At 69.9% G+C, this 53,860-nt stretch carries 54 protein-coding genes (1 of these 54 running past the window's edge); 26 read left to right on the plus strand and 28 right to left on the minus strand.

Features of this window, described 5'->3' with window-relative positions; translation table 11 throughout:
- Positions 1–387: the end of a hypothetical protein gene (locus WBQ80_RS10720; protein WP_336571528.1), read on the plus strand. Its footprint begins 492 nt before the window's first position; only the last 387 of its 879 coding nucleotides appear in the window; its start codon lies beyond the left edge, outside the window; its stop codon occupies positions 385–387.
- 173 nt (positions 388–560) lie between these two features.
- On the plus strand, positions 561–1,406 hold the full coding sequence (locus tag WBQ80_RS10725; protein ID WP_336571529.1) for an alpha/beta fold hydrolase: 846 nt from the start codon (positions 561–563) through the stop codon (positions 1,404–1,406).
- A 132-nt stretch (positions 1,407–1,538) separates the two neighbouring features.
- Here WBQ80_RS10725 and WBQ80_RS10730 read toward each other — a convergent pair whose 3' ends face one another.
- A complete protein-coding gene (locus tag WBQ80_RS10730; protein ID WP_336571530.1) occupies positions 1,539–2,150 on the minus strand; it encodes a TetR/AcrR family transcriptional regulator in 612 nt (203 codons plus the stop codon).
- A gap of 116 nt (positions 2,151–2,266) precedes the next feature.
- On the opposite strand from WBQ80_RS10730, the gene WBQ80_RS10735 reads away from it, so the two are divergent.
- Positions 2,267–3,247 carry an alpha/beta hydrolase family protein gene (locus WBQ80_RS10735; protein ID WP_336571531.1) on the plus strand — a complete coding sequence of 327 codons (981 nt, stop codon included), beginning with the start codon at positions 2,267–2,269 and terminating at the stop codon, positions 3,245–3,247.
- A gap of 15 nt (positions 3,248–3,262) precedes the next feature.
- Here the strand turns inward: WBQ80_RS10735 and WBQ80_RS10740 are convergent, their stop codons facing one another.
- The 3 genes from WBQ80_RS10740 to WBQ80_RS10750 all read right to left on the minus strand — a co-directional run bounded on the left by WBQ80_RS10740 (position 3,263) and on the right by WBQ80_RS10750 (position 5,257).
- Entirely contained in the window at positions 3,263–3,880 is a 618-nt protein-coding gene (locus tag WBQ80_RS10740; RefSeq protein ID WP_336571532.1) for a response regulator transcription factor, read from the minus strand.
- Positions 3,877–4,953 carry a sensor histidine kinase gene (locus WBQ80_RS10745; protein ID WP_336571533.1) on the minus strand — a complete coding sequence of 359 codons (1,077 nt, stop codon included), beginning with the start codon at positions 4,951–4,953 and terminating at the stop codon, positions 3,877–3,879. The genes WBQ80_RS10740 and WBQ80_RS10745 overlap by 4 nt, the downstream gene beginning before the upstream one ends.
- A 64-nt stretch (positions 4,954–5,017) precedes the next feature.
- Positions 5,018–5,257, minus strand: coding sequence for a hypothetical protein (locus tag WBQ80_RS10750; RefSeq protein ID WP_336571534.1), 240 nt, complete (start codon positions 5,255–5,257; stop codon positions 5,018–5,020).
- Between the two features lie 110 nt (positions 5,258–5,367).
- Here WBQ80_RS10750 and WBQ80_RS10755 point away from each other — a divergent pair, with 110 nt between their 5' ends.
- The 3 genes from WBQ80_RS10755 to WBQ80_RS10765 all read left to right on the plus strand — a co-directional run bounded on the left by WBQ80_RS10755 (position 5,368) and on the right by WBQ80_RS10765 (position 7,952).
- A complete protein-coding gene (locus WBQ80_RS10755; protein WP_336571535.1) occupies positions 5,368–6,030 on the plus strand; it encodes a hypothetical protein in 663 nt (220 codons plus the stop codon).
- A gap of 141 nt (positions 6,031–6,171) precedes the next feature.
- Entirely contained in the window at positions 6,172–7,116 is a 945-nt protein-coding gene (locus WBQ80_RS10760) for an ABC transporter ATP-binding protein (RefSeq protein WP_336571575.1), read from the plus strand.
- 38 nt (positions 7,117–7,154) lie between these two features.
- Positions 7,155–7,952, plus strand: a complete 798-nt coding sequence (locus WBQ80_RS10765) for an ABC transporter permease (RefSeq protein WP_336571536.1) — start codon at positions 7,155–7,157, stop codon at positions 7,950–7,952.
- Positions 7,953–8,078: 126 nt separating this feature from the next.
- Here the strand turns inward: WBQ80_RS10765 and WBQ80_RS10770 are convergent, their stop codons facing one another.
- A complete protein-coding gene (locus tag WBQ80_RS10770; protein WP_336571537.1) occupies positions 8,079–9,092 on the minus strand; it encodes a LacI family DNA-binding transcriptional regulator in 1,014 nt (337 codons plus the stop codon).
- 138 nt (positions 9,093–9,230) lie between these two features.
- Between WBQ80_RS10770 and WBQ80_RS10775 the strand changes: the two genes are divergently transcribed.
- From WBQ80_RS10775 to WBQ80_RS10785, 3 genes are all read left to right on the plus strand, one after another.
- Positions 9,231–10,592: an MFS transporter gene (locus WBQ80_RS10775; RefSeq protein WP_336571538.1), complete on the plus strand. Its 1,362-nt coding sequence runs from the start codon at positions 9,231–9,233 to the stop codon at positions 10,590–10,592.
- A 54-nt stretch (positions 10,593–10,646) separates the two neighbouring features.
- Positions 10,647–15,764 carry a family 78 glycoside hydrolase catalytic domain gene (locus WBQ80_RS10780; protein ID WP_337282549.1) on the plus strand — a complete coding sequence of 1,706 codons (5,118 nt, stop codon included), beginning with the start codon at positions 10,647–10,649 and terminating at the stop codon, positions 15,762–15,764.
- Positions 15,765–15,924: 160 nt separating this feature from the next.
- A complete protein-coding gene (locus tag WBQ80_RS10785) occupies positions 15,925–17,364 on the plus strand; it encodes an NAD-dependent epimerase/dehydratase family protein (protein WP_336571541.1) in 1,440 nt (479 codons plus the stop codon).
- Between the two features lie 143 nt (positions 17,365–17,507).
- Here WBQ80_RS10785 and WBQ80_RS10790 read toward each other — a convergent pair whose 3' ends face one another.
- The 6 genes from WBQ80_RS10790 to WBQ80_RS10815 all read right to left on the minus strand — a co-directional run bounded on the left by WBQ80_RS10790 (position 17,508) and on the right by WBQ80_RS10815 (position 24,924).
- Positions 17,508–18,857 (minus strand): dipeptidase, encoded by a 1,350-nt coding sequence (locus tag WBQ80_RS10790; RefSeq protein ID WP_336571542.1) that lies wholly within the window; start codon positions 18,855–18,857, stop codon positions 17,508–17,510.
- Positions 18,858–18,859: 2 nt separating this feature from the next.
- Positions 18,860–19,306 carry a hypothetical protein gene (locus WBQ80_RS10795; RefSeq protein WP_336571543.1) on the minus strand — a complete coding sequence of 149 codons (447 nt, stop codon included), beginning with the start codon at positions 19,304–19,306 and terminating at the stop codon, positions 18,860–18,862.
- Positions 19,303–20,781, minus strand: coding sequence for an APC family permease (locus tag WBQ80_RS10800; RefSeq protein WP_336571544.1), 1,479 nt, complete (start codon positions 20,779–20,781; stop codon positions 19,303–19,305). The genes WBQ80_RS10795 and WBQ80_RS10800 overlap by 4 nt, the downstream gene beginning before the upstream one ends.
- A gap of 245 nt (positions 20,782–21,026) precedes the next feature.
- Complete coding sequence (locus WBQ80_RS10805; protein ID WP_336571545.1) at positions 21,027–22,439, minus strand: threonine/serine ThrE exporter family protein; 1,413 nt, start codon at positions 22,437–22,439, stop codon at positions 21,027–21,029.
- Positions 22,440–22,550: 111 nt separating this feature from the next.
- Positions 22,551–23,687 carry a M24 family metallopeptidase gene (locus WBQ80_RS10810; RefSeq protein ID WP_336571546.1) on the minus strand — a complete coding sequence of 379 codons (1,137 nt, stop codon included), beginning with the start codon at positions 23,685–23,687 and terminating at the stop codon, positions 22,551–22,553.
- Positions 23,688–23,790: 103 nt separating this feature from the next.
- Positions 23,791–24,924, minus strand: a complete 1,134-nt coding sequence (locus WBQ80_RS10815; RefSeq protein ID WP_336571547.1) for an epoxide hydrolase family protein — start codon at positions 24,922–24,924, stop codon at positions 23,791–23,793.
- A 106-nt stretch (positions 24,925–25,030) separates the two neighbouring features.
- On the opposite strand from WBQ80_RS10815, the gene WBQ80_RS10820 reads away from it, so the two are divergent.
- A complete protein-coding gene (locus WBQ80_RS10820; protein WP_336571548.1) occupies positions 25,031–25,924 on the plus strand; it encodes a LysR family transcriptional regulator in 894 nt (297 codons plus the stop codon).
- 48 nt (positions 25,925–25,972) lie between these two features.
- Here WBQ80_RS10820 and WBQ80_RS10825 read toward each other — a convergent pair whose 3' ends face one another.
- Both WBQ80_RS10825 and WBQ80_RS10830 read right to left on the minus strand, forming a co-directional pair.
- The gene (locus WBQ80_RS10825) at positions 25,973–26,605 is read right to left on the minus strand and encodes a YdeI/OmpD-associated family protein (RefSeq protein ID WP_336571549.1); all 633 of its coding nucleotides are present in this window, start codon (positions 26,603–26,605) and stop codon (positions 25,973–25,975) included.
- A 676-nt stretch (positions 26,606–27,281) separates the two neighbouring features.
- Positions 27,282–27,899: a small multidrug efflux protein gene (locus WBQ80_RS10830; protein ID WP_336571550.1), complete on the minus strand. Its 618-nt coding sequence runs from the start codon at positions 27,897–27,899 to the stop codon at positions 27,282–27,284.
- Positions 27,900–28,116: 217 nt separating this feature from the next.
- On the opposite strand from WBQ80_RS10830, the gene WBQ80_RS10835 reads away from it, so the two are divergent.
- From WBQ80_RS10835 to WBQ80_RS10870, 8 genes are all read left to right on the plus strand, one after another.
- A complete protein-coding gene (locus tag WBQ80_RS10835; RefSeq protein ID WP_336571551.1) occupies positions 28,117–28,884 on the plus strand; it encodes a MerR family transcriptional regulator in 768 nt (255 codons plus the stop codon).
- Between the two features lie 100 nt (positions 28,885–28,984).
- On the plus strand, positions 28,985–29,140 hold the full coding sequence (locus WBQ80_RS10840) for a hypothetical protein (RefSeq protein WP_336571552.1): 156 nt from the start codon (positions 28,985–28,987) through the stop codon (positions 29,138–29,140).
- Between the two features lie 156 nt (positions 29,141–29,296).
- Positions 29,297–29,761 (plus strand): GNAT family N-acetyltransferase, encoded by a 465-nt coding sequence (locus WBQ80_RS10845; RefSeq protein ID WP_336571553.1) that lies wholly within the window; start codon positions 29,297–29,299, stop codon positions 29,759–29,761.
- A gap of 156 nt (positions 29,762–29,917) precedes the next feature.
- Complete coding sequence (locus WBQ80_RS10850) at positions 29,918–30,559, plus strand: hypothetical protein (RefSeq protein WP_336571554.1); 642 nt, start codon at positions 29,918–29,920, stop codon at positions 30,557–30,559.
- A gap of 138 nt (positions 30,560–30,697) precedes the next feature.
- A complete protein-coding gene (locus WBQ80_RS10855) occupies positions 30,698–30,964 on the plus strand; it encodes a cupin domain-containing protein (protein WP_336571576.1) in 267 nt (88 codons plus the stop codon).
- A gap of 96 nt (positions 30,965–31,060) precedes the next feature.
- The gene (locus tag WBQ80_RS10860) at positions 31,061–31,411 is read left to right on the plus strand and encodes a hypothetical protein (RefSeq protein ID WP_336571555.1); all 351 of its coding nucleotides are present in this window, start codon (positions 31,061–31,063) and stop codon (positions 31,409–31,411) included.
- A gap of 3 nt (positions 31,412–31,414) precedes the next feature.
- Positions 31,415–32,014, plus strand: a complete 600-nt coding sequence (locus WBQ80_RS10865; RefSeq protein WP_336571556.1) for a helix-turn-helix domain-containing protein — start codon at positions 31,415–31,417, stop codon at positions 32,012–32,014.
- Entirely contained in the window at positions 32,011–32,970 is a 960-nt protein-coding gene (locus WBQ80_RS10870) for an alpha/beta hydrolase (RefSeq protein WP_336571557.1), read from the plus strand. Before WBQ80_RS10865 ends, WBQ80_RS10870 begins: the two co-directional genes overlap by 4 nt.
- A gap of 9 nt (positions 32,971–32,979) precedes the next feature.
- Here WBQ80_RS10870 and WBQ80_RS10875 read toward each other — a convergent pair whose 3' ends face one another.
- From WBQ80_RS10875 to WBQ80_RS10890, 4 genes are all read right to left on the minus strand, one after another.
- Positions 32,980–34,485, minus strand: coding sequence for an MFS transporter (locus WBQ80_RS10875; protein ID WP_336571558.1), 1,506 nt, complete (start codon positions 34,483–34,485; stop codon positions 32,980–32,982).
- Between the two features lie 82 nt (positions 34,486–34,567).
- Entirely contained in the window at positions 34,568–35,143 is a 576-nt protein-coding gene (locus tag WBQ80_RS10880) for a TetR/AcrR family transcriptional regulator (protein WP_336571559.1), read from the minus strand.
- A gap of 62 nt (positions 35,144–35,205) precedes the next feature.
- Entirely contained in the window at positions 35,206–36,162 is a 957-nt protein-coding gene (locus tag WBQ80_RS10885; RefSeq protein WP_336571560.1) for a CPBP family intramembrane glutamic endopeptidase, read from the minus strand.
- Positions 36,163–36,180: 18 nt separating this feature from the next.
- Positions 36,181–36,822: a hypothetical protein gene (locus WBQ80_RS10890; protein WP_336571561.1), complete on the minus strand. Its 642-nt coding sequence runs from the start codon at positions 36,820–36,822 to the stop codon at positions 36,181–36,183.
- Positions 36,823–36,912: 90 nt separating this feature from the next.
- On the opposite strand from WBQ80_RS10890, the gene WBQ80_RS10895 reads away from it, so the two are divergent.
- Both WBQ80_RS10895 and WBQ80_RS10900 read left to right on the plus strand, forming a co-directional pair.
- The gene (locus WBQ80_RS10895) at positions 36,913–37,521 is read left to right on the plus strand and encodes a TetR/AcrR family transcriptional regulator (RefSeq protein WP_336571562.1); all 609 of its coding nucleotides are present in this window, start codon (positions 36,913–36,915) and stop codon (positions 37,519–37,521) included.
- Positions 37,522–37,674: 153 nt separating this feature from the next.
- Complete coding sequence (locus tag WBQ80_RS10900) at positions 37,675–38,475, plus strand: hypothetical protein (RefSeq protein WP_336571563.1); 801 nt, start codon at positions 37,675–37,677, stop codon at positions 38,473–38,475.
- Between the two features lie 18 nt (positions 38,476–38,493).
- Here the strand turns inward: WBQ80_RS10900 and WBQ80_RS10905 are convergent, their stop codons facing one another.
- Complete coding sequence (locus WBQ80_RS10905) at positions 38,494–39,516, minus strand: DUF2252 family protein (RefSeq protein ID WP_336571564.1); 1,023 nt, start codon at positions 39,514–39,516, stop codon at positions 38,494–38,496.
- Here WBQ80_RS10905 and WBQ80_RS10910 point away from each other — a divergent pair.
- From WBQ80_RS10910 to WBQ80_RS10920, 3 genes are all read left to right on the plus strand, one after another.
- Entirely contained in the window at positions 39,421–39,657 is a 237-nt protein-coding gene (locus tag WBQ80_RS10910; RefSeq protein WP_337282554.1) for a hypothetical protein, read from the plus strand. The genes WBQ80_RS10905 and WBQ80_RS10910 overlap by 96 nt on opposite strands.
- On the plus strand, positions 39,654–39,998 hold the full coding sequence (locus WBQ80_RS10915; RefSeq protein ID WP_336571565.1) for a type II toxin-antitoxin system PemK/MazF family toxin: 345 nt from the start codon (positions 39,654–39,656) through the stop codon (positions 39,996–39,998). Before WBQ80_RS10910 ends, WBQ80_RS10915 begins: the two co-directional genes overlap by 4 nt.
- 101 nt (positions 39,999–40,099) lie before the next feature.
- On the plus strand, positions 40,100–40,723 hold the full coding sequence (locus tag WBQ80_RS10920) for a hypothetical protein (protein ID WP_336571566.1): 624 nt from the start codon (positions 40,100–40,102) through the stop codon (positions 40,721–40,723).
- Positions 40,724–40,798: 75 nt separating this feature from the next.
- Here the strand turns inward: WBQ80_RS10920 and WBQ80_RS10925 are convergent, their stop codons facing one another.
- The 8 genes from WBQ80_RS10925 to WBQ80_RS10960 form a co-directional block, all read right to left on the minus strand.
- Complete coding sequence (locus WBQ80_RS10925) at positions 40,799–41,308, minus strand: hypothetical protein (RefSeq protein ID WP_336571567.1); 510 nt, start codon at positions 41,306–41,308, stop codon at positions 40,799–40,801.
- A 109-nt stretch (positions 41,309–41,417) separates the two neighbouring features.
- Positions 41,418–41,861: an SRPBCC family protein gene (locus WBQ80_RS10930; RefSeq protein ID WP_336571568.1), complete on the minus strand. Its 444-nt coding sequence runs from the start codon at positions 41,859–41,861 to the stop codon at positions 41,418–41,420.
- Between the two features lie 541 nt (positions 41,862–42,402).
- A complete protein-coding gene (locus WBQ80_RS10935) occupies positions 42,403–43,242 on the minus strand; it encodes a PfkB family carbohydrate kinase (protein WP_336571569.1) in 840 nt (279 codons plus the stop codon).
- Positions 43,243–43,253: 11 nt separating this feature from the next.
- Positions 43,254–44,267: an SIS domain-containing protein gene (locus tag WBQ80_RS10940; protein WP_336571570.1), complete on the minus strand. Its 1,014-nt coding sequence runs from the start codon at positions 44,265–44,267 to the stop codon at positions 43,254–43,256.
- A 63-nt stretch (positions 44,268–44,330) separates the two neighbouring features.
- A complete protein-coding gene (locus WBQ80_RS10945; RefSeq protein ID WP_336571571.1) occupies positions 44,331–45,182 on the minus strand; it encodes a sugar phosphate isomerase/epimerase family protein in 852 nt (283 codons plus the stop codon).
- Positions 45,179–46,015: a carbohydrate ABC transporter permease gene (locus WBQ80_RS10950; RefSeq protein WP_336571572.1), complete on the minus strand. Its 837-nt coding sequence runs from the start codon at positions 46,013–46,015 to the stop codon at positions 45,179–45,181. Before WBQ80_RS10950 ends, WBQ80_RS10945 begins: the two co-directional genes overlap by 4 nt.
- On the minus strand, positions 46,009–46,983 hold the full coding sequence (locus WBQ80_RS10955; protein ID WP_337282550.1) for a carbohydrate ABC transporter permease: 975 nt from the start codon (positions 46,981–46,983) through the stop codon (positions 46,009–46,011). Before WBQ80_RS10955 ends, WBQ80_RS10950 begins: the two co-directional genes overlap by 7 nt.
- On the minus strand, positions 46,961–48,280 hold the full coding sequence (locus WBQ80_RS10960) for an ABC transporter substrate-binding protein (protein WP_336573554.1): 1,320 nt from the start codon (positions 48,278–48,280) through the stop codon (positions 46,961–46,963). The genes WBQ80_RS10955 and WBQ80_RS10960 overlap by 23 nt, the downstream gene beginning before the upstream one ends.
- 359 nt (positions 48,281–48,639) lie before the next feature.
- Here WBQ80_RS10960 and WBQ80_RS10965 point away from each other — a divergent pair, with 359 nt between their 5' ends.
- The 3 genes from WBQ80_RS10965 (at position 48,640) to WBQ80_RS10975 (ending at position 51,793) form a co-directional block, all read left to right on the plus strand.
- Positions 48,640–49,656 (plus strand): SIS domain-containing protein, encoded by a 1,017-nt coding sequence (locus WBQ80_RS10965; RefSeq protein ID WP_336573555.1) that lies wholly within the window; start codon positions 48,640–48,642, stop codon positions 49,654–49,656.
- A gap of 107 nt (positions 49,657–49,763) precedes the next feature.
- Positions 49,764–50,657 (plus strand): PfkB family carbohydrate kinase, encoded by an 894-nt coding sequence (locus WBQ80_RS10970; protein WP_336573556.1) that lies wholly within the window; start codon positions 49,764–49,766, stop codon positions 50,655–50,657.
- 35 nt (positions 50,658–50,692) lie between these two features.
- The gene (locus WBQ80_RS10975) at positions 50,693–51,793 is read left to right on the plus strand and encodes a LacI family DNA-binding transcriptional regulator (RefSeq protein WP_336573557.1); all 1,101 of its coding nucleotides are present in this window, start codon (positions 50,693–50,695) and stop codon (positions 51,791–51,793) included.
- A 107-nt stretch (positions 51,794–51,900) separates the two neighbouring features.
- Here the strand turns inward: WBQ80_RS10975 and WBQ80_RS10980 are convergent, their stop codons facing one another.
- On the minus strand, positions 51,901–52,917 hold the full coding sequence (locus WBQ80_RS10980; protein ID WP_337282551.1) for an SIS domain-containing protein: 1,017 nt from the start codon (positions 52,915–52,917) through the stop codon (positions 51,901–51,903).
- Between the two features lie 21 nt (positions 52,918–52,938).
- The gene (locus WBQ80_RS10985) at positions 52,939–53,775 is read right to left on the minus strand and encodes a PfkB family carbohydrate kinase (protein ID WP_337282552.1); all 837 of its coding nucleotides are present in this window, start codon (positions 53,773–53,775) and stop codon (positions 52,939–52,941) included.
- Positions 53,776–53,860 lie beyond the last annotated feature (85 nt).

Below are 53,860 nucleotides of genomic sequence, written 5' to 3' on the forward strand. Positions count from 1 at the left end.
TGCTTGGCCCTCCTCGGGCAGCTCGCCGGCTCGCCGGGCCTCGACGGCGCCATCCTCGCACCCGACCGGGTGCCGGGACGGTCGATGACGAACACCGCCATCGATCTCACCGGATCCACCGCGTGCGAACTCGCCTTGGGGAACGACGGTCGCGTTCAGGTGCTGGTCGTCCCCGGCGGTGGGTGGATGCCGTCGGCCGTCGAAGCGCTGACCGACGGCTCCGCATCGACGGAAGCGAGCGGGGCGCGTCGCCTTCAGCTCCACGACGGTTCCTGGATCGAGACCGTGTCGGTGGGAAAGGACCTCGTACAGGTCCGCTGGCCCGGCGACCTCGAATCGGAGCGCGCGCGGACCGTCGTCGATGCCCTCGTCGCCCGACTCGGCTGACCGCACCCGACGACCGGGTGGTGGCCACTGGCCGGGCAGCGCCGTCGCGCTGCCGGACCCCGAACGGAGTGACCAGGCGCGACCGCGTCCCTTGACCATGTTGCGACCACACGGTGTGGGCTGATGGTGAGCGGCCGGTACCCCACCGGCCGGAGTCGAAAGGTCTGAGGATCATGGGTTACATCACCGTCGGTGACGAGAACAGCACACCGATCGAGCTGTACTACGAGGATCAGGGGTCGGGTCGTCGGCCCGTCGTGCTGATCCACGGGTATCCGCTCAACGGCCACAGCTGGGAGAAGCAGACGCGGGAGCTCCTCGCGGCGGGACATCGGGTCGTCACGTACGACCGTCGAGGATTCGGACGGTCCTCGAAGGTCGGCTCCGGATACGACTACGACACCTTCGCAGCGGACCTGAACACCCTGCTCGAGGCGCTGGACCTGCGAGACGTGGTCCTGGTCGGATTCTCGATGGGCACGGGGGAACTGGCCCGATACGTGTCCCGGTACGGTCATGAGCGCGTCGCGAAACTGGCGTTCCTGGCCTCGCTCGAGCCGTTCCTGCTGCAGCGCGACGACAACCCGGAGGGGCTGCCGCAGGCGGCGTTCGACGCCATCGCCGCTGCCGCGAAGTCGGACCGGTACGCCTGGTACACCCAGTTCTACAAGGACTTCTACAACCTGGACGAGACGCTCGGATCGCGGATCAGCGAGGATGCGGTCGCCGGAAGCTGGAACGTCGCCATCGCGAGCGCCCCGGTCGCCGCGTACGCCGTCGTCCCGTCGTGGCTCGAGGACTTCCGCGGCGATGTCGAGGCGGTCCGTGCCGCAGGCAAGCCGACCCTGATCCTGCACGGCACGAAGGACAACATCCTGCCCATCGACGCCACCGCCCGTCGGTTCCGGGAGTTGCTCCCCGAGGCCGACTACGTCGAGATCGAGGACGCCCCGCACGGTCTGCTGTGGACGCACGCCGACGAGGTCAACCGGGCACTGAAGGACTTCCTCGACACGTGAGCAGCTCGGTGCGGATGGCAGCCGGTCTGCCCTCCGCACCGTGCGTCCGCGGGATGTCGAGGGGACCTGGTCCGATGACCACCCTCGAGCCGGGGCCCGGATCCATGACCGTACGGTGCGTGAAGGACCGCTCTAACGAGGAGCGGTGTCGGCGAGTGCGCCCGACACGAGGGCCTGCACGAGCCGGTCGGCGTCGTAGTCGGAATCGCCGGAGGCTCCGATGCAGAGGTTGCCGATGCCCTTCAGCAGGCTGTACCCACTCAGGACCGGCTCGTGATCGAGGAGCCCTCGCTCCGCGCGCGCTGCCTCGAGGAGCGACCCGCAGACGGGCACGAGGCGGTCCACGAAGTACGCGTGGAGTTCGTCGGATCCTGCCGTCTCGCCTCGGAGCGCGTCTGCGAGGCCGTGCTTCGTCACCAGGAAATCCACGAACATGGCCACCCAGGCCCGCAGGGCCGCCGCCGCTGTTCCCCTCTCGGCGAGCAGCTTCGGTCCCGCCTCCGCACACGCCTCGACCTGGTGCCGGTACACCGCGACGACCAGCGCCGGCCGCGTCGGGAAGTGCCGGTAGACGGTGCCCACCCCGACCCCGGCCCTGGCTGCGATCTCCCGCACGGGTGCGTCCACGCCGGACTCCACGAACACCGCCGCGGCCGCGGCGAGCAGGTCCTCCTGGCTGCGGCGCGGGCGCCCGACGGGGCGCGGTCCTGCCTCGGAAGGCGGTGTGTTCGGCGCTGCGGGCATGGGCTCGTCCTCGCGGGTCGACGGCGACTTGCTTAACGGAACAGCGTTCCGTAAAGTTGCGGAGCGATGCTCCGATATAAGTATCGCAGAACGTCCACCCTCGGAAAGGAATCGCCATGGCCTCCTCGATCGTCCACACCTTGGACGGCATCGTCGGATCGGGCGCCCCGGTCCTCTCGGCTGCCCCGGTCACCCTCGCCTCCCCCGGCCGGCCCATCCCACTTGAGGTGCGCGTCTCCGCCCCGGCGACCGGAACGGACCTCCCCATCGTGGTCTTCTCGCATGGCAACGGGTGGAACCTCGACGGATACGCGCCCCTCACGGCGTTCTGGGCCTCCCGCGGGTTCGTCGTGATCCAGCCCACGCACCTGGACTCACGCCGGAACGGTTACGGGTTCGAGCATCCCGTGTTCCCGACGATCTGGACCCAGCGGATCGCCGATCTCACCCGCGTCCTGGATCAGCTCGACACCATCGAGGACGCCGTGCCGGGCCTTGCCGGCCGCGTCGATCGCAGTCGCGTCGCCGCCGCCGGTCACTCCTGGGGTGGACAGACCGCGCAGTCGCTGCTGGGCGCGCGGATCCTCGACGCGGCGGGCAGCGTCGGTGAGGACCTGTCCGACCGCCGCGTCACCGCCGGCATCCTCTTCGCCGCCACCGGCCTCGGCGGCGACCACCTGCACCCGTTCGCGCAGGCGAACTTCCCGTTCATGCGCCCCTCGTTCCAGGAGCTGACCACGCCGACGCTCGTCGTCGCCGGCGACCACGACCAGTCCAGGATGTCCAGCCGTGGGCCCGACTGGTTCACCGACGCCTACGCGCACAGCCCCGGTGCCACCGACCTGCTCACCTTCTTCGGCGCCGAGCACGGCCTCGGCGGGATCGTGGGATACGAAGTCGCCGAGACCACCGACGAGAACCCGGAACGCGTCGCCGTCATCCAGCGGCTGAGCACCGCGTACCTTCGCACCGCGCTCCACGTGGACGAGCACAGTTGGCCCGCCGCCCGAGCTGCATTCCACGACAGCGCGGAACCGATCGGCCGCGTCGACAGCAAGGAGCACCGGCTTCTGGCGGATGCCGCCACGATCGACTGACTCGGCGTGACGCGTTCACAGCCAGCCGCGGTCGCGCGCGACCCGCGCGGCGTCATGCCGCGTCGTCGTGCCGGTCTTCTGCATCGCGGTGGAGAGGTAGTTGCGAACGGTGCCGGCGGCCAGGTACAGGCGACGTGAGATCTCCTTGACCGAGTACCCCTCGCGCGTCTCGCGCAGCACGTCGGCCTCGCGTTCGGTGAGCGGGGAGTCGTCGACGACGGATGCCTCGAGTACGTCGTGTGCGATCCACCGTCGCCCGGCGTGCAGCTCGTGAATGACCGCGGCGATGTCCTCCGGGTCGGCTCCCTTGCTCATGAAGCCCAGCACGCCGAGCTTCAGCGCACGCCGAAGGACTCCTGGGCGCGCATGCCTGGTGAGCATCAGCACCCGCTGCTCGGGGCGCTCGGACATGATCGCCGCGACCGCCTCGAGACCATCCATGCCGCCCATTTCGAGGTCGACGACCAGCACGTCCGGTCGGTGGCGGAGCGTCGCGGTCACGGCGTCGCGCCCGTTCTCGGCCTGCGCCACGACCTCGATGGTTCCGTCCAGCGGCAGCAACGCCGCGAGCGCGGCACGCAGGAGCTGCTCGTCGTCCGCCAGCACGATGGTGACGGGACGCGCGTCGGTCACGGCGCACCCCCGTTCGTCCCGACGAGGGTCGTCGGGTCGATCCGGGCCGAGACGATGAATCGACCGGGTGGATGCTCGATGCGGAGCGTTCCGCCGGCGCCTTCCACGCGTTCTCGGAGGCGCGCGAGCCCGCGGAGGGGCGGGTCTTCATCGACGGCGACCCCGTCGTTCGCCACCTCGACGCTGCGCGGGGACGCGATGATCGTGGCCGTGCGGGGGTGGGCGTGGCGCAGCAGGTTGGTGGTCGCCTCTCGCAGCACCTGCGCGAGGAGCGGATGCGGGGCGACTCCGGATTCATCGTCGAACCGGGCGTCGACGGCGATGCCGGCCGCTTCACCGAGCCGCTTCGCGTTCTCCAACTCAGCCGCGAGGTTCAGCTCGTACCGGGAGTAGGCGAGGGAACGGGTTTCGGCGATCGTGTCGTCCGCCAGCCGGCGGATCTCGCCGAGCTCGACCTCGGCGCGGTCGGGGTCGGTGTGCATCACGCGGCCGGCGAGCGCGGCCTTGAGCTTGATGACGTGGAGGGAATGTCCCTGGATGTCATGCAGATCCCCGGCGAATCGCACACGCTCGCGCGCGACGGCCAGCTCCGCCTCCGTCTCCCGGGCGCGCTCGAGGCGTCGCACGATCGACCAGGCCTGCTCGCTGACCAGGATCACGGCCGCAATGAGGAATGTGCCGACGATCGGGATGGCGAGGTACATCGCGGTGAGCTGCCAGCTCGGCGGGTGGAAGATGAACGCCGTTGCTCCGATGGCCGCCACGCCGAGCGCGAACACGCTGATCCCCACCATCCGTCGCCTCGTACGCGCGAGCAGGAGCGCGCCCACGAGTGAGAGCGGGACGAAGCTGATGGGGCTGGCGGCGGTGAACGCGCCGATGGTCCATGCGGCTGCGGTGACCATGAGCGCGAAGATCGCGCGGCGCGGGTACCCGTCCAGGCTCCATTCACGCAGCACGCCGAGGGCGAGGAGGTACCCGACGGCCATCGTGACGCCCTCCCACCAGGACGTGGCGGTCAGAGCGACGCCGACCACGCTCAACGGAGCGATGGCGGCTACGGCGGTGATCATCGCCACCCTGCGCATGCGGGTGTCGGTCAGGGCACGGTCATCCGGGTGGTCTTCGATGGTCAGTTCAACTTTCGCGCTTCCTGCCGCTGATGGCGCGGCCGACCGGTCTCTTCGCGATCAGTGCGGACACGGCGAGGCCGACTGCTACATACTGTAGGGCCGGCAGGCCCGTGAAGATCCGGGTGATGCTGTCGGGCAGCGTGGTGAAGAGGCCGAAGTCGAAGTAGTAGAGGCCGATGTAGGCGAGGAAGACCGTCGCGGACAGGACGATGATCGCGTTGAGCGCGAGATCGAGGATTCTCATGATGGTCGAGGATCGCCACGACGGCAGCTGCCCGGTAGTGACGTGGTGTCATCTCGACGGGTGACACCACGCCACTACACGCCCCGACCGCCCCCGAGTGCAATGGGGTCATGGCCATCCACCCCGTCGCCACCGAAATCCGCCCGCGCGTCAGCTTCTGGCGGCGACCCTTCCGCGTCGTCCGGCAGAACCTGCGCCCCTACGTCATCCTGAACGCGGCTGCCTACGGCCTGTTCCTCGTGGGATTCGTCGTCGGACTGATCTTCCCCGAACTCAACGCTGCGCGAGCGACCGCACTCGAAGAGGACGGGACAGGCGAGCTCGTGCGCTGGCTCGTGAACACGCCCGCCTTGTTCGCGCTCGCGATCTTGGGAGTCAACGTCCTCCGTATGAGCCTCCTCGTCATCGTCCTGCCGTCGCTGGTCGTGCCCTTCGCCGGCCTCGCGCTCTTCGGATACTGGGCAGTCGAGACCGGGATCACTCTTGCGCCGACTTCCGCCGAGGCCTGGGTGCACCTCATCCCCCACTCGCTCACGCTGGTGGTCGAACTCCAGGCGTACACCCTGCTCCTGCTCGGCGCGTACCTGCTCGGACGGTGGTGGTTGTTCCCTCGCAGCGTCGGCGCGAGGAACCGGCGTCATGGTTACCTCACCGGTCTGCGACAGCTCGCACTGCTCGCGCTGCCCTCGCTCGCCCTGCTGGTCGCGGGAGCGGTGTGGGAGGCCTACTCACTGCGTTACCTGCTCCACCCGTTGACCCAGCTCCTGCTGTAGATCGACCGAAGCGGAGTGATGTGTTCGCCGCCGGCGAATCCCGGTCGCCCCGATTTGACCCGGTTCCGAGAACACGGGTTCTCATCGTGGAAGCCGCAACCAGCAAGCCGAAGGCTCGTGCAACGAGCAGGAAGAGGAATGATGATCGAAGCACAAGACCTCTCGAAGTCGTACGGCCGGAAGACCGCCGTGGACACCGTCTCCTTCACCGTCCAGCCCGGACGCGTGACCGGATTCCTCGGCCCGAACGGCGCCGGCAAGTCCACCACCATGCGCATGATCATGGGCCTGGACAACCCGACCGGCGGACGTGTGACGGTGAACGGCCGACCCTATGCGACGCACAGGGCTCCGCTTCGCGAAGTGGGCGCGCTCCTCGATGCGAAGGCGGTCCACACCAGGCGCTCCGCGTACAACCATCTCCGGGCCATGGCGGCGACCCATGGCATCTCGAACCGCCGGGTGAACGAGGTGATCGAACTGACCGGACTGGGCCCCGTCGCCAGGAAACGCGTCGGCGGTTTCTCGCTCGGCATGGGCCAGCGGCTCGGCATCGCGGTCGCCCTGCTGGGCGATCCGCACACCGTGATCCTGGACGAGCCGGTCAACGGGCTCGATCCCGAGGGCGTCCAGTGGGTCCGGCATCTCGCCAGGGATCTGGCCGCGGAAGGTCGCACGGTCTTCCTGTCGTCGCATCTCATGTCGGAGATGGCCCTGACGGCAGACCACCTCATCGTCATCGGACGCGGACGGATCATCGCCGACGCGCCGATCCAGTCCATCATCGACGGGCAGAGCTCGGCGCGGGTCCGGGTGCGAGCCGATCGCCCGCAGGATCTCATCGGCGCGCTCGCGGGCGACGGCGTGACCTCGCAGGTGCTCGAGCCCGAGCTCGTCGAGATCAGCGGCGTCGAGGCGCGTCGTGTCGCCGAGGTCGCCCTCCGCGAGCGCGTCCTGGTCTACGAACTGACCCCGCTGCAGATGTCGCTCGAGGGCGCATACATGCAGCTGACCAAGGGCGAGGTCGAGTACCGATCCCAGGATCTCTCGAACACCTCCATCCCCGTAACCATGGAAGGACGCTGACCATGACCGCATCAACCGCAACATCGTCGACACCGACGATGCAGACCTCCCCGTCCGGGGCCGATTCCGGAATCACCTTCGGTCGCGTGCTGAGGTCCGAGTGGATCAAGGTCACCACCGTTCCCTCGACGATCATCCTGATCGCCATCAGCGTCGTGGTGATGATCGGGCTCGCCGCGCTGGTCGCCTGGTCGTTGGGCCTGGCGGGCGACGCCGTGCCGCCCGGCGGCGCCTTCGCCGTCCCCTCGTCCGGCCTGGCTTTCGGGCAGCTGCTCATCGCCTCGCTCGCGGTGGTGCTCATCGCCTCGGAGTGGGGCACCGGCATGATCCGCTCGACCATGGTGGCGGTCCCCGGCCGCACGCAGGCGCTGGTGGCGAAGGCGGCGGTCATCGCGGCCATCTCGTTCGTCGTCGGGTTCATCAGCGCCCTGGCGTCCTACTTCGTCACCCAGCCGATCCTCGAGGCCCGAGACCTCGGGTTCGCGCTCGGGGAGGACGGCGTCTTCCTCAGCGTGGTCAACAGCGGGACCTTCCTGGCGCTCGTCGCGCTGATCTCGATGGCCACCGGCACGCTACTGCGCAACACCGCCGGTGGTATCGTCACCGTCGTCGGCGTCTTCTTCGTGCTGCCGGTGATCCTCCAGACCCTCGCAGGCCTGGCCGAATGGATCGTGGACGTCGCGCGGTTCCTGCCCGGGGAGGCAGGCCAGCAGATGGTCGCCGTCTCCACACCCGACGGCGCGCTGACCCGCATGGAAGGCGGTCTCACGATGGCGGCGTGGGCCCTCGCACTTCTCGTGCTCGCCCTGGTCGTGACCAAGAAGCGCGATGTCTGAGACCGGGGTGCGCTGGGGTGCCGCGACACGACGTGGAGCCGTTCGCGCTCCGGCACCGCGGGTCGAAACACATGGGACCGACCGGCATGGTCGCGGGTGGAGTTGCTCGGGACGAAAGATCGCGCGCTAGCGAAGCGCTGTGGCGTCGCGCGGTGCAGTGGATGCGCGCTCGACCAGCGTCGCGCGCAGCTCGGGGGCGACACTCGGCGCGGGGCGCCCCTCGACCGCGCTGAGCGCGAGGTCGGCGAAGAATCGTCCGAGGCCGGCCGTATCCACACGGATCGTGGACAGGGTCGGCTCCAGCATCGACGCGAGTGGGGTGTCGTCGTGGCCGATGACGGAGAGCTCGCCGGGCACCGAGAGCCCCATGCGAAGCGCGGCGCCCACCAGGGCGCCGGCCACATCGTCGTTGTACGCCGCCACGGCGGTGACCCCCTGAGCGCGCCAGGTGCTGAGCGCGGCACGGGCCGAGGCATCCGTCAACTCGAGATCGTCGGCCGGCAGCGCATCGAGGCCGAGCGAGTTCGCGGCCTGCTCGGCGGCACGTCGCCGCAGCCGCACGAGGTCCGCGACGCGCGGGTCGGCTGAGCCGGCGAACGCGATCGCGCGGTGCCCGAGGTCGTGCAGGTGGCGGATCTGCATGCCGGGCCCGTCCTCCGTCCACTCCTCCACGGTCGCGTGGTCGGGGTCGGGGATGATGCGCGCCACCCCGGCCGCTCGGACCGAGGCCGCCTGCCCGGATGCCCAGGGCGTCATCGACATCACCAGGTCGGGTTGCAGGGTCTCCCAGAGCGGGCGGGCGTGGCCGGTGGGGTGCGGGGTGTAGGTGATGAGCGCGTAGCCGGCCTCATCGAGGGCGAGCGAAGCCTCTTCGATGTTGCGGCGGAGGTTGAAGTCGAGCGGCCAGTCGGGCAGCACGAGGAGCACGATTCGCGAGCGTCCGCTGGCGAGGGCGCGGGCCGCGATGTTGGTGCGGTAGCCCAGCCGCTTGGCCTCATCGAGAACGCGGGTGCGGGTCGCCTCCGAGATGGTCTGGCCGGGTGTGTCGTTCAGAACGAAACCCACGGTCGCGCGGGAGATGCCGAGGGATCGGGCGATATCGGCTGCCGTGACGCGGCGTGGACTGGTCGTCTGCGACATCCGCCTCCTCCTCCTGCATCGATACTTGCGCGCGCTAGTCCCTCAATGTAGCATCGTCTGCATTCGCTAGCACGCGCTAGTAGCGAGTCGAGCGGATCTCCCAGACACTTTCCCCACTCACCTGACAACGGAGTCCTGATGAATCCCATCGACCGCGACGACGAGCCCATCGTCACCCCGGTGCCCTCCCCGCTGCCCACCGCGACCGTCGACCCCGACGCCATCGCCGAGGAACACGATGCCGGGCAGCGGAACGACGCCGTCGGAGACCTGCCCAAGGTGGACGCTCGGTACATCTGGTTCATGGTGCTGGCGCAGTTCGGCGTCTTCATGGCCTTCATCACTCCCCTCGCGATCTCGCTCTCCATCCGCGTGAACGAACTCGCCCCCGGCCGCGAGGAAGTGCTCGGCTACATCACCGGCGCCGGCGCCCTGTTCGTCATGCTCACCGCGCCGTTCATGGGCGTGTGGAGCGACCGCACGCGCACGCGCATCGGCCGCCGGCGCCCCTTCATGATCGGCGGCATGATCGTCGGCGTGATCTCGCTCGTCGTCATGGCGCTCGCGCCGAACGTGCTCGCGCTCGGCTTCGGCTGGGTCCTCGCCCAGTGGGGCTGGGGCACCGTGCTCAGCAACCTGCAGATCTCCACGGCCGACCGCCTGCCCGAGGAGCAGCGCGGCAAGGTGGCAGGGCTCACCGGCTTCGCCACGCAGGTCGCGCCCGTGTTCGGCGTCATCCTCACCGTCGGCGTGACCGGCAACGCCCTGATGCTCTTCCTCCTCCCCGGCATCGTCGGCGTGATCCTCGTGACCCTCTTCGTCGCGCTCGTGCGCGAAGACGACAGCCGCGGCCTGCCGAAGGACGCCCTGACCGTCGGGGGCCTGCTGCGCAAGTACCTCTACAACCCGGTGCAGTACCCCGACTTCTCCCTGAACTGGCTCGGCCGCTTCCTCTTCTACTTCGGCCTCACCCTGAACACCACGTTCACGGCGTTCTTCTTCGCGAGCCGCCTCGGCATGCAGGTCACCGAGGTCGCCGGCATCATCGCCACCCTCGGCGGTGTCGGTGTGCTCGCGGTGACCGCGGGCGCGCTCGGCGGCGGCTTCCTCTCCGACCGGTTCCGACGCCGCAAGGTCTTCGTCGTCACCGGCGGTGCGCTCATGGCCGGAGGGATGGTCCTCATGGCCGTTTCGTCCGACCTCCCCGCCCTCATCGCGGGCTCGCTCATCGTCTCGACCGGTATCGGCATGTTCTCCGCGGTCGACCAGGCGCTGCTGCTCGATGTGCTGCCCGAGAAGGCCACCGACGCCGGCCGCTTCATGGGGATCACCGGCTTCGCCACCTCCATCCCGCAGTCCGTCGCCCCGCTCATCGCGTCCTCGATCCTGCTCGTCGGCGTGACCGGCGACGAGAAGAACTACTCGCTGCTCTTCTTCATCGCCGCGGGCCTCGTGCTCGCCGGCGGCCTCGTCATCCTCCGCATCCGCTCGGTGCGCTGAGCCGCTCCGCCGGCCGGCACCGCCATACGACGACCCACCACCGAAGGATCCATCGTGAGCATCACCGTCACCCCCCTCCGCTTCGAGCACCACCGCGAGGCCCTCGGCATCGGCGAATCGACACCGCGCCTGAGCTGGGTCGTCGCGTCGGCGCCGAGCGGCTGGCGGCAGGCGCGCTACGAGGTCGAAGGCCGAGCAGCGGATGGCGCGGGCTCGACCGTGTCGATCGACAGCGCCGACTCGGTGCTGGTGCCGTGGCCGTTCGCACCGCTCGCGTCTCGCGAGCGCCGCGAGGTGCGCGTGCGCGTGGTCGGGGAGGATGGCGCGGCCTCCGCGTGGAGCGACTGGTCCGCCGTCGAGGCGGGCCTGCTGGAGGCATCCGACTGGTCCGCGCGCATGGTCGGCCCTGGCGCCGACGGTGCATTCGCGGGCGAATCCGCGCCGCTGGTGCGCGGTGCGTTCGAGGTGACGGATGCGACGATCCGCCGCGCCCGCGTCTACGTCACCGCCCACGGACTCGTCGAACTCGAGCTGAACGGCGTCCGCGTGGGCGACCACGAGCTCACGCCGGGATGGACGGCCTACCAGGGGCGGCTCCGCTACGCGACCTTCGACGTCACCGACGTCGTGCACGCCGGGGCGAACGTGCTCGGCGCGTGGCTCGGCGACGGCTGGTGGCGCGGGCACCTCGGTTGGGACGGCGAGCGCGAGCTGTACGGCAGCGAGCTCGGCCTGCTCGCCCAGCTCGAGGTGGAGTACGCCGACGGCACGCGGCAGGTCGTGGCATCCGGCCCCGACTGGACCGTCGGCGCCGGCGCCATCCGCTCGGCCGACCTCTACCACGGCGAGGAATTCGACGCCCGACGGCACGATCCGAGCTGGTCCACCCCGGCGTTCGAGGCAGCCGGCTGGGAGCCGGCGGCGGTGAGCGAGTTCGACGCGGCGACGCTCGTCGCCCCCGACGGTCCGCCCGTGCGGCGCGTCGAGACGCTCGCCGTGCAGGAGGTGCTGACGAGCCCCTCGGGGAAGACGATCCTCGACTTCGGGCAGAACCTCGTCGGACGGCTGCGACTCACCGTGTCCGGTGCCGAGGGCGACGTCGTGACCCTGCGCCACGCCGAGGTGCTCGAGCACGGCGAGCTCGCGACCGCGCCGCTCCGCACCGCACGGCAGACCGACGGGTACACGCTCCGCGGCGACGGCGAGGAGACGTGGGCGCCGCGGTTCACCTTCCACGGTTTCCGCTACGCCGAGGTCACCGGATGGCCCGGCGAGTTCGACCCCGCCGCAGTGGTCGCCGAGGTGCTGCACTCGGACATGGCGCGCACCGGCCGGTTCGCGGCATCCGACCCGCTCGTCGATCGCCTGCACGAGAACGTCGTCTGGGGCATGCGCGGCAACTTCGTCGACGTGCCCACCGACTGCCCGCAGCGCGACGAGCGCCTCGGCTGGACGGGCGACCTCCAGGTGTTCGCGCCGACCGCGTCGTTCCTCTACGACAGCGCAGGGTTCCTCACGTCATGGCTGCGGGACCTCGAGTCCGAGCAGCGCCGACTCGGCGGCGTGCCGATGATCGTGCCGTCGCCGATCGAGGTCGCCGGGTCCGGGGCGATGGCGGGGTGGGCGGATGCTGCGACCGTCGTCCCGTGGACCGTCTACCAGCGCTTCGGCGACCTCGAGGTGCTGCGCCGCCAGTACGCGAGCATGTCCGACTGGGTCGACCAGGTGGCCGAGCTCGCCGGCGAAGGCCGCCTCTGGGACACGGGCTTCCAGTTCGGCGACTGGCTCGACCCGCTGGCCCCCGCCGGTCGACCCGAGGCGGCGCAGACGTACGCCGAGATCGTCGCGACGGCCTACTTCGCCAGGTCGAGCCGGATCGTCGCCGACGCCGCAGCGCTGCTGGGTCGCGACGAGGACGCGGCACGGTACGGTGCACTCGCCGACGAGGTGCGCGCTGCGTTCCACCGCGAGTACGTCGCCCGCTCGGGCCGCGTGCTCTCCGACTCGGCGACCGCCTACGCGCTCGCCTTGCAGTTCGACCTCATCTCCGAGGTCGGGGAGCGGCGTCGCGCCGCCGACCGCCTCGCGCAGATCGTGCGCGACAACGGGTACCGGATCACCACGGGCTTCATCGGGACGCCGCTCATCACCGACGCCCTGAGCGCGAACGGGCACGCGGATGTCGCCTACCGACTGCTGTTCGCGACCGAGAACCCGTCGTGGCTCTACGCGGTGACGCACGGGGCCACGACCATCTGGGAGCGGTGGGACTCGCTGCTGCCCGACGGGACCGTGAACCCCAGCGGCATGACCTCGTTCAACCACTACGCGTTCGGCGCGGTCGCCGACTGGCTGCACCGTGTCGTCGCCGGGCTCGCGCCCGCGGCGCCCGGATACCGGCGCCTGCGCATCGCCCCGCAGCCGCCGCGCCGCGGGCTCACCGAGGCATCCGCTTCGCTCGACACCCCCTACGGTGAGGCGAGCACCGCTTGGACGCTCGCCGAGGGCCGGCTCGAGCTGCGCGTGACCGTGCCGGTCGGCGCGACCGCCGACGTCTCGATGCCATCGGGCGCGACGTACGTGGTCGAACACGGCGACCACCGCTTCGCCGAGCCGTTCGAGGCCGACCCGGACGAGCGCCCGGCGGTCACGGTCGACACGCGGTTCGGCGACCTCGTCGACGACCCCACCGCCATGGCGGTGTTCATCGGTGTCGTCACCAGGTACGTGCCCGAGGCAGCCGAGCACATGACCGGCGGGCTGCGCGGACAGGACGACATGACCCCACGCCAGGTGGCCGGCATGCTGCCCCGCTCCGAGGAGGTGCTCGCCGACCTCGAGCGCGGCTTCGCGGCCGTGTCGGCCGGCGAGGCCGTGCCGGCCGACGTGCTGACCGCACCTGAGCTCACCGCCGAGGAGTCGGCCGCCGAGGACGCGGAACTCGAGGCGATGGCCGCGCTGCTCACGGGCGAGGACTTCTGGCGAACGCGCGCCGGCAGCGGCATCCGCTCGCTCACCGTCAGCGACGGTCCGCACGGCATCCGCCTGCAACGCGCGGGCGAGGACCACCTCGGACTCAACACGAGCGTGCCGGCGACCTGCTTCCCGCCCGGGGTCGCACTCGGCTCCAGCTGGGACCCGGCGCTCGCGCGCGAGGTCGGCACCGCGATCGCACGCGAGGCGCGCGCGCTCGGCGTCGACGTCGTGCTCGGCCCGGGCGTGAACATCAAGCGCTCACCGCTCGGCGGCCGCAACTTCGAGTACCTCTCGGAGGACCCGCGACTCACCGGCGCGATCGCGACCGAGTGGGTCCGCGGCGTGCAGGGCGAGGGCGTCGGCACCTCGCTCAAACACTTCGCCGTCAACAACCAGGAGACCGACCGGATGCGCGTGAGCGCCGAGGTCGACGCCCGCACCCTGCGCGAGATCTACCTCCCCGCGTTCGAACAGGTCGTGACGGAGGCGGCACCGACGACGGTCATGAGCGCCTACAACGCGATCAACGGCGTCTTCTCGAGCGAGAACCGCTGGCTGCTCACGGAGCTGCTGCGCGAGGAGTGGGGCTACGACGGACTCGTCGTCTCGGACTGGGGCGCGATCAAGGACCGTGTCGAGGCGCTCGCCGCAGGGCTCGACCTCGAGATGCCCGGCACGGGCGACGAGGGAACAGCGGCGATCGTCGCTGCCGTCCGCGAAGGACGGCTCGACCGGGCGGTCGTCGAGCGCGCCGTCGAGCGCCTTCGCCGGCTCGCCGAGCGCACGGCTCCGACGAATGGCGCCGAGGGGCCCGGCGACGTCGCGCCGGCCGACGCCGAGGCGCACCACGCGCTCGCACGGCGTGCCGCCGCGGCATCCGTCGTGCTCCTGCGCAACGAGCAGGAGACGCTGCCGCTGCGCGCCGGGCAGCGCGTCGCCGTCATCGGCGAGTTCGCGGTCGACCCGCAGTACCAGGGCGGCGGCAGCTCGAACGTCAACGCCATCCGGATCGATCGCCCGCTCGACGAGCTCCGCCGGGCACTCGGCGATGCGCACGTCGTCCACTCGGCCGGCGTCGCTCGGGACGCCGACGCCGACGCGGAGGCGCTGCTCGCCGAGGCGCGCGACGCAGCCGAGGTCGCCGAGGTGGCCGTGGTGTTCGTCGGCCTGCACGAGCGCGACCAGTCGGAGGGCTTCGACCGCGAGCACCTCGACCTGCCCGCCGAGCAGCTCGCGCTGATCGAGGCGGTGTCGGGCGTCGCGCCGAGGACCGTCGTGGTGCTCATGAACGGCGGCATCGTCTCGCTCGAGCCGTGGCACGACCGCGTCGACGCCATCGTCGAGGGCTGGGCGCTCGGCCAAGCCGTCGGCGGCGCGCTCGCCGACGTGCTCACCGGCGTGGTGAACCCGTCGGGCCGGCTCGCCGAGACCATCCCGCTGGCCCTCTCGGACACCCCGTCGTACCTCAACTTCCCAGGCGAGCGCGAGACCGTCCGATACGGCGAGGGCGTCTTCGTCGGCTACCGCTACTACGCGACCGCCGACCGGCCCGTTCGGTACCCGTTCGGCCACGGCCTGAGCTATACGACGTTCGCGTACGAGTCCCTCCGGGTCGAGGCGACCGGACCCGACACCGCCCTCGCCCGGGTCACCGTGCGCAACACCGGGCCGGTGGCCGGCGCGGAGGTGGTGCAGTTGTACGTCGCGCCCGCGGCGTCGGCCGTGCGCCGGCCGGCGCGCGAGCTGGCGGGCTTCGCCAAGGTGCACCTGGCTCCGGACGAGACATCCGTCGTCGAGATCGCGCTCGAGCGTCGCGCCTTCGCGTTCTGGGACGTCACGGGCGATCGCTGGTGGGTCGAGCCCGGCACCTACGCGGTCGAGCTCGGCCGGTCGTCCGCCGAGATCATCGAGCGCCGTGAGCTCGTGCTCGAGGGCGACGTCGACCGGCCCAAACCGCTCACCCTCGAATCGACGGTCAAGGAGTGGTTCGGCCACCCCGTCGTCGGGCCCGCGCTCATGCAGGGCATGATGGCGAATGCAACGCCCGAGCAGCAGGCTGCCGCTGAGGCGAACGCCGACATGCTCAAGATGGTCGACTCCATGCCGATGGGCCAGTTCGCGCGGTTCCCCGGCGTGGAGATCCCCGACGACGCCCTCGACCGGTTCATCGCGATGAGCCTCGCGCCGGCGCAGTAGCGGGCACGACCCCGACGGGTGTGCCGCCGACCCTCTGCTCGAGGCCGGCATCGCGCGTGCCGTTCGCTGCATCGTGCGCGCGTCGCCCGACCGATCGCCGACGTACCGGCCCGAGAACCGGCCGCGGCATACGTCGCACCGACCATCCGAAGGAGATCGAATGATCGACGTCCGCGTCGCGCGCACCCGCGTGCTGCTCACCGGAGCCACCGGCAACTGGGGACGCGCCGCGCTCCGCGAATTCGCGCAGCGCGCCGACCGCGTGAGCGTGGTCGCGTTCGCGATGCGGACCGAGCGCGACCGCGCGGCGCTCGCCGAGTTCGACGGCATGGAGAACCTCGAGATCGTCTGGGGCGACCTGACCGACCCGGTCGCGGTCGCCACCGCCGTGCGCGACGTCGACATCGTGCTGCACGTCGGCGCGGTCGTCTCACCGCTGGCCGACGAGCAGCCGGAGCTCGCGCACCGGGTGAACGTCGGCAGCATGCGGAACATCATCGACGCAGTCAAGGCGCTGCCCGACCCGGGGGCGGTCGCCGTCGTCGGCGTCGGCACCGTCGCCCAGACGGGCAACCGCAACCCGCCGCACCATTGGGGACGCGTGGGCGACCCGATCCGGGTGTCCCGCTTCGATGAGTACGGCCAGAGCAAGGTGATCGCCGAGCGGCTCCTCGTCGACTCGGGACTGCCGAAGTGGGCGCAGCTGCGTCAGACGGGAATCCTCCACTCGGGGATGCTCGAGATCCGCGACCCGATCATGACGCACTCGCCCTTCGGCGGCGTCATGGAGTGGGTCAGTGCCGAGGACTCCGCGCGGCTGCTCGCGAACCTCTGCGAGCCGGACGTGCCGGAGGAATTCTGGGGCGGAATCCACAACATCGGCGGCGGCGACGAATGGCGCCTCACGAACTGGCAGCTGCAGACCGTGATCGGCGGTGCGATGGGCGTCAGCGACATCCGCCGCTGGTACGACCGGAACTGGTTCGCGACCGGCAATTTCCACGGCCAGTGGTACGCGGACAGCGACCGGCTCGAGGAGCTCGTGCCCTTCCGGCAGGACTCATTCGACGCGGCGCTCGGCCGCGCGATCGAAGCGGCGCCCGCGTCGGTGCGTTCGGCGGGCCACGTGCCGGCCTGGATCGTGAAGCACCTCGTGATGAAGCCCCTCACGAAGAAGCCTCGCGGCACGATGCATGCCATCGCCCGTGGCGACGAGGCCGAGATCAGGGCGCACTTCGGCTCACTCGAGGAGTGGCGCGCGATCGGCGACTGGTCGACGTTCGAGGTGCCGGAACCGTCGCGCGAACCGCGCCTCCTGGATCACGGCTACGACGAGGCGACGCCCCCGGCCGAGTGGTCCGCGCTCGATTACCTCGAGGTCGCGGCCCACCGAGGCGGCCGTCTCTCCTCGACCGATGTCGTCCGCGGCGACATCGCCGCGCCGCTCGAGTGGCAGTGCGCCGAGGGCCACGGGTTCTTCGCGAGCCCCCGGCTCGTACTCACCGCAGGCCACTGGTGCCCGGTGTGCGTCACGGACGTCGCGGGGTACGCGCGCCAGGCCGAGACGAACGCCTTCCTGAGTCAGGTGGTCGATGCCTAGGACGGACGAGCGCAATCGCGGCGGAGGGCTGATGCCGACGAGGGCGAGATCGAGTTCGGCCTGTCATCGCGCACCCCCTGCACGGCGGACATGGCGCCGACGACGCACGTCTTCCGGCTCCCGACCACGATGAAGGCCACCGCTCAGCCGCGCACGCCGTATCCGCGCAGGAACAGGGCCTCGCTGAGCGCGAGCCGCTCGATCTCGGTCGGGTCCACGCTCTCGTTGGGTGCATGGATGAGGGCGAGCGGCTCTTCGACTCCCATGAGGATGATCTCGGCCCCCGGATAGGTGTCGGCGAACACGTTGCACAGCGGGATCGACCCGCCCTGCCCGAGCGTCGTCATCGGCGTGCCGTACGCCTCGAGCATCGCGGCGGCCATGGCACGGTAGGCGGGTCCGTCGGTCTCCGCCGAGAACGGCGAACCGACGGCCTCGGTCTCGACGTCGACGTGCACGCCCCACGGTGCGCCCGCGCGCAGGTGCGAGTCGAGCGCCGCATGCGCGTCGCCTGGCGCCATGCCGGGCGGGATCCGGAGGTTGAGCCGCGCGGCGGCGCGGGGCACGATCGCTGCCGTCGAGCCGAGCACCGGCGGGCAATCGATGCCGAGCACGGTGACGGCGGGACGCGCCCAGAGCATGTCGGAGACGGTGCCATCGCCGAGCAGCGCGATGCCGTCGAGCACGCCCGCGTCGGAGCGGAACTGCTCGGGCGGGTACGGCGCCCCCTCCCAGCGTCGGGAGGCGTCGAGGCCGGTGATCGTGGTGTTGCCGGCCGCATCCCGGAGCGACGCGAGGATCGCGATCAGCGCCGCGAGCGCGTCGGGCGCAGGTCCGCCGAACATGCCGGAGTGCACCTCGGAGGACAAGGCCTCGACCCGCACCACGACGTTCACCATGCCGCGCAGGGTGACCGTGGCGGCGGGATGCCCGACCGCGGCGTTGCCCGTATCGCACACGAGGATCGCGTCGGCGCGCAACAGGTCGGGGTTCGCGGCGACGAACGCCTCGAGGCCGCCGGTGCCCTGCTCCTCGGAGCCCTCGACGACGAGCTTCAGGTTGACGGGCACGTCGTCGCCGAGCGCTCGCAAGGCGAGCAGGTGCATGAGGATGTTCCCCTTGCAGTCGGCGGCGCCGCGCCCGTACCAGCGTCCGTCGACCTCGGTGAGCTCGAACGCCGGGGTTCGCCACGCCGAGTCGTCGAGCGGCGGCTGAACGTCGTAGTGCGCGTAGAGCAGCACCGTCGGGGCATCCGGGTCGGAGCAGGCACGCGAGCCGACGACGGCCTTGCTGCCGTCGGGCGTCGTCTCCAGCCGGGCGTCGGTGAACCCGAGCTCGGCGAACCGGTCGCGCACCCACTGCGCCGCCCGCTCGCACTCCTCGGGCGGGAACTGGCGCGGATCCGCGACCGACCGCATGGCGACGAGCTCGGCGAGCTCGGACCGCCCCGACGCGGCCATGAGCTCGGCCACGCGCGAACGAAGGTCGCCCACGGTCAGTTCTCCGTGTCCGTGAGTCCCAGCCCGTCGATGAATTCCTGATACTCCTCGAGCTCATCGGGGCAGTACGTCTGGATGATGAGGACCCCCGCCTCGACGAGCCGGTCCTCGGCGATGATCGGACGCTGCCCCGGACCCGCGGCGCCGTTCGACAGCCGATCGAGCAGGGCCGCCCTGCTGAGGGCCGAATTCGGGTCCTCGCACACCACGCCGCCGTCATCGCCCAGCACGCGGGCGATCTGCTCGGCCGAGAGGGCGGCATCGACGCCGGCGTCCTCGAGGGACACGATCAGTTCGTCGGCCTTGTCCTGCGCCTGCGCGGTCTCCCGCGCGGAGAAGAACGTGATGACGGCGATCACCGCCAGCACCACCAGCACGACCAGGGCGACCACGTAGATGATCGAGCGCTCTCGACGCGGCTGCTGTTCGGTGTGCGTGCTCATGATCCCGACACCTCCGCTTCCGACTGCGCCGCCGCTTCGGGCTGCTTCCACGACGGCTTCCTGAACCGGTAGAACAACCAGGGAACGAGCAGCCCGAGTCCGAGCGCGCCGCCCGCGACGATCACGAAGTAGACCAGGGGGTTTCCCTCGCTGAACTGCGACGGAGGGATGAACCCGACGAGCAGCGCCGCGAGTGAGGCGGTGAAGCCGACGACGCACATGGTGACGAGGAGCGGCGCGCGGAAGCCGCGCGGGTGGTCCGGGTGGCTGCGCCGCAGGCGTACCGCTGCCACGAACATCAGCAGGTACATGATCAGGTAGACCTGCGTCGTGATCACCGAGAAGATCCAGTACGCGCTCGACACCTGGGGGATGAGCGCGTAGCCCAGGGCGATGATCGTGGTGATGACGCCCTGGGTCACGAGCAGGTTCTGCTGCACGCCGTTCTTGTTGAGCTTCTGCAGGAACGGCGGAAGGTAGCCCTCCTGACGCGAGATCAGCAGCAGGCCCTTCGACGGCCCGGCGAGCCAGGTCAGCATGCCGCCGAGGGAGGCCGCCACCAGCGCGACGCCGATGATCGGCGTGAGCCACTGCGAGCCGAACACCGCGAGCACCGCGTCGAACGCCTGCATCACGCCGGCGGTGAGGGAGAGCTGCTCGGCCGGGACGATCCAGCTGATCGCGAGCGCCGGCAGGATGAAGATCAGGAGGACGAGACCCATGGCGAGGAAGATCGCCTTCGGGTACTCCCTGCCGGGGTTCTTCAGCGAGGAGACGTGCACCGCGTTCATCTCCATGCCGCTGTACGACAGGAAATTGTTGACGATGAGCACGAGGCTCGCGAGGCCGGCCCACTGCGGGAGCAGGTTCTCGGCCGTCATCGGCGCCGCCGACTCGTTGCCCTGGCCGAGGAAGACGGCCCCGAGGAGCACCAGCAGGGCACCGGGGATCAGGGTGCCGATGATCAGGCCCCAGCTCGCGAGGCCGGCCACGCCCTTGGTGCCGCGCGACGAGATGAACACGCCGGACCAGTAGCAGACCACGATCACGAGCGCCGTCCAGACGCCGCTGCTCGCCAGGGCGGGATTGATCACGTAGGCGAGCGTCGACGCCACGAACCCGAGCAGCGTCGGGTAGTAGAAGATCGTCATCGCGAACTGGCACCACACTGCGAGGAAGCCCATCGGCTTCGAGATGCCGGTGGCCACCCAGTTGTAGACGCCGCCCTTCCAGCCCGACGCGAGCTCCGCCGAGACCAGTGACGTCGGCAGGAGGAAGACGATCGCGGGCACCACGTAGAGGAAGATGCACGCGAGCCCGTATACGGCCATCGTCGGCGACGGCCGCAGGCTCGCCACCGAGGCGGTCGTCATCAGCGCGAGCGCGATCCACGAGATGTACGTGATCGCCGGAGCCTTGGCGCGCGCCATGCCCGCCGCGTCGGCGCGACCGGCCGCGGCATCCGCTGTGCTCATCGGTCGCACCGCCCGAGCTTCGGGGTGTATCCGGTCGCCGTCTCGCCAGTGCGACGAGTGGACTTGCACAACTGCCTCATCATGATCGCCCCCAGATGCCGGCTCGCACGCCGGATGGGAGCACGCTATCCCCGCCCGGTCGCTGCACGTCGGGACTTAAGACTGTTGACTGATCGGCCAGTCATTGGCGCCCGACGGCACTGGGGCGCGGCTCTTGGGGAGGGGTGCCCCGGGCCGTTCTCGAGTCACGCATTCGAGCCCTGTGGGGCGTCCGAAGCTGCGGCACCGGTGGGCCCATCGGGCGAAGTCGACGACCGCGTTTCTCGCCGACGCGCACCCCAGATCGACTTCGGTGTGCCCGGCATGATGCGCGCCCAGAAGGGCGGTTCCACCTCCTCGGTCAGGGCCGCAGGCAGATCGATGTGGAACGCGCCGATCTCCTCGGCGCCGCGGTGGGCGACGCGATACAGCGCAGTCCCGATGAGCACGCCGAGCGCGATGGACATCACCGACGTGAGCGCGGTGGCGAAGTCCTCCAGGCCCTCGCTCGTGCCGATCGCCTCGGTCATGCCCACCAAGCCGGCGGCACCCGGCACCAGGAGCCAGAAGCCGGGAAGGAACGTCAGCTGCGACGGGACGCCATGACGAAGGCTCGCGATCCAGAGCACGACGGGGGTCATCGCGACGGCGCCGACGAATCCGCTCACCGTCGAGCCGATCAGCACCTGCCCGACCTGCTGCCCCCCGTAGGCCACGAACAGCACCAGGAGCACCCATCCGAACGTCGACGACGGAGCTGAGAAGTGCAGGTAGTTGCCCACGGCGAAGAGCAGCACCCCTACTATCGCCGTCCACCAGGGAAATGTTTCGGACGCGCCGAGCGAGAGGTAGGTCGAGCTCTCGACGCCCACCACCGTGCCCGCCGCGATGATGCCGAACGTGAGCAGGGCGAGCTGAACGAGCCCCATCACGAGACGGGAGGCGCCGGCGACCATCTGCCCGGCGGCGAGCTCGACGGTCCCCGTCGTGAGCGCCCCGCCGGGGAGGAAGGTCGCGAGCGGCGCGATGAGCAGTCGGATGGGATCGCCGATCTCGGCGTAGGGTGCGATGAGGAACACCACGAGCGCGCACGCGAACGCCGCGAAGACGGGGAACACCAGCTGCAGCGTCTGGGATCGCACGAGCTTCGCGAGGCCGATCAACGCGCCGAGGGCGAACGCCACGAGTGCTCCCTGCCAGGTCGGCGTCAGCAGGAGCGCCAGGCCTGTCACGAGGAGCGCGTGTCCGAACGTGCGCACGAGCCAGCCGTGCCGCGGACGCATGGCGCCGATCTCGTTCAGCCGCCCGATGCCCTCAAGCGGCTGGATCTCTGCTCGCTTCGCCTGCTCCAGCAAGGCGTACAGCGCGGCGATCTGGTCGAATCGGAACGTCGGCGTGAGCGTCGAGCGGAGCGCGACTCGGCCGTCTTCCGCGGTCCCGGTCTGAACGAAGATCGCCGTCGGCAGCACCAGGATGTCGGTGTCGTCCCGACCGTAGGCGCGTGACACTGCCAGCATCGTGTCGCGTATTCCGTCGACCGTCTCGGAGGCCGCGTTCAGACCCTCCGCGAGTCCGAGAAGGAACCGGCGGAGGATCGCACGGTCACTGGCGTCGGCCATCTCGCCCCCCGACGCACACGCTATCCCCCACTGCCGAGGAGTGTCGAGCGATCAGCCACCGGCAACAGGACTGCGCGGCGCCTTCGGTCTACGGATGCCGCGTGGCGGCCGCTATTCGACGATCACCATTTCGTGGGGCGTCCGGTTGAGCCGGCGTCCGCCCTCGGCCGTCACGGTCACGATGTCTTCGATGCGAACGCCGAACCGTCCGGGGAGGTAGATGCCCGGTTCGATGGAGAAGCACATGCCGGGCAGCATGGTCTGACGTTCTCCCTCGACCATGTACGGCGGCTCGTGCGTGGTGAGCCCGATCCCGTGGCCGACGCGGTGTATGAAGTACTCCCCGTAGCCTGCCTCCGTGATCACGGCACGCGCGGCGCGGTCGACCTCCTGGCACTCGACGCCGGGCCGGACCGCCTCGAACCCCGCCTGCTGGGCTCGGCGCACGATCTCGTGCACCTCGCGCTCGTCGTCGGTGGGCTCGCCGACGTGCACCGTGCGGGTCGTGTCCGATCCATAGCCGTGCTTGAGACCGCCGAAGTCGAGCACCACCATGTCGCCGCGCTCGATGATCCGGTCGCCCATCTCGTGGTGCGGGTTCGCCCCGTTGGGACCCGAGCCGACGACGGTGAAGTCGACCTGCGAGTGCCCGAATCCGCGCAGGAGCGCGGCGAGGTCGCCGCCGATGTCGGTCTCGCTCCGGCCGGCGAAGCGCACCTCGAGGATCTCGCCGTATGCGGCGTCGGCCGCTGCGGCGGCCGACGCCAGCCGCTCCAGCTCGTCGTCGTCCTTGATCGCCCGGAGCATGGGGAGTGCGGTCGTCATCGAGGCGTACGACGTGCCCGGCAGTCGGCCCTGCAATCCGAGCAGGTGCATCGCCCAGGCCGAGTCCGACAGTGCGTAACGCCCTGGCCCGAGGAGCCGCGCGGTCGCTTCGTACGGGTCGCTCCCGTCGCGCCAGTCCGCCAGTCGGAAGACGGCGGCGCCGGGCGACTCCTCGGCGTCGGGGCGTTCGAGGCTCGGCACGATCATCGTGGGCTCGCCGTCGACGGGGACGACCAGCATCGTGATGCGTTCGGTGATCGCGACCGGCGCATACCCGGTCAGGTAGAGCAGGTCGGGTCCGGGCGTGAGCAGCAGCCCGGACAGCCCCGCCGATTCTGCAGACCGCGCGGCTCGCTCGAGTCTCGCGGCGTAGTCCTCGGCGGTGAACGGGGCAGGTTCGGCCTGCGTCGCTCGATCGGTCATCGGAGCCTCCTCGCCGGGGGGCCGCTTTCCGTTCCGCGATCGGCGCTCCGGGTGATCTCGAATCTACTCGCGTTGCCCAGACTCTTCGCCGACGCCGGCTGCCTCATCGACGGAGCCGCTCCAAGTTCAGCATCGACCCGTCGAGCTCGTCGCGGAACGCGGCGAGGTCGGCTGCGATGAGCTCGGGTTCCTCCCACTCGAGGAAGTGGCCGCCGCGCGGCAGGTCGGTCCATCGCACGATCCGGTACTGCCGTTCTGCCCACTCCCGCGGCGTGGGGAACATGTCCGCTGCGGACATGGCCATCGCGGTCGGCACCTCGACGCGCCCCCAGCTCGCGGTCGTGCTGCGGGCGGTCTCGTAGTAGAGCCGCATCGACGAGCCGATCGTGCCCGTGGCCCAGTAGATCGTGAGGTTGGTGAGGAGGTCCTGTCGGCGGTACACCCGGCCGAGTCCGCCGTCGCTCCAGCGGTCGAACTTCTCGAGCACCCACGAGGCGAGTCCGGTCGGCGAGTCGTTGAGCGCGTGGGCGAGGGTCTGCGGCTTGGTCGAGTGCTCCATGGCGTAGGCCATCTCGGTGCGGTGCCATTCCTCGGCCCGCGCGACGAACTCCCGCTCGGCGTCGGTCAGGTCGTCGGGGATCCAGCCGAGGTAGGGGTTCGTGCCGCTCAGGTGCAGCCCGATGAGCACGTCGGCACGCGACAGCGCCACCTGCTGGAGCACGCCCGCCCCGAGGTCGCTCCCACGACCGAGGAATCGCGGATACCCCAGTTCCCGCATCACGCGTACGGCGATACCGGCGATCTTCGCGACATCCATACCGGGACGGCTGGGCCGCTGGCTGAACCCGTACCCGGGCAGTGACATCGCGACGACGTCGAAGCCGCGGTCGACGAGCAGCGGCATGATCGGCAGCATCTGGACGAATGAGCTCGGCCAGCCGTGCAACGCCAGGACCGGCGTGGCGTTCGTGGAGGCGGACTTCGCGATCACCGCATGCACGTCGAGCCCGTCGACGTCGACGAGCACGTGCTCGAACCCGGCGATTCGGGCAAGTTCGGCCGGCCAGTCGTAGTCGTCGAGCCAGGTGTCGACGAAGGAGCGCAGGACGTCGGTGTCCATCCCGTACGACCACCCGGCGCCGTCGATCGCGTCGGGCCAGCGCGTCCCGCGGAGCCGGTCGCGCAGGTCGTCGATCACCTCGGGGGTGATGGCGGGGGTGAAGGAGCGCACGGACATCAGGGTTCCTCCCGTCGAGTGATGCTCATGCGTTCATCATCGGAGCCGCCGCTGCGCGGTGTCCAACACCTTCCGGTTGTGGATCCGGCCGGGCGATGATGGGTCGGTGGAGCTGCAGTCGCTGCGGTACTTCGTCGCGCTGTCCGAGGAGCTCAACTTCACTCGGGCGGCGGCCCGATGCTGGGTCTCCCAGCAGGCGTTCTCGCGAGCCATCGCGCAGCTGGAGCAACGACTCGGGGTGGTGCTCGCGGTTCGCCGGCCGCGAGGGTGCTCGCTCACGCCCGCCGGCGTCCGGCTCGCGGCATCCGCTCGGGAGCTGCTCTCGCGGGCCGACGGCCTCCACGAGACGGTCGGCGCAGGCGGGTCCGCGCTTCGACTCGGCTTCGTGCTCGACGGGCTCGGCGAACTCACCTCGGTGCTCATCGCCGCCTGCCGTGCCGCGCTCCCGGACGTCGAGGTCGAGGTGCGGCGCGTGCAGCCGCAGGACGTCGTCACCTCGCTCCTGAGTGAACGCGTGCACGTCGCATTCACGCACGGCCCGTCGGCGCATCCCCAGCTCGAGGTCCTGCACCTGTTCGGCGAGCCGCGAGTCGCCGTGGTCTCCCGGGCCGACCCGCGATCGGATGCTGCGGACCTGCGGACGGACGACCTGCTCACGCTTCCGGCCAAACGCCGGCGCGATGACATCGACCCCGCATGGGAGGCGTTCTTCACCCTCACCGCGGAGCGCAACGGCGAGGAGGCCGAACGACGCGGGGTCCCGGCCGACTCCTTCGAGGAGTTGCTGTGGAGCATCTCGGCGGACCGGCTGTTCCTGACCGTGCCGGCGCACGTCGAGCGCAGCTATCCGGGCGCCGCGTACGGGGTGGCGTACGTGCCCGCGCCTGCTCTCGCGCCCGTCGAGTTCGTCGCCGTGCACGCGCCACCTCCGCGGCACCGTGCCATCGGCGACGTCCTCGACACCGCCGTGCGGATCACCGCACCGCTCCGCACCGAGTGAACGGGTGATCGCCGACGGTCGTCGAGCCGAACCGCGCGTCGTGGACGCTCACTGTCGCGGCCACTGGTTCGCGCGCCTGCCTTCCTGCGCGAGCGCGGCCGTCTCCGCGACCCGTGCGGCGCGGGTCGCGGCTCGTCGGGCGGTGGCGATCCATTCCAGGATGCCGCGACGCGCCGACCGTGGGAAGGACTCGAAGTTCGCCCTGGCGTCGGGGTAGGAGTCGAGCGCGGCGGCGAGATCCGCCGGGATCTCGAGCGTCTCGACCTCGTCCAGCGCCGACCACGAACCATCCGCGCGCGACCGCTCGATCGCGGCGAGGCCCGCGGGTGCGATGCGGCCCGCGCTGAGCAGCCGGTCGATGCGGTCCTTGTTGACCTTGGACCAGCCGCTTCCGGGCTTCCGCGGTGTGCAGAGCAGCGCGGTTCGCGTCTGGTCGATCTTCGCCGGCCGGGAATCGATCCAGCCGAAGCAGAGGCACTCCTCGTTGAGGTCCTGAGCGCTGACGTGGGCCTGCCCTGGATCGAGCGCGCTCTTCCGGGCGGTCACGACCCAGACGCCAGGGGAGTCGGCATGGTGCCGTTCGAGCCACGTGCGCCATTCCTCACGCGATCGGACCTCGACGAGCGGGTAGAGGGGTCGAAGTGCGGACTCGGATGCCGCTCGTCCCGAAGACGACTCCACTCCTTCGCTCCTCTCGCGCCAGACATCGCCGCTCGACACCAGTATGAGCGTGCACCGTGGATCCGAACACCCGCAGCCGTGATCAGCGGTCGCTCGCGCCCGGAGGGTCGCCGAGGAAGCGATCGGTGAGGTGTCGCTCACCGGCGCCTGGGGGTGATGCGGCCGGCTCCGAACCTCGCGGAGGGGCCGGCTCTCCCGGGGTGGGATTCGCATGAAACCCCTGGTCGCAGGGGGAGACGCGGCCGCGGACCGCGACCTCGCCGACGACGCCGTATGGCTCGCGCGTCGTCGCACGCGGAGGCGCACGCGCCGCCGATGGGGAGGTCGTTCTGCTCGCCGATCAGGACCGGGCTCGGTGGGATTCGCCGACTGATCGGCGAGGCACAGGCCGTGCTCGGGATACCACCCCTGGCACGCCGTGCGCGCGGATGCTCCGGCACCCCGGCCGTCGGGACGAGGCGATGGGCCGAGGACCTGTGCGCCCTGGAACTCACGGCGAACGACGCCGAGCGGCGCCTGCTGGAGGCGCGGGTCGATCGGTGAGGCGGGATCCCCTCCTCGCCCGTGCTCAGCAGCGGCGGTTCGGGCGACGGCAGCGACGCCGACAGGCACGCTGATCCCCGCCTGCGCGAGCCGCCCGACCACCAGCCGGGACGCATCGTCCCGGCGGACGGACTCACCACCCGAGCAGCGAGAGGATCCCGGTGGCCGCTGCCGCCGCGAGTGTCGTCCAGAGCACGATCGCGATGACCTGCCAGAGGATGACCCACTCCTTGCGCACGCCCGACGCGACGAAGAACGCTGCGGTCAGCATCGTCGGCAGGGCGAGCGGGGCGAGGAGGCTCGCGCCCGGGACACCGAATCGCACCATCCAGCGCCGGAGCTTCGCCTGGCCTTTCGAGCGGCGAGTGGGCGCGGCGTCCGGGTCATCCGTCGGGTGCTCGATGGTGATGGCTCGAGCGCTGCCCGTCATGGTGCTCGGCGTGGCGGACGCGGCATCCGCTCGGTTGGTGGTCGCGGGCACCCGGTCGGCCGCTCGCGTGCTCGCGCGCCGGTCGACGACGGCGCCGCGCACGCGCGTGCCGAAGAGCACGACCGCGATGACGGCCAGGATGTTGCCCGCCATGGCGGCCAGCGCTGCGACGATCGGGTTGATTCCGGCGATGATGCCGAACACCGACGCTCCCTCGCCCTCGATGTAGGGAACCGCGCCCGCGAGGGCGACGATCAGCGGTTGCAGGAGGTCGGGCACTTGGTCGACGATGTCCTGCAGCCAGGGGTACGGGTTGTCCACGATGGTTCTTCCTTCTCTCACGCACCGCGATCCGGGCGGATCGCGCGTTGCGGGAGCAGTCTCGACCCGGTTCTCGGAACAGGGTCAAGCGCGGGCCGTTCGAACCTGAACGAAGCCTGTGACGCTTGACCATGTGGTCGGAACAGGGTCTTGAATGACCGTGTCGGTGCGGCCGGGAGCTCCCCCGGGGCGGCAGCGTCGGAAGGACGGGAACGGCATGGGCTGGAGCACACGCGAACTCGCCGAGCTCGCCGGCACGACCGTCAACACGGTGCGGCACTACCACCGAGCGGGACTGCTCGACGAGCCCGAGCGCAGGTACAACGGGTACAAGCAGTACGAAGCTCGCCACCTCATCCGGCTGCTGCAGATCCGCCGGCTGCGCGATCTGGGCGTGCCGCTCGGGCAGATCGAGGCGATCGGCCCCGCGAGCGACCGCGATCCGACGGCAGCGCTCCTCGCCATCGACGCCGACCTCGCCGCGTCCATCGAGCGGATGCAGCGGGCACGCGCCGAAATCCGCGCGATCCTCGAGGGCTCCACGGTGACCGACGTGCCGCCGGGCTTCGAAGACGTCGCGGGCCGGCTGTCGGGCGCGGACCGCTCGCTCATACTGGTCTACGCCCAGCTCTACGACCAGTCCGCGATGTCCGACCTCAAGCACATGGCCGAGGAGGAACGCGACGCCGCCGACGACGAGTTGGACACGCTGCCGGCCGATGCCGACGAGGCCACCCGGCAGCGACTCGTCGACGCGTTCGCGCCCAAGATCGCTCGCAACCTGGCCGACTACCCGTGGCTGCTGCAGCCCGACGAGCACCTGTCGAAGGGCCCCGCGGTGACCCAGGAGGCCTTCGTCGAGACATTCTTCGAGGTCTACAACGAGGCGCAGCGCGACGTCCTCACCCGCGCGAGCAGGATCGCGACCGGCGTCGACCGGGCCGCCCCCGAGGATGGCGATTCCGTGGACCCTGCCGTGGGCTGAGCTCCACCGCATCGAGCGCTGAACGAGCCGGTGCGCGCCGCCTCGGTGACCATTCGGAGGTTGACGAGGGTGAAGTCGGCGCTCATGGCGTCAGTCGTCCATGACCCAGGCGTCCGTGGCACGCTCGGTGTGCGATCCCCTCGCCGCCGTGGCCGCGACCGGCGTCGGCTCGGCCATCTCGGCGGGCGCCGCGTCGACGGTGCTCGCCGACCTGCCGGGCCTCACGCTCCTGCATCGGCAGGGGCGTGCGGAGTGAGATTCGGCGCGGGCCGTTGGGACCGTGCCGTCCGTGCAGATCGGCCGGCTCCGCAACCTCCTGGTACCGGATGCCGAGACTGAGCGCTTCCACGTCGATCTCGGGGCGCACTCTTCGTGCCGGGCGATTTCGGGCTGAAGGCGGCGATCCTCGGGGGTGACTTCGCGTGCTCTCGAACAACGCCGCCACGAGCGCGTCGAGCGTGGAGCACGGTGGGTCCACGCACGTCCCGGCGTCGAACTTCAAGGGCCGCACGAACGGTGCCCGCGTCAGGGGTACAACACGGGCACGTACTACCGTGACACGACCTGCAGCCTTCACTCACGTGACGCGCATGTCCTCATTCGAAGCGTCGCCGTATCGCCGACGCTCCGCGCGGCCGGAACGGGCTCGCGTCTGGCCACCCACGCGTTGGACCAGGCGCACGCCGCAGGCGCACGTCACGCGTGGCTGTTCTCGCGACGCTCCGGCCCGTTCTGGATCAAGCTCGGGTTCGACCCCGCCGACCGGGAAGAGCTCGCTCGGGCACTCCAACATGCCCGCCAAGTGCGACTGTTCATCACGACGGGACAGCTTGAGCGCGAGGTCGCGTGGTCACGACCGCTCAACAGCGTGCGGTGAGGGATCCGCTGCTGTGTACGCGCTCCGTGGCTGACTCGTCCTGATCGAGGGGGAAGCCGGCGACGCTGGACCATGTGCCTACAACACGGTATTCACTTGTTGATGCGAGACGGTGACCCGAGACACGGAGACCGACAGTCTGATCTGGGAGTGAGCATGACCGAAGACGACCACGCCCGCGCCGATCTGCTCGCGGTGCTGAACACCGAGTACTTCGTGCTGCAGGGGGCATCCGGCGCCTCGATCAGCGAATCGAGCAGCCGCTCGTCGCTGTACCTGTTCACCCTGTCGAGCGCGCTCGTGTCGCTCGGCTTCGTGCTCGGAGCATCCGAGGACGTGTTCGGGCCCTTCGCCGCGGCTGCGCTCTCGACGGTGTTCGTGCTCGGCTGGTTCACGGTCGCGCGGCTCATCGACACCAGCGTCGAGAACATCCGCGCGCTGCGCGGCATGGCACGCATCCGTCGGTACTACGCCGACCTCACGCCGCTCGCAGCTCCGTTCTTCGCCGTCACGGGTGACGAGGGCGCCGACTCGCTCTCGATGCTCGGGGTGCGCAGTGTGCGCTGGTCGTACATCGGCACGATGGCGAGCATGATCGGCACCGTCAACGCGGTCGTCGGCGGCAGCGGCGTCGCGCTGCTCGCGGGCGGGGCGGGGGTCGGGCTGCCAGTCGCGATCGCGCTCGGGGTCGTCGCCGCCGTCATCCTCGCCGTGCTCGTGGTGGCGGCGCAGGGGGCTCGGTTCCGCGCCGAGTTCCCGCAGGCCTCGACGCTGGCCTCGACCGACGAGCCGAACTGAACGGTCGCCGAGCTCGAGCACGCAGCCCCACGGCCTGCTGTGGACCCACGCCGACGAGGTCAACCACGCCCTGAAGGTGTTCCTCCAGCGGTGAACACGTCAGCGCGGAGGGCAGCGAGTGTTGTCCTCCGCACCGAGATCGCGAAGCCGCCTCACCCAGTCGAAACCGCCGACCAAAGGAGAGCGCACGACGGATACGACTGGGTGTACGTGCTCTCGGGACGAGTGCGGCTCGCGCTCGGCGACCGGGAGACAGTGCTGCAGCCCGGCGAGGCCGCGGAGTTCGACACCCGTGTCCCGCACGGCACAGCCAGCGCGTCGCTCGATCCCGCCGAGCTCCTCAGCCTGCTCAGCCGCCAGGGCGAACGTGTGCACCTGCGCGACCTCGGCGATGCCGATGCATGATGCCGATGCATGAAGCTTCGTCTCCAGTACATTCGCGAGATTGACAACGTTCGCACCGATGGGAATAATGGGCTCCGACGACGAGGGGACTTCGCCATGGCCGACATCCGCATCACCGACGGACGCCTCGAGGTGGCGCTGACGCGCCGCGAGAGGATCGCGGGCCTGCTCGGCGACGTCGACGTTCCGGTGACCGCCATCCGTCACGTCGAGGTCGTCGACGACGCCTTCGACGCGGTCCGTGGGCTGCGCGCGCCCGGCTTGGCGCTTCCCGGGGTCACGCGCGTCGGCACCTGGCGGGGCGGCGGGCGCCGCAGCTACGTGGTCGCGCGCGCCGGGCGGCGTGCGCTCGTCGTCGACCTCGAGGGGCAGTGGTACGACCGGCTGGTCCTCTCGACGACGGATGCCGCGTCGCTGCGCGACCGGCTCCGATCGGCGGTGGGTTGAGCGATGGCCGGCCCCACCGACACCGTCGAGCTGGTCCTGCACCCCGTCCGGCTGCGCATCATCCAGGCCCTGCTCGGCGGGCGCCGACTCACGACCGCCCAGCTCGGCGACGAGTTGCCGGGCGTGACGACCGCGACGCTCTACCGCCAGGTCGCGACGCTCGCGGACGCGGGCGTGCTCGTCGCCGTCGACGAGCGACGGGTGCGCGGCGCCGTCGAGCGCACGTGGGAACTGCAGCTCGACACCGCCCGCATCACCGGCGACGACCTCGCCGGGATGTCGCTCGAAGAGCACCGCCGGGCGTTCGCCGCGTACGTCGCCGGACTGCTCGCGGGATTCGACGGGTACCTCGCCCGCGGCGAGATCGACTTCGAGCGCGACCGCGTCGGCTATCGGCACGTCGCCATGTGGATGACCGACGGCGAGACCGACGAGTTCATCGCCGGCCTCCGCGAGCTCGCGGCCCGCTTCGTCGGCAACGGCCCGGGCGACGGCCGCGTCCGACGCGTGCTGTCGACCGTCCTCATCCCCGACGCGACGGATTCCGCCCCGGCACCCGCGCCCACCTCCTCCGCCACTTCGACCACGACGGGAACGACATGATCACCGCCTCGACCCCGACCCTCACCGAGACCGCGCTCGATTTCGCCGCCGGCGACGTGCGCCTCGCCGGCACCCTCGGCCTCCCCGCCGGCACCCCGCTGGCTGCCGCCCTCCTCGTGCCCGGCTCGGGACCGGTCGACCGCGACAGCGACCACCCGCGCATGCGCCTCGGCATCACCCGCGAACTCGCGCACGCGCTCGCCGGTGCCGGCGTGGCGAGCCTGCGCTACGACAAGCGCGGCGTCGGCGCGTCCGGCGGCGACTTCCTGAGCGCCGGGCTCAGTGACAACACGACGGATGCCGCGGCTGCGCTCGCCGCCCTCCGCGACCGCCTGCCCGGGGTGCCGGTCGTGCTCGTGGGCCACAGCGAGGGCGCGATCATCGCCACCCGCCTCGCCGCAGGCGAGCCGGACCTGGCCGGCACGGTGCTGCTCGCCGCGCCGGCGGTCGTGGGGGAGCAGATGCTCGCCTGGCAGACCCGGCAGATCGTGCCGACGATGCCGAGGTTCGTCCGCGGCATCCTGCGCCTGCTTCGGATCGATCTCGTGGAGAAGCAGCGTCGCAACGTCGAGCGCTTCCGGCAGAGCACGACCGACGTGATCCGGCTCGAGGGTCGCCGGACCAACGCCAAGTGGCATCGCGAGCTCATCGCCTACGACCCGGCCCCCGACCTGGCGCGCCTGTCGATGGCCGTCCTCGCGATCACCGGCGACCACGACCTGCAGGTCGACCCCGACGACCTCGAGCGCATCGCCGCGTTGGTCGCCGGACCCGTCGAGACCGACCGGCCCGAGCGCCTCACGCACCTGCTGCGACGCGACCCCGGCGACACCGCGTCGTTCGCGGCCTACCGGGCACTCGTCAAGCAGCCCGTCGACCGCGAGCTGCTCGACCGGGTCGCGTCGTGGGCCGCGGCGCGCGGCCGCGCCTCCGACGGGGGCGCGGCCGGCGCCTGACGGCCCTTCTCACCGCCGTCCGACGCGCTCGCGGTGCGCCCGCACCGTCGAGGCAGGCACGATCGCCGCCGCGACCACAGCCAGTGCGGCCGCGCCGAGGAAGACGACGGCCAGTCCCCCGGCTGCCGCCGCGTCGGCAGGAACCCCGGCGGCGGCGAGCGACTCGGTACGCAGCGTCGCGAGGCTCGCGAGCGCGGCGAAGCCGAGCGCGCCGCCGACCTGCTGGCTGGTGTTCAGGAGGCCGCCGGCGACGCCCGCCTCGCCGCCGTCGACACCGTGCACGGACAACTCGGTGGTGACCACGAACGCGCCGCCGAGACCGACGCCGATGAGCAGGGTGGGCCCGAGGACGTGTGCGACGAAGTCCGCTCCGGCGGGTGCGGCGGCGAGCCAGCCGGCACCGCCGGCGAGCACCAGGAGCGACACCACGAGCACCGCACGCGACCCGAACCGTGCCACCAGCGGGGGAACGATGCCCGCCACGAGGACGAGCACCCCGGCGAGCGGGAGCTGCGTGAGCCCTGCGGCGAGCGCGTCGAGGCCCATCGTCTCCTGCAGGAACAGCGACAGCGCGAAGAACAGCGCCACCATCGCGCCGCCGAGGGCCAGCATCACGAGGTTGCCGGTCACGACCGCGCGGTTGCGGAACACGCTCGCCGGCAGGAGCGGCTCGGGGGCGCGACGCTCGACGATCACGAAGGCCACGCCGAGGGCGACCGCGACCGCCACGAGACCGATGACGAGCGGATGTCCGAGGCCGAGCTGCTCGACCCCGCTCAGGGCGCCGACTAGGGCGACGAGCGCGCCCGTCGCGGTCGCCGCACCCGGGAGGTCGAGCCGCCCGACCGAGCCGCGACCGTCGCGCGCCACGAGCATGGGTGTCGACGCGAGCACCAGCGCCCCGATCGGCAGGTTCACGAGGAACACCGCCGGCCAGCCGAACGCGGCCGTCAGCACGCCCCCGAGCAGCACGCCTGCGACGCTCCCGAGACCGGCGACCGCGCCCCAGGTGCCGAGCGCCCGCGCCCGATCGCCGGGTGCGGGAAAGGTGCGCGCCACCAGCGCGAGCGCGGCCGGGGCGAGAAGCGCCGCCGACGCCCCCTGCGCGGCACGGGAGCCGAGCAGCACGGCGCCGTCGGGCGCGGCTGCGGCGGTCGCCGACGCGAGCACGAACCCGGCGACGCCGATCAGGAACAGCCGGCGGTGCCCGAAGCGATCGGCGAGGCGCCCGCCGATCATCAGCAGGCTCCCGAACGGGAGCACGTACGCCGTGATGACCCAGGCGAGCGCGCCCGGCCCGAGACCGAGGTCGGCTCCGAGTACGGGGATCGCGATGTTCACGATCGACGCGTCGAGCACGACGAGGAACTGGGCGAGCGCGAGGGCCGCGAGCGCGAGCCGGCGACGGCGAGGGTCGGGTGGTGAGGTGGGTTCCGGGTGGGCGGGACCACTCGCAATCCGCGCATGCGTGGTCTCGGCGTTCGGCGCTCCCTGCGCCGTCGTGAGGTCGGACATGGTCTTCGGTTCCTTCCATTCAAGAGAGTGAGTGTTCACTCACTACTTCGGGCAAAGCAAGACCGCCTGACGCCGGTCCGGTTCAGTCGTTCTGGCCGAACGACGGGTGGCGGATGCCGGCGCCAAGCAGCTGCGCCCAGCGCTCGGACGAGTCGTCGATGCTGAGGGTCACGACGAGATGGCACAACTGACCGAACGCGATGAAACGCTGCACCGAGGCATCCGTCGCCCCGCTTCTCGTGGACGCGAACTCGACCACGCGCGCGTACCCGCGCCGGAGCGCCGCACCGATCTCGGGCACCTCGGCCGCCGACTGGGCGTGCACCTGGAGCAGGAGCAGGTCGCGGTCGGCGATGAGCGCAGCGTACGCGCCGCCCATCGCATCGAGGATGCCCTCGGGCGTGCGGTCGGTCGCCGACTCGACGCCCTCGGCGAGCGCCTCGACGATGCGCTCGTAACAGTCCTCGAGCGCCGCGACGAAGAGGGCCTCCTTGCCCGCGAACAGCTTGAAGACGTAGGCGGACGAGATCTTCGCCTCGGTGGCGACGTCGGCGACCGTCGTCGCCCGATACCCCGCTCGCGCGAAGGTCGTCGTCGCTGCACGCACGACGAGCGGACGGCGCGCCTCTGCGGTGGAGAGCTTGGTCGATCCCGGCATATGAGTGACTGTACACTCACTTCAGTCACGGTGCAAACGTCACGCAAGCCCAGTCGAAACCCTCAGCATGCGGCGGTGCGGGTGTCATCGATCTCGGGGGTCCGTGCGGGGCCGGTCTTGCGGGTGATCCACCAGACTGCTGCGGTGATGAGGAGGAGTGCGGCGCTGGGGATGAGGTTGACGAACGAACCGACGGCCTCCTCTCGGCTGTTGATCTGCCCGGTGAGGTCGACATGCAGGGTGGTGGCGAGCACCAGCAGGGTGAGGTTGTACACCCCGTGGAGGACGACCGCCGTCTCGAGGCCTCCGGTGCGCCAGGTCATGATCGCCATCGACCCGAACAGCACGAGGTACGAGGTGAGGATGTAGGGGTCGAATGAGCCGTGCATGATCGAGAAGAGCGCGGTCGGGATGGCGATCCCGATGAAGGTACCGACCCGCGCGCTTCGCGCCCATCCTCCGACGACGCGGAACATGAAGCCTCGGAAGCCGTACTCCTCTCCCGCTGCTGCGAGCGGCGACAAGAGCATCCCGATCACGAAATAGGAGACGAGATCGATCGTCGTCCAGTTCACCTGCGGACTCGGCATCAGGAGGTATGCCACGGACATGACGACGAGCGTGAGCGGGCCGAAGGCGAGCAAGGCTCGCCCGAGGACGCCGAATCGGAACCGCCCGGCCACGGAATGCAACGAGCGGAACGGCACCTTGTAGAGAAGTCGTTGCAGCAGCATGCAGTACGGAATCAGCACTCCCAGGGAGAGGGCGCCGGCGGCCTGCTGGAGCGGCGTGAAGCCCGTGCGCCCGAGGAACTCCGTGTCGATGAATGTCGCGCCGAGGCTGAAGAGCCGCGCGAAGCCGACCAGGCCGACCAGCAGGAGCAGGATCGCCGCGACTCCTCGAAGGATTCGGCGCTTCCCGCTCGCGTAGACGCGGTGGTATTCGACTGCGGGCGGGACCTGTGGACTCGGGACGGGCTCGTCGTGGCGGATGAGCCAGTTCGTGGTGCCGTGGGGCATGGTGTTCCTTTCGTGAGGTCAGCTGGCGAGCTCGTCGAACCAGCTCGATCGCATCCGCAGGGCGCGCTCGATGCTGCCGGCGACGGCCGCCAGCCCGATGAGCAGGTTGAGGTGCAGCGGGAGTTGGATCGGCGAGGTGAAGGTGCCGATCGAATCGGCGATGAGGGGTATCCGGGAGAACGCTTCGATGAGTTGCGGGACCTCGACGCCGAGGCCGACGATGACGAGGGCCGCGGACATCAGGCCGATCGTGCGACTGAGGCCAGGGTGCCGGCTGTGCAGCCGGGCGCGGAGGCCTTCTGCTGAGGCACGGTCGGGTGACAGTTGCTGTTCGATGCCGTCGTCGCGCACGTAGTGGCAGCGCTTGAGCCCGAAGCCCGTGATCGCGACCTCGATGTGGCCGCCGGGCACGGCGAACCGGGTCGGCATCTTCGCGTAGGACCGGAGGGAGCCGTCGACGTAGAGGCGGGCGCGAATCTCGCCATCGCTCATGTCGCCGGCGTGGCGGACGTCGACCGTGTACACGGAGGCCGTTCCGTCCCGTGACGTCAAGGTGATCGAACGCAGCGACCTTCCGAGCATCTGCCACCACCGGTACGGGCGCAGGGATTCGCCGGATCCCGCCCGCACCCGGCGGTTGCGCCACTGTCTGAACCCCATCCCGCTCCTCCTCCTCGCATTAGTACGCTGTGATAGCGGACGAGTAGGCAAGCTAGCACACTGTGATAGACAGTTGATCGGGAGGTCCCAATGAGCGACTCGAACGAGCCCGGCACGCGCGAGAAGATCCTCATCGCTGCGGCGACCATGCTCGGCGAGAACCCGACCGCGCGCCTGAGCGTTCGCGCGGTCGCGGCGCGCGCGCAGGTGAGCACCGGGTCACTCCGGCACTTCTTCCCCACGCAGAGGGAGCTCGTCGAGACCGTGATCGCGGCCATGTACGACCTCGAGATTCCCGACGACCCGATCAACGACCGTTCGCTGTCTCCGGCGGAGCGCCTCGTGGCATGCCTGCAGCTTCTTCTCTCCCAGGTGGGAACCGGCGAGCGCGCCCGCCGGCAGTGGAGGGGCCTGTACGAGGCGTATGTGGCCAGTGCTCCCTCCGAAGATGAAGCCGCCAACTACCTCGCGCTCGACCGGATGGGGCGCCACCGCATCGAGCAGTGGCTGCGAGCACTGGTCGAGGAAGGCGCGACCTACGACGGGAAGATCGAGGAGCGCGCGCGATTCCTGTCCACCGTGACGAACGGCCTGATGGCCGAACGGGCACTCCCCTCGGACATCGTCCGAATGGATTCGGAGGCCGAGAGTCTGCGTCTCGCTGTGCACGCGGTCATGACCGAGATGCCCGACGCATGACACCGCTCTTCTTCGAATCCGCACTGCGAATCGTCCCCCTGCGCGGCGGAGGTAGAGCATCGACGACCACTGAAGGACAGCCAGCATGATCACGACAGCTCTTGACCGCACGCTCGTCGACGGAATCGCCGAACTGGAACCTGTGATATCGGGGTGACGGAGCTTCCGATTCGCGACGACGACGGCCGCTACCTGCTGGCTGCGATCGATCCGCAGCGGCATGCGGCTGTGCTTACGCTCCCCGCTCTCGGCGGGTTCCGCATTCAGCGCCGCGCCCGTCACGCCGTGCAAGGGCTCGTCAGCGGCATGGCCGAACCCACCTCCCCCGACGAGCAGCGCCTGCCTCTTCCAGGTCTGAGCGGTCGTGCGCAGGTGCTCCTGGGCATGGTGCTCGCCAACCGTCCGTGGCTGCTCGCGGCAGGGCTCAAGTCCGCCCTCGTGGGGGCTCTGGCGACCGGCGCGGTGGCAACCATCGAGCCGACGTTCTGGCTGCTGGCCTCCTCCCTGTCGGGGTGGCGCCTCTGGATCGCGACGATCGGCTCCATCACGATCGTCGTCGCTTGGATCGTGATCGACGGTCAACTCTGGGACCGGCCCGATGACGACTCCGCGCAGGCTCGGGAACGGTCCCGTCTCTACAACACCTCGACACTGCTGACGCTGACGGTCGGGGTCGTCATCTGCTATCTGGCGCTGTACGTAGTGAACCTGGTCTGGGCGCTGTTCGTCCTGGACCCGGCCGAGATGGGCGGTTCGCTCGGCACGTCCATCGGCTACGACGACCTGTTCGTATTCACCTGGTTCGTCGCGTCCGTCGCTACGCTCGCCGGCGCGCTCGGAACGGGCCTGGAGTCGGACGAAGCGATCCGCGCGGCGGCATACTCGAAACGCGAAGAGGAGCGCCGCGCCCGTCTGGCGGACGAGCGATCCGAGGAGGCCCGCCCTCGGGGCTGAGAGGAGCCCGGACCCGGCTCAGACGCCGGTCTCGGCTGGGAGGCGTCCGGATGCGACGGCTTGGCGCAGCAGCTCGAAGTCGGCCTCGGCGACATCGGCGTAGGCGGCCGACCATGCCGCCGTCGCCTCGGCGAATACCTCGGATCGGCCGAGGTAGGCCACGATCGCGGCCGAGGCGGGGGACTGCCCGTGCGCGCGAGCCAGGAGTGCGGCGCACAGCGCACCGTACGAGCTGAACTGGTCGGCGTCGAGCGTGGCCGGTTCGATCGACCCCTTCATATCGCGGAACTGCCGCCAGTAGTAGTCCACCCGGTAGCGGTCCGCCGAGTCACCGGCCCAGCCGCGGATCAATCCGACGAACAGGTCGGGGTTCGCCTGCAGGATCCGCTGGGCGGCGACGACGCGGTGGCCCTCGACGATGTCCGTCACGCCAGGGCGGCCGGGGACGATCGACCGCCGGCCCCCGTACGTCGTCAAGACAGACGGCGGAGCCTCCTTGGCCTGGAGGAACAGCATGTCGCCGGTGGGGCCCTCGACCGCGAGCAGGTAGCAGCGGGTGCCGACGCTCCCGACGCCGACGACCCGCAGGGCGAAGTCGACCACGCGGTACTGCTCCAGCAGGAACGCGATGTCCTCGCGAAGGGTCGCGCGGTATTGGGTGAAGAGGTCGGTGATCTCCCCCAAGGTCGCGTGGTCGACATGGCGCAGCACGGGAGGTTGATCGACGATGCGGATGCCGCCGTGGACCGAGAACGTCGTCAGGCGCTGCAGGAGCCGCTCGGACGTGCGTGCGCGGGCCTTCTTCGCCGCCTTGCGGACCGTCCGCTCGCCCTTCTCCCCGAGGTGACGGGCGACCGAGGACGTGTCGACTTTCGTGGCCTGATCATGAAGCGCACGACGGCTGCTGAAAGCTCGGGTTCCCGCCTTTAGCGGTATACTCGGAGTATGACTACGACGATCAAGGTGAGCGATGAACTCCGCGACCGCCTCAAGGAGCAGGCGGCGCGCGACGGACTCACCCTGGGCGCGCACCTCGCGCACCTCGCGGACGCTGAGGACCGCAGGTGGCGGCTGGACAGTCTGAAGGCGGCAGTCTCCGCGTCGACGGCCGCGCAGGCCGAGTCGCACGCTCGCGAGTCGGCGGAATGGGAGCGCACCGAGCTGACTGACGCCCAGTCGTGACCGAGGCGGAACTCGCGCCCGGCGTCATCGCATGGGCATCGCTCGAGCCGGTTCGTGGTCGGGAGCAAGGTGGCCACCGTCCCGTCCTGGTCATCGCCTCCGCCGGATACCTGGACGCGGTAACGACCCTCGCGATCGTGCTGCCGATCACGACCACCGACCGCGGATGGCCCAACCACGTCCGGGTCGACGGGCGCAGCGGTCTCGATCGGCCGTCATGGATCATGACCGAGCAACCGCGAACCCTCTCGCGTGACCGGCTCACGAGGATCTCGGGTCAGGTATCGACCGACTGTCTCGGAGCCGTGCGGATGTGGCTCGGCGACTTCCTCGACCTCTGACCACGTCCGGCACCCGACATGATCGGAGGCCGACACGTCGCGCTGAGGGATCGGTTCGCGGGCGCTCCGCTGGGACTGCAGCCGGGACCTAAGTTGATGGGATGCGCGGCTTCTCTGTGGATGAACGGGACTCGACGTGGGAGCGAGATGATGCTCGCTACCGGATCTATGTCTTCAAGGGCGCTGACAACGCGACAACGACCTTCGACCTTCTCGAGGCGACGATCGAGCAGGCGCTGGAGTCGGCGCTGGCGCTGTCCAACGGGGATGAGCACTTGTGGTCTCTTGCCCTTGTCGAGAACGACTCACGTGGGTTGCGCGGCTTGATCTGGTTGTCCGGAATGGATTACAACGACCCGCCGAGCTCGGCTCGCGAGTGGCAGCGGCGGCGCCAGATGCAGGACCGGTACCTGCTCGACAAGGATCGGCGAGGACTGCCGACGGTTCTCCCGAACGGCTTGCGCGTCATCCGGTTATTCCCCGAGTGGGTGAGTGGGTGGCCCCTGTGGGAGGACTTCACCGACGACTATCGGCTCACGGGCGACGACCTGGGGCTCACTCCGGAACTCAGCCAAGCCCTATACGACTGGAACGAGAGGTGGCTGACCCGGCACACGGACGACCCAATTCCTCGAGGCTGGCGTGAGCAGGGCGGGCACCTCTTCCTTCAGCTGCAAGCCGCGCTGGACGGGGCCGCCGAGGTGCGGCCCGAATTCCTGTCCTGATGTCACGCGCCCGCTAAGGAATGGCTCGCGGAGGCGGGTTGGCATCCGTGGCCGATTCGGAGCGAGCTCGCGCATTCACCCGTCGAACACCTCGGCGCTGGCGAACGCCGCGTCCTCGGGGAGCAGCTCGACGAGTGCTGACGGGCAGTCATCGAAGATGACCCGGTCGACGGCGGGCAGGGACATGGGCTGGAACTGAGCCTTGATCCCGTAGCACGTGAATACCGTGCTCGGACCCCGGTACTTCAGACCCTCATCGGTCGCGCCAGCGGGTCGTGGACCCGAGGCTATGAACACAGAAAGCTCGACATCGGTATCGGTCGTGGTCGTCTCATAGAGGACCACTCCGCCCATGCGGAGGTCAAGTCCCGCCGCGGCGTCTTCGGACCCGTCCCAACGCTGGCCATCGATCGCGTTCAAGTAGGCGGCCGGCTCGTTGTCCGCGATCTCCGGCCGGAAGAGGCTCCACGACAAGGGGTCTTCGAAGGACGCGATCTGCCGGGCCAGCACGCCGTCGATCCCACTGCCAAAGCCGTGGTACTCCGTGCGACAGCCGGTGAGGACAAGAACCAGGGCGGCCATCACGAGGACCGCTCATCGCCGCGCTCCCGGTGCCCTTGTCACATCTGCCAGCATCTCATCGCCGTCGACCCGCGAGCACGACCCCTCACTGTCCGCGAGGGATCGGCAGCGATCAGTCGGTTGACGCGATGTGAGCGTTGCGCTTCTCGATGAGACGGCGCAGGTAGGGGCCGATCACCAGTTCTGCCATCGTGCCGAGCGGTCCGAGCGGCGCTTCGAACTCCACGCGATCGAGCATGAGTGTGCCGGACCCGTCCGGTCGGAACTCGTGCTCGTGCCGGAACGAGCGGAACGGCCCCCGCACCTGCTCGTCGACGAAGGACTCCGGTTCCGTCATCGCGGTGATGCGGCTGGTCATTCGGATCGGCACCCCGAAGTGCCATGCCCGCCAAGTGACCTCTTCGCCTTCGCTGATCAGACCGGCGGTGACGCCGGCGATCGCGCGCTCGCGCGAAGCGGACATGGACGTCATGTGCAGGTCGATGCTCCGAGAGCGGTCGAACGTTTCCTGCACGCTGGCGGGCACGTGCGTCCGGCACTCAAATTCGACGGTCACAGCGATCGGTGTCCCACCGCGGGCGAGTCGATGAGTCGAGGCGCATGACCATCGGCGACGGCCGCTGAGGCGGAGGGTCCGCTCGAATTTGTGACTATTAAGTGACTACGAGAGAGATTTTCAATCGAGAGTCGCGGCTCGGTTGTCGTCGAAATCCCTGATCAGCCCCGAGAACCTATCGAGATGCATCCGTGTGGACTGTCTCCGGGCGATATGTGGGATTGCACGCCTGCTGCGGGAGCATGGAAAGTGCTTCTGATCAGGTAATTTAGGAAGAGCCGATGACGGGAATCGAACCCGCGCTGTCTGCTTGGGAAGCAGAAGTTCCTAAGTGGTGGTTCACGATGGCTCACTCGGGCTCACGAGCCGCGAAATCACGCGGAATGTGAAACGCAGTGAGTTCCGGTGAACTCGGCAAAACCGTGAGTTAACCGTGACAGTTGCCTCAAGGCGTCGGACAGGCGGAGGATCCGCGGGGCATGAGGATGACGAGATGGGGAGCGGCTGCGGCGCTCGAGGTGCCGCATCGGGCGGGGCTATGTCATGAGCCCGCGCCCGCGGGCGCGAGCGGCCACCCACCAGGATGCGTGCAGGCCGCGGCGGCCCAGTGCGCGCCACGGGAGAGGGCGGCGGGCATCGGAAGGCCTTCGACGCGGGCGGAGATGAAGCCCGCGATGAAGGCGTCGCCTGCGCCGGTCGTGTCCACCACGTCGATCGGGATTGCCCGCTGCTCGAACCAGCGCTCGCCGTCGGTTGCGATTGCACCGGCCGCGCCTCGCGTCACGACGGCCGATCTGGCGCCGCTGGCGAGTGCTTCCGAGGCCCAAGTGGCGGCGTCGCCGAGTTCGCCGACCGACCCGAATGCCACGTCGAGATCCGCGAAGCCGTCGGCGACCGCGCAGTCCTGGCTCACGATCGGTCCGTGACTGCGGCCTCGGTCGCGGGTGAGCCGGAGAGCGGCGAGCCGCGCTCGGAGCTCATCTGCGCGCGGGAGCATGCCGACATGCGCCCACCGCATCTTCGCGAGCAGCGCGATATGGGCGTCGCGGGGGAAGTAGGCCGCGGTCACGCCGAACTCCTCGTGCTCGAAGACGCGATCGCCGTCGTCGACCCGGATCGTCGTGACTGCCGTGCGTCCCGCCCGCGTGACGAGACCCGTCGGGTCGATGCGGGCGCGGCGTAGGCCGCGCGCGATCGTCCTCCCGTCGGGATCGGGACCTACCGCACCGAAGTAGCCGACACGGTATCCGTGCCCCGCGAGCTGGGCGGCCACGTTGAACGCGTTGCCGCCCACGTACCGCGCCGACTCGTCACCGACGTAGCGGTCGATGGTGTTGTCGCCGACGGTCGCGACGGCGAACGGGATGACGCGGCCGCCCATGCCGGACGGCCTCAGTACTGCAGCTGCCGGTAGTACCGGCGCGTGGTGAGCGGGTGGTCGCGCAGTACCTCGAGGTGGGCGCTCACGCGCTCGAGCGCGGTCGCCAGCAGCGCGGGCGCGAGCAGAGCACGCACGTCGGGTGTGAAGCCGAGCAGCTCGAAGTCGGCGGTGTCGATGACCTGCAGCGTGTCGGTAATGCGTGGCACGAACGCCTCGACCCGTTCGACGAGCGCGCGGCCGGCGTCCTCGCCCTTGAGCGCGATGACGCTCACGCCGGGCTCGAGCAGCTCGAGCGTGCCGTGGAAGAAGTCCGATGCGTGCACGGGCCGCGTGCGGATCCACTGCATCTCCTCGAGGATGCACATGCCGTAGTAGAACGCCTCGGGCCAGCTCGCCCCGGCTCCGGTGATGACGTGGTAGTCGGACCCGGCGATGATTCGCGCGAGGTCGCCGGCACGCACCTCGAACGACCGCTTGACCCCGAGGAGCGCGTCGGGCAGCGTCGTGAGCTGGCCGAGCACGGTGTCGTAGTCGTCGAACTCGCCGCGGGCGCGCATGATCGACAGCGCGATCAGCAGCGACTGCACCGAGAAGGTCTCGCTCGAGGTGTCGTCCGCGGCGAAGGTCGTGAGGTTGAGGTCGGCGTGCTCGGCGAGCGGTGACTCCGCGTGGCCGGTCAGGGTCAGCACGGTCGCGCCGCGCTCCTGGGCGTACTCGAGCACGCGGATGCTCTCGAGCGTCGTGCCGGAGAGCGACGGGACTACGACGATCGAGTCGGGGCCGAGGTTCAGCGAGCCGGTCTCGACGAGCTCGGCCGGCATCTCGTGGAAGGTGGGGAACGTCGAGCGCGTCTGCAGCAGGCGCACCGCCGGCTGCATGAGAATGCCGGCGCCGCCCGAGCCGAGGAAGAACACGTTCTTCGCGCCGGCGGCGAGCCGCTCGGTGATGAAGGTGTCGATGGGTCCGGCGAGCGCGACGGCTCCCGCCTGGATGCTCAGGAATCGCGCTTCGTCGAAGTTCAGCATGGTGGTCCTTTCGTGTTGCGGTGGGGTTCGTGGTGTGCCTCGCTGAGGGCGAGGTACTGGTAGTCAGGCGGCAGGATTCGCCGCGAGTTCGCGCTCGACCGCGGCGAGGCATCGGTCGAGCGCGGGTCGCGGATCGAACGCGTAGGTACCGTCGCCGAACAGCTCGAACGTCGCGAAGCCGTCGTAGCCGCGGCGGTCGAGCGCGTCGAGGATCTCGCCGAGCGGCAGGTCGCCGTCGCCCCAGGCGAGGTGTCCGGCGGGCGTCCCGTCGATGAGGTGGACGTGGCGGATGCGTGCGCCGAGCGCGTCGAAGTACGTGTCCACGGTGTCGCCCGCGACGGCCATGGCGACGGTGTCGAGTGCCGCCCCGAGATTCGGTGCGGCGATCTCGTCGATCATGCGGGCGAGTGTCGCGGCGTCGTTGACGAGGTTCGACTCGACGCGTTGCAGCGGCTCGAGCACGCAGTCCAGCCCGAAGGTGGCGGCGTAGGCCGCGATCTCGCCGATCGCGTCGACGGAACGCCGCCACGCGGCATCCGTCGGCTCGTCTTCGAAGCCCCGGCCGGGCGTCAGGAACAGCATCGGCGACTCGAGTTCGCCGCACAGCTCGGCTGCGCGACGGAACATCGCGATGCTCGACTCGCGCAACCAGGGCACCGGCGAGGCGACGTTGACGGGGTAGATCACCTGCTCCGGCGTCAGGCACTGCGCCGTGAGGCCGCGCTCGGTGAGCCGGCGGCGGATGCCACGGGCCTCCCCGGTGCTCACGTGCGGCACGTGGAGGTGCGGCGCGATGCCCCAGAGCTCGACACGCTCGCGGCCGAGCACGACCATGTCGTCGAGGAACCGGTCGAACGGCAGATGCTGGTACGAGAAGTTCGACCCGGTGATGCGGTCGAGTCGGATGCCGCTCACTTGCCGATCCCGTCGGCGAGGCCCTTGATGAAGTACCGCTGGCAGGCGAAGAAGAGCACGACCACGGGCAGCGCGGCGATGACCATGCCGGCGAACACGACCGGGTAGTCGGTCCCGTGCTTGCTCATGAGGCTCGTGAGGCCGACGGGGAGCGTCTGCATGTCGGTGCCGCTCGTGAACACCATCGCGAACAGGTACTCGTTCCAGGCAAACAGGATGTGCAGGATCACGACCGAGATGATGATCGGCCGGCACATCGGCAGGATGACGCGCCAGAACGCAGTCCAGCGGCTGGCCCCGTCGACCTCTGCCGCCTCGTCGACCTCGCGCGGCAGGTCGATCATGTACGCGCGGATGAGGAAGGTCGTGAACGGGATGCGGAACGCGGTGTACAGGATCAGCAACGCCCAGAACGTGTTGTAGAGGCCCATCGACTGGAACATCTTCACGAGCGGCACGAGCGCGACGGTCGGGGCGAGCATGAGTCCGCCGAGGATGACGGCGGCCCACGTCCGCGAGAACGGGATCTCGACGCGGGTCAGGCCGTACGCTGCCCACGCGCTGATGAACACCGTCGCGATGGTCGAGGTGACCGTGACGAGGATGCTCGTCGTGAGGTAGTTGCTGACCCCGCGGTTCCACGCGGCGGCGTAGTTCTCCCACCCCCACTGCAGCGGCAGCGCGAACGGATTGCCGAACAGCTCCGCGTTCGTCTTGAAGCCGTTGAGGACCATCCAGGTGAGCGGGTAGACCACGACCACCACGAGGCAGAGGAGGAAGGTCCAGATGAACACGCGGCCGATGACGCCGGCGAACGAGAGACGAGTCACCATTCCACCCTTCTGCGACGGTTGATCCAGAGCTGGACGAGCGCGATACCGAGCGTGACGACGAAGATGACGGTCGCGATGGCCGCGGCGTACCCGAAGTCGTTGCGCACGAACCCGTTGCGGTAGAGCCACGTGCCGAGCACCTGCGTGGAGTTGTTCGGCCCGCCGGAGGTCATTACCATGACCTCGTTGAAGACCTGGAACGCACCGGAGATCGTGACGATGATCATGAGGCCGGTCATCTCGCGCACGAGCGGGAGCGTGATCGTGAAGAAGCGGCGAACGGGTCCGATGCCGTCGATCGACGCGGCCTCGTAGAGCTCCGACGGAATGCGCTGGATCGCGACGGCGAACAGGAGCGTCGAGTATCCGAAGCCCTGCCACTGGCTCATCGCGATGACGGCGACAATCGCGGTGCTCTCCTGTCCCAGCCACGGCTGGGCCCACGCCGCGAGTCCGGCCTGCTCGAGCACGAAGTTGAGGAGCCCGAGGTTCGGCTCGTAGATGAAGTAGAAGAGGAGTCCTGCGACGGTGAGCGAGATCGCCGACGGCACGAAGTAGATCGCACGCAGGCTCCGCCGCCAGCGGTCGCTGCGGATGCCCTCGATGATCGCCGCGAGCACGATCGCGCCGAACACCTGGAAGGCCAGCGAGATCACCGCGTAGAGCAGGTTGTTGCGCAGGGACGACCAGAAGATCGGGTCGCCGACGAGCTTCGCGTAGTTGTCGGCACCGATGAACGCCTGGCTGCCGCTGTAGATGTCCCACTCCATCGTCGAGAACCCGAGGTTCTGCACGAGCGGGAGGTAGACGAAGACGGCGAGGACGACGAGCGCGGGCACGAGCCAGGCGATGCCCGCGAGGCGACGGATGCCGCGGCGCGGCGGGCGGGCAGGGCGGCCCGGCGGGGTGCCGGCGGCCTGGGCCACCGGCACCGCGCCGACGCGCTCACTGGGCTGAGTCAGAAGCATTCCGCACGCTCTCGAGGATCTGCTCGGGCGTCGAGCCGCCGCTGATGAGGGCCTCGCCGCCGGCGAGCCAGGCGTCGGCGACCTCGGGCACGGTCACGGTGTCCAACCAGATGACGAGGTCGGACGCCTCGTTCACCTTCGTGATGCCGTCGTAGACCGCGACGCTCGAGGTGTCGGGCGTGACCGCGCCGACGACCGTGCTCGGCTGCCCGTACGGCGGCGACGAGAGGGTGGTCGCGTTCTCGAGCGTGGTGGCGAACTTCATGAAGTCCACGGCGAGTGCCGCGCGGGGCGACCTGGCGTTGATGAGGTAGCCCTCGGGCGAGCCCTCGATCGCCTCGGGGTCGCCCTCGCCGCCCTCGGGCACCGGCAGCGGGAAGATGCCGAACTCGTCGGGCGTCAGGGCGTTGCCCTCTGCCGTGACGGTGTCGAACTCGAGGATCTCCTGGTAGTACATGGCGGCCCGTCCGCCGGCGAGGGCCTCCTGCGCGGTCGTGTAGAGCACGCCGTTCGTGCCGGTGCCGGTGTCGGTGCAGTCGTCGACGAGTGTCTTGAACTGCTCGAGCGAGGCCAGGTAGCCCGGGTCGTCGAGCGTCGCCGTCGCGGGCGAGAAGTCGTCCCGCAAGACGTCGCTCGGCACGTTGTAGGCGAAGAGCTGCTGCAGGTAGTGCAGCGCCGGCCAGCCGTCCTTGTTGCCGAACGCGATGGGCTCGTAGCCGGCGGAGCGGATCGGGGCACAGCTCTCGATGAGCTCCTCGAACGTGGTCGGCACCTCGATGCCGACCTCCTCGAAGATCGCCGTGTTGTAGCCCATGAACTTGCCGTTGTTGTAGAGCGGGATGCCGTAGTACTTCCCGTCGACCTCGAACGCGCTGAGCGAGGCCTCGCCGAAGGTGTCGCCCCACTCGGTCCCGGGCGCGATGAGCTCGGTGAGGTCGGCGGCGAGCCCGCCGTCGATGAAGTTCTGCGCCCAGTTGCCCGTCCAGGTGAAGTAGATGTCGGGCAGTGCCCCGGAGGCGGTCAGGGTCTTCGTCTTGTCCTTGACGCTCTGGTCGGTCTCCTGGATGAGCTCGATCGTCACGTCGGGGTGGAGCTCCTGGTACTGGGCGGCGAGGTCCTCGAAGTACGGCCCGAGCGGGTCGCCGCCGAACTTCGTCAGGATGCTCAGCGTGCCGGAGTACTCGGGTTCGGCGGTGATGTCGGCGGCCGGGGCGGCGCTGCCGCCGGCGCACCCGGCCAGCGTGAGGGCGGATGCCGCGGCGAGTGCGGCGAGTGCGGTGATTCTCGGTGCGTGCATGGTCTTCCTTCGACTCGGGATGGATGCCGGACCGGACCGGAGGTGCAGCTCCGGCGATCCGCCGTTGGATCGATGTGACGCGTACTGCTTGGTGGGGCATGACTCTACACAGAATCTGATACCGGTACCAGAACTTTCTCTCGATTTCGCGGGATCGGCGCCTTGCAAGATCGGCGCAGGCCACCAATGCGTGAACATGTTTCCGGCAAATAACCTGATCAAATGGATTAACGATCGCCGTGCTCCGAGCTTCCGCCACCCCGCCCTGTTGACGGACCCTCGTCGCTGTGCCAGCATGAGGCCGACCTGATACCGGTACCAGATGCCGGATACCACGAGCACTGTCGGAAAGGACCACCATGCTCGAGACCACGATCCTCGACTTCGACGAGACGACGTTCCGCAACCAGACCGCCAGCGCCGTGGCGCTGCGCCCGCAGATCGAGGAGGTCGTCGACCGCCTCCAGGCGGAGGGCTTCGCCAACCTGTTCCTCATCGGCGCCGGCGGCACCTACGCGGCCATGTGGCCGTACGAGCACCTGGCCCGCAGGAGCTCGACGCTGCCGGTTCGCGCGGTGATCGCCGCCGAGCTGCTCGAGTCCGGCGACGCGACCCTCGGCTCCGACTCGGTCGCGATCTTCACCTCGGTGTCGGGCACCACCGACGACAGCCTCCGCGCGATCGAGTTCTGCAAGGCCCGCGGCGTGACCACCATCGGCTTCACGGGCTATCCGGAGTCGCCCATCGCGCAGGCGGTCGACATCCCGCTCGTGTCGGAGCCGAAGACCTGGCCGTTCGACGTGCAGATGCTCCTGTTCATGACGAAGCTGCTCTCGTCGCGCGGCGAGTTCGAGGGATACGAGCGATTCGCCGACGAGCTCGCGGGGCTGCCCGACATCCTCGTACGCGTCGCCGAGCAGGCCGAGCCCGTGGCATCCGCCTTCGCCGAGGCGCACGCCGAGACCGACTACCACTTCCTCGTCGGAGGCGGCAACCTCTGGGGCTTCACCTACCTCTACTCGATGTGCATCCTCGAGGAGATGCAGTGGCTGCGCACCACGCGCGTCCACAGTGCCGAGTTCTTCCACGGCTCGCTCGAGCTGCTCGAGGAGGACACGAGCGTGATCGTCTTCCAGGGCGAGGACGAGACCCGCGCCCTCACCGACCGGGTCGAGAAGTTCGTGAAGCGCATCACGAGCGACGTCACCGTGTTCGACACGAAGGACTACGAGCTCGACGGCATCAGCCCGGAGTTCCGCGGGCTGCTCGCGCCGCTCGTGCTCGACACCGTGATGGGTCGCGTGTCGAAGCACCTCGAGCGCGTGCGGAACCACTCGCTCGACCTGCGTCGCTACTACCGCGTCGTCGACTACTGACCCGAGCCGACGGATGCCCCGTGGCCGGTGCGCCGCGGGGCATCCGTCAACCACCGGCCATCCCCTCCCTCCGCATCATCCCTACGACCCGCCCCTGGAGGCGTCCCATGCGCATACTCGGCTTCGGCGACAACATCGTGGACCGGTTCCTCGACCGCGGGCTCGACTACCCGGGCGGCAACTGCGTCAACGTCGCGGTCTTCGCACACCGGCTCGGCGCCGAGGCCGGGTACCTCGGCGTCTTCGGCGATGACACGGCCGGCGAGCGCCTGCGCGAGGCCATCGCCGCCGAGGGCGTGGACCTGTCGCGCAGCGTGGTGCGTTCGGGGGAGAGCGGCGTGTCGACTCTGCGGGTCGAGCACGGCGAACGCACCTTCCTGGGCTGGAACGGCGGCGGGGTGACGGTCCGTTCGCCGCTCGAGCTCGATGCATCGCTGCTCGCCTACGCCGGCGGCTTCGACCTCGTGCACTCGAGCGTGTACTCCCGGAGCGAGCCCGAGCTGCGAGAGCTCGCCGCCACTGACGCGCTCGTCTCGTTCGACCTCTCCAGCGAGGACGACTTCCGCACGCCCGCGTACCTCGACCGGGTATGCCCGCACGCCGATCTCGTGCTGCTGTCGTGCTCGCACCTCGACGACGCGCAGACCCGGGCGCTGCTGTCTGAGGCCGTCGCACGCGGTGCCTCGGTCGCGCTCGCGACACGCGGCACCGACGGCGCGATGGTCACCGACGGCGACGTCATCGTCGCAGCGCCCGCGCAGCTCGTCGAGGACCCGTCGGCGATCGTCGACACGATGGGTTGCGGCGACGCGTTCCTCGCAGGTTTCGTCGTCTCGCTGCTCGGCGCCGGATGGCGGCGCGGGAGTCCCCGCCCGTCGCGGGCGGCACTCGCCGCGGCGCTGCAGGCCGGTGCGGCATCCGCCTACGCTCAGTGCTTCGTCGAAGGCGCCTTCGGCCGTTCGCACCCGTCGGGCGAGCCCGTCGCCACTAGCATGTGGTGAGTCGGGGGCAACGGGTGAAGGGTCGGCACAGCGGCATGACGACTGAGCGGGAACGGGCCTCGAACCCGCCCACCATCTCCGAGGTCGCCGCCGCCGCCGGGGTCGGTCGCGCGACCGCCGCGCGCACGCTCGGCGGGTACGGCTACGTCAGTCCCGAACTGCGCGAACGGGTGCTCGCCGCAGCCGGGCAGCTCGGCTACCGGGCCAACGCGCTCGCCCGAAGCATGTCGACGGGCATCACCCACACGCTCGGCGTCATCGTCGCCGACATCGGCAACCCGTTCTTCGCCGGCGTGGTGCGGGGCATCTCCGACGCGTCGCGTGAACGCGGCTTCGACACGATCGTGCTGAGCACGCACGAGTCGCTCACCGAAGAGATCGCGGCGATGAACGTGCTCATCGACAAGCGCGTCGACGGCGTCATAGTCGCCTCGGCGGCGATCGAGCGAGCGGATGTCGCGCATCTCACGGCCGCGATCGAGCACGGGATCCCCGTGGTGCTCGTCGACCGCGAGGTGTCGCACCTCGACCTCGACGCGGTCGTGATCGACAACCGCGAGGCGGCCCGCGAGGCGGTCGACTCGCTGATCCGGGCCGGTCACACTCGCATCGGGTTCGTCTGGGGTCCGACGACGGACGAACGCCCACGCACCCGACGCGAACTGCTCGCGGCGGCGGCGAAGAACCTGTGGACCGACGCCGAGCGCCTGCGCGGCTACCTCGACGCGCTCGACGATGCCGGCATCCCGTTCGACCCCGAACTCGTGATGGTCGGGGCCAAGACCGAGGAGCGAGCGACCGACGAGGTCGGGCGCATGCTCGCGCTGCCCGACCGCGCGACCGCGCTGTTCTGCACGGAGACCGATGCGATGACCGGCTCCCTGCGCGCCGTGCGCGCCGCTGGGCTGTCGTACCCCGCCGACGTCTCGCTGATCGGCTTCGACGACAGCTCCTGGGCCGCGGTCATGGATCCGCCGCTCACCATGATCGAGCAGCCGATGCACAGACTCGGTGAGACTGCAGCGGGAACCCTGCTCGCCCTGATCGACGGCGAGGCGACGCCTCGCTCGCTCCACACGCTGGAGACGCAGCTCGTATCCCGGGCCTCGGTCGCGCCGCCACCGGCGGCTCGCTGAGGCTGTCCGGCGAAGGCGAAGGCGAAGGCGGGGGCGAAGGCGGGGGCGAATGGCACACCCGCCACCCGCCACCCGCCCCCCTGCCGTGCAGCGTGCTGCGCGACGTGCTAGTACGCGAACTGCCACATGTACCGGCGTCCTTCGAGGGTGTATCCGCGAACGGCGGCGTAGTGGGCGGCGAGGCGGAAGGTGAGGGCGTAGTAGACGAGCGGCGCCACGAACGATCGCTCGGTTGCGGCGATGCCGGGCAGGTCGAGGTCGCGGCTGTCGACCCGGTGGATGGTGCCGCCGTACTGCTCGAGGAACCGTTCGACCCGCTCGCTCATGGGGCGGGTCTCGTCCTCGCCGAGGAAGAGGATGCTCTTCGTGCCCTGGTCGAAGACCTCGAAGGGCCCTTGGAAGAACTCGTCGGCATTGATGGTGGCCGCGTGCATCCACTGCATCTCTTGCAGGAAGCAGCTGGTGAAGGTGCTGCCCATGCCTTGCAGCGGACCGGACGCGATGAGGTAGGTGACCGGCACGTCCTTCATGTCCTCGGCGATGGCGGCAGCGGTCGGCTCGAACGTGCGCAGCGCCGCCTCGGTCGCCGCGGGCAGCGATGCGAGCGCGCGGAGCTGCGCTGAGACATCCCGGCCTTCGCGCTGGAGGACCGCAAGCACGAGCAGTTGCAGCAGGATCTGGTTGCCGTCGCCGTTGCGTGCGATGAAGGCGGTCTTGATCGCTTCGGCGAGGGGTCCTTCGGAGTTGAGGGTGACGGCGACGACGGCGGCGCCGCGTTCCTGCGCCCAGGATCCGGCCCGTACGGTCTCCGGCGTGTTGCCCGCGGCGGAGAGGGTGATCACGAGGGCGCCGGGACCGACGGCAGGCGAGGCGCGGTAGTAGAACTCGTCGGAGTTGACCGAGGTCGTCGGGATGAGGGAGTGCCGGTCGAGTTGGTAGTGCGCGGCCTGGAGGCCTGAGTACGACCCGCCCGCGCCGACGAGGAAGATCCGGTCGATCGCGGGGAGGGCGGCGACGTACGAACGAATGTCCGACCAGAGCGTGATGGCGTGTTCCTGGGAGGGGCGGATGTCGTCGGGGATGGGCTTCACCGGGCTGGGGCCCACGTAGGTGCCGTCGGTCATGGTTCTCTTTCTCTAGGTGGTTCAGCCGGCTTCGGGAAGCGCCGGGGTGTCGAGGGTGAGCTGGGTGCCGTGGCCGAACGCGCCGAGGTGCGAGCAGGTCTGCGCCGCGGCGTGTGCCGCCTCGGAGAGGAGGTAGTCGGGGCGTTCGTCGTTGAGCAGTCCGACGAGGACGCGTGCGGCGAAGGTGTCGCCGGCTCCGAGGGTGTCCACGGCGTCGACACTGGCTGCTGCCTGTCCGACCCAGCGATGTCCGCGATGGGCGAGGACCGCGCCGCGGGTTCCGCGGGTGATGAGGCTCCATTCCGCGCCGGATGCCTCGCTGCGCTGGACGAGCTGCTCGAACTCGTCCTCATCGAGATCGCCGCCGGAGTGGATCGCGAGGTAGCACCGGGCGCCGACGGCGGCGATGTGCTCGGGAGTGCCGTAGGTGGAGAAGTCGTAGGACAGCCGGGTGGTCGCGGCGATCGACGGAAGTGCGGAGTCGAGTCCGCTGGTCGCCCCGATGTGGACGGCGTCGAGTCCGCGCAGTGCGGCGACGTCCTGGTCGGTGAGGTCGAATCGTGAGACGCCGAGGTCGAACGAGGCGAACGTTCGGTCGCCGTGTTCGTCAAGCTCGATGATGCAGTGTGCCGTCCTGCCCGGCGCAAACCGCAGCCCGGACACATCGACGCCCTCGGCACGCAGTGCCCGGGCGATGGTCTCGCCGGCGGGGTCGCGGGCGACCTGGCCGAAGTAGGCGCTGTTCGCGCCGTGTCGTGCAGCGTGCACGGCGACGTTGAGAGTGTTGCCGCCGGGGAACATCAGTCCGGCGTCGGCGTAGCAGTCCACGACGTTGTCGCCGACACCGGCGATACGCACGGGCGGGTTCACAGCACCTCGCTGAGGAATCGGCGGAGGCGGGGGGATTGGGGTCGGTCGAAGAGGTCGTCGGGGTGGCCGTGTT

The sequence above is a fragment of the Agromyces sp. CCNWLW213 genome (assembly GCF_037199545.1).
Classification (GTDB): Bacteria; Actinomycetota; Actinomycetes; order Actinomycetales; family Microbacteriaceae; genus Agromyces.

What these genes read in the sequence shown, in the direction of transcription:
- WBQ80_RS10725 (WP_336571529.1), top strand. Translation starts at nt 561, where the DNA reads ATGGGTTACATCACCGTCGGTGACGAGAACAGCACACCGATCGAGCTG.
- WBQ80_RS10730 (WP_336571530.1), bottom strand. Translation starts at nt 2,150, where the DNA reads ATGCCCGCAGCGCCGAACACACCGCCTTCCGAGGCAGGACCGCGCCCC.
- WBQ80_RS10735 (WP_336571531.1), top strand. Translation starts at nt 2,267, where the DNA reads ATGGCCTCCTCGATCGTCCACACCTTGGACGGCATCGTCGGATCGGGC.
- WBQ80_RS10745 (WP_336571533.1), bottom strand. Translation starts at nt 4,953, where the DNA reads ATGATCACCGCCGTAGCCGCCATCGCTCCGTTGAGCGTGGTCGGCGTC.
- WBQ80_RS10750 (WP_336571534.1), bottom strand. Translation starts at nt 5,257, where the DNA reads ATGAGAATCCTCGATCTCGCGCTCAACGCGATCATCGTCCTGTCCGCG.
- WBQ80_RS10755 (WP_336571535.1), top strand. Translation starts at nt 5,368, where the DNA reads ATGGCCATCCACCCCGTCGCCACCGAAATCCGCCCGCGCGTCAGCTTC.
- WBQ80_RS10760 (WP_336571575.1), top strand. Translation starts at nt 6,172, where the DNA reads ATGATCGAAGCACAAGACCTCTCGAAGTCGTACGGCCGGAAGACCGCC.
- WBQ80_RS10765 (WP_336571536.1), top strand. Translation starts at nt 7,155, where the DNA reads ATGCAGACCTCCCCGTCCGGGGCCGATTCCGGAATCACCTTCGGTCGC.
- WBQ80_RS10770 (WP_336571537.1), bottom strand. Translation starts at nt 9,092, where the DNA reads ATGTCGCAGACGACCAGTCCACGCCGCGTCACGGCAGCCGATATCGCC.
- WBQ80_RS10775 (WP_336571538.1), top strand. Translation starts at nt 9,231, where the DNA reads ATGAATCCCATCGACCGCGACGACGAGCCCATCGTCACCCCGGTGCCC.
- WBQ80_RS10785 (WP_336571541.1), top strand. Translation starts at nt 15,925, where the DNA reads ATGATCGACGTCCGCGTCGCGCGCACCCGCGTGCTGCTCACCGGAGCC.
- WBQ80_RS10795 (WP_336571543.1), bottom strand. Translation starts at nt 19,306, where the DNA reads ATGAGCACGCACACCGAACAGCAGCCGCGTCGAGAGCGCTCGATCATC.
- WBQ80_RS10800 (WP_336571544.1), bottom strand. Translation starts at nt 20,781, where the DNA reads ATGAGCACAGCGGATGCCGCGGCCGGTCGCGCCGACGCGGCGGGCATG.
- WBQ80_RS10805 (WP_336571545.1), bottom strand. Translation starts at nt 22,439, where the DNA reads ATGGCCGACGCCAGTGACCGTGCGATCCTCCGCCGGTTCCTTCTCGGA.
- WBQ80_RS10810 (WP_336571546.1), bottom strand. Translation starts at nt 23,687, where the DNA reads ATGACCGATCGAGCGACGCAGGCCGAACCTGCCCCGTTCACCGCCGAG.
- WBQ80_RS10815 (WP_336571547.1), bottom strand. Translation starts at nt 24,924, where the DNA reads ATGTCCGTGCGCTCCTTCACCCCCGCCATCACCCCCGAGGTGATCGAC.
- WBQ80_RS10835 (WP_336571551.1), top strand. Translation starts at nt 28,117, where the DNA reads ATGGGCTGGAGCACACGCGAACTCGCCGAGCTCGCCGGCACGACCGTC.
- WBQ80_RS10840 (WP_336571552.1), top strand. Translation starts at nt 28,985, where the DNA reads ATGACCCAGGCGTCCGTGGCACGCTCGGTGTGCGATCCCCTCGCCGCC.
- WBQ80_RS10850 (WP_336571554.1), top strand. Translation starts at nt 29,918, where the DNA reads ATGACCGAAGACGACCACGCCCGCGCCGATCTGCTCGCGGTGCTGAAC.
- WBQ80_RS10860 (WP_336571555.1), top strand. Translation starts at nt 31,061, where the DNA reads ATGGCCGACATCCGCATCACCGACGGACGCCTCGAGGTGGCGCTGACG.
- WBQ80_RS10865 (WP_336571556.1), top strand. Translation starts at nt 31,415, where the DNA reads ATGGCCGGCCCCACCGACACCGTCGAGCTGGTCCTGCACCCCGTCCGG.
- WBQ80_RS10870 (WP_336571557.1), top strand. Translation starts at nt 32,011, where the DNA reads ATGATCACCGCCTCGACCCCGACCCTCACCGAGACCGCGCTCGATTTC.
- WBQ80_RS10875 (WP_336571558.1), bottom strand. Translation starts at nt 34,485, where the DNA reads ATGTCCGACCTCACGACGGCGCAGGGAGCGCCGAACGCCGAGACCACG.
- WBQ80_RS10880 (WP_336571559.1), bottom strand. Translation starts at nt 35,143, where the DNA reads ATGCCGGGATCGACCAAGCTCTCCACCGCAGAGGCGCGCCGTCCGCTC.
- WBQ80_RS10885 (WP_336571560.1), bottom strand. Translation starts at nt 36,162, where the DNA reads ATGCCCCACGGCACCACGAACTGGCTCATCCGCCACGACGAGCCCGTC.
- WBQ80_RS10890 (WP_336571561.1), bottom strand. Translation starts at nt 36,822, where the DNA reads ATGGGGTTCAGACAGTGGCGCAACCGCCGGGTGCGGGCGGGATCCGGC.
- WBQ80_RS10895 (WP_336571562.1), top strand. Translation starts at nt 36,913, where the DNA reads ATGAGCGACTCGAACGAGCCCGGCACGCGCGAGAAGATCCTCATCGCT.
- WBQ80_RS10910 (WP_337282554.1), top strand. Translation starts at nt 39,421, where the DNA reads ATGACTACGACGATCAAGGTGAGCGATGAACTCCGCGACCGCCTCAAG.
- WBQ80_RS10920 (WP_336571566.1), top strand. Translation starts at nt 40,100, where the DNA reads ATGCGCGGCTTCTCTGTGGATGAACGGGACTCGACGTGGGAGCGAGAT.
- WBQ80_RS10935 (WP_336571569.1), bottom strand. Translation starts at nt 43,242, where the DNA reads ATGGGCGGCCGCGTCATCCCGTTCGCCGTCGCGACCGTCGGCGACAAC.
- WBQ80_RS10940 (WP_336571570.1), bottom strand. Translation starts at nt 44,267, where the DNA reads ATGCTGAACTTCGACGAAGCGCGATTCCTGAGCATCCAGGCGGGAGCC.
- WBQ80_RS10950 (WP_336571572.1), bottom strand. Translation starts at nt 46,015, where the DNA reads ATGGTGACTCGTCTCTCGTTCGCCGGCGTCATCGGCCGCGTGTTCATC.
- WBQ80_RS10955 (WP_337282550.1), bottom strand. Translation starts at nt 46,983, where the DNA reads ATGCTTCTGACTCAGCCCAGTGAGCGCGTCGGCGCGGTGCCGGTGGCC.
- WBQ80_RS10960 (WP_336573554.1), bottom strand. Translation starts at nt 48,280, where the DNA reads ATGCACGCACCGAGAATCACCGCACTCGCCGCACTCGCCGCGGCATCC.
- WBQ80_RS10965 (WP_336573555.1), top strand. Translation starts at nt 48,640, where the DNA reads ATGCTCGAGACCACGATCCTCGACTTCGACGAGACGACGTTCCGCAAC.
- WBQ80_RS10970 (WP_336573556.1), top strand. Translation starts at nt 49,764, where the DNA reads ATGCGCATACTCGGCTTCGGCGACAACATCGTGGACCGGTTCCTCGAC.
- WBQ80_RS10975 (WP_336573557.1), top strand. Translation starts at nt 50,693, where the DNA reads ATGACGACTGAGCGGGAACGGGCCTCGAACCCGCCCACCATCTCCGAG.
- WBQ80_RS10980 (WP_337282551.1), bottom strand. Translation starts at nt 52,917, where the DNA reads ATGACCGACGGCACCTACGTGGGCCCCAGCCCGGTGAAGCCCATCCCC.